Raw genomic sequence first — 57671 nt, forward strand, 5'->3', positions numbered from 1 at the left:
AACCGGGGCTTGCGGAGCGGTCACCGGCCTTGGAGGATCACACCATCCTCGGCCGGTGGCCGCACCCGCCGTCCGAGCCGTTCCGGCGAGCGCGGCTTCGCGACGTGCCGGGGCGGCACACGACCACGGGAGTGCGACGTGAAGCTGCTGCGAGTCGGAACGGCCGGAGCGGAACGCCCGGCTCTGCTGGACCGTAACGGCGGCCTTCGGGACCTGTCGGGACTGGTGCGGGACATCGACGGTGACCTGCTCGCGGACGAGGCCGCCCTCGGGCGCGTACGGTCCGCCGCCGAGAGCGGGGAACTGCCGGTGCTCCAGGGCGACGGGAACGGCGACGGCGATGGGGGCGGCGACAGCGGCGGCGGGAGGGCCGATGGGCTCCGGATCGGGCCGCCGGTCGCCAGGATCGGGAAAATCGTCTGTATCGGGCTGAACTACCACGACCACGCGCGCGAGACGGGCGCGCGGATCCCCACGGAGCCGATCGTCTTCATGAAGGCGCCGGACACCGTCGTCGGCCCGGACGACGCGGTGCTCGTGCCGCGCGGCAGCGTGAAGACGGACTGGGAGGTCGAACTGGCCGTCGTCATCGGCCGAACGGCCCGCTACCTGGAGTCCGCCGAGGACGCTCTGGCCCATGTCGCGGGGTACACGATCGCGCACGACGTCTCCGAGCGGGAGTTCCAGATCGAGCGCGGCGGCCAGTGGGACAAGGGGAAGAACTGTGAGACGTTCAACCCGCTCGGCCCCTGGCTCGTCACCGCCGACGAGATCGCCGACCCGCAGGCGCTGCGGCTGCGGCTGCGCGTGAACGGTGAGGTCAAGCAGGACGGCACGACCGCCGACCAGATCTTCCCGGTGGGCGAAGTGGTGCGCTATGTCAGCCGGTTCATGACGCTCCACCCCGGCGATGTCATCAACACCGGCACACCGGCCGGCGTGGCCCTCGGCCACCCGGACCCGAAGCCGTACCTGCGTCCTGGCGACGTGGTGGAGCTGGAGATCGACGGACTGGGCCGCCAGCGGCAGGAGTTGAAGGCGGCCTGACCCGCGCCCGGGCACTCCAACCCGACGCCGACGCCTGACACCGTACGTCCACCCGTGCGCCCGTTACGGCGGTCGTACGGGTGGCGCGTGCGCGCGTACGGGCGTGGGGCCGCGTGCCCCTCAGTGCGTGGCGGCCTCGATGCGGCCCGCTGCGATGAAGCGTTCCAGCGCCTCCACCACGAGTGCGTGGTCCTCGGCCTGCGGCAGGCCCGAGACCGTCACGGTGCCGATGATGCCCGCGCCTTCGACGGTGAGCGGGAACGCGCCGCCGTGCGCCGCGTACCGGTCGGGGTCCAGCCGCGACGACGCCTCGAAGGTCGTCCCCTTGGCGCGGAACCGCATGCCGACGAGGTACGAGCTCTCGTCGTAGCGCTCCACCACGCGCCGCTTGCGCTCGATCCACGCGTCGTTGTCCGCGGAGGTGCGGGGCAGCGCGGAATGGAAGAGCTGCTGCCGGCCGCGCCGGATGTCGACGACGACCGGGGCGTGGCGCAGCCGCGCCAGTTCGACCAGCATCGAGCCGAGGTGCCAGGCGTGCTCATGGGTGAAGGACTTCAGGACGAGCCGCCGCTCCTGCGCTTCGAGTTCCGGGACGAGCTTCGCCGCCGCCTCGCGCGGATCGGCGGACGCGTCGGGCTCCAGCGGGGCGCTCGGGCCGCCCGGCGGCGGCGCGTGCTCGGGCGGTGCGCCCGCGCCTGCCGTGCCGCTCCTGTCGGCCGGAGATCCGCCCGCGCCCGGAGTGCTCGCGGGCCGCGGCGCGGCGCCCGGGGCAGCCGCGCGACCCTCTCGATCCGACTCTCGATCCGACGGTGCCTGAGCCATCAGGCGTCACCTCCGATCGTGACCGTACGGCCTTCCCGCGCCGAGACGCGGGCCGCCTCGAGCACGTCCAGGGCCGCCGCTGCCTCGTACGCCGTCACCGGCGGTGGGGTGCCGTCGCGGAGGGCGGCGGCGACGCCCGCGTAATAGGCAGGGTAGTCGCCCGGGACCGTCGGCACCGGTGTGCCGCCGCCGGTCAGGGGAGACTCGCCCGCGCCGACGCGTCCCCACAGCGACTCGGGTTCCGCGCCCCAGCCGGGGGCGGGACGCAGACCCTCGCGGAGGGAGGCCTCCTGCGGGTCGAGCCCGTACTTCACATAGCCGGCAGCGCTGCCCAGGGCCCGGAAGCGGGGGCCGAGTTGGGCGGCCGTGGCGCTCGCCCACAGGTGCGAGCGGACCCCGTTCGCGTGCGTGATCGCGATGAAGGTGTCGTCGTCGGCCTCGGCGCCGGGGCGGCGGACGTCGGACTCCGCGTACACCCGGACGGCCGCGCCGAACAGCGTCAGCGCCTGGTCCGCGAGGTGGCTCCCCAGGTCGTAGAGCAGGCCGCCGATCTCGGTCGGGTCGCCGGACTCGCGCCAGCCGCCCTTGAGCTGCGGCCGCCACCGCTCGAAACGGGACTCGAAGCGCTGGACGGTGCCCAGGCGGCCGTCCGCGATCAGCGCGCGGAGGGTGAGGAAGTCGGCGTCCCAGCGGCGGTTCTGGAAGACGGACAGCAGCAGGCCGCGCTCGTCGGCGAGGGCCGCCAGCGCGCGTGCCTCGGCGGCGGTCCCGGCGACGGGTTTGTCCACGACGACCGGTAGGCCCGCCTGCAGGGCCGCCGTGGCGATCGGTACGTGGGTGCGGTTGGGGGAGGCGATCACGATCAGGTCGAGGGCGTCGTCCCCGCCCGTACGGCCCGCCCCGGCCCCGGCGGCGCGCGGCCACAGCTCGTCGGGTGAATCCGCGAACCGCACGTCGGGGAACTCGGCCCGTGCCTGCTCCCGGCGCTTCGGGTCCGAGGTGACGACGGTGTCGAGGTCGAGGCCGTCGGTCGCGGTGATGAGCGGGGCGTGGAACACGGAGCCCGCCAGGCCGTAGCCGACGAGTCCCACACGGAAGGGCCTGCTCGCGCCGCTGCCCGGGCGGGTGCCTGGAGTGCTGCTGGTGGCGGGGGTGCCTGCCGGGGTGCGTGTCATGGGTGTCACTTAAGCAACGGTGTTGCCAAACTGCAAGCAGCAGGGAGAATGGCCGCGTGAACAGGGGTGAATCCGGGGCCAATCTGCCCGCACTGCGCAGCCACAACGCCGCGCTCGTGCTCGATCTGCTGCGCGCGGCCGGAGAGGGCGGCATCAGCCGCCTGGGGCTGGCCGAGCGCACCGGGCTGACCCCGCAGGCCGTCAGCAAGATCACGGCGCGGTTGCGGCAGGCGGGCCTGGCCGCCGAGGCGGGCCGCCGCGCCTCGACGGGCGGCAAGCCGCGCACGGTGCTGCGGCTGGTGCGCGGCGCGCGCACCGCGGTCGGGCTGCACCTTGACCGGGACGAGCTGACGGCGGTCCTCACGGATCTGACCGGCGAACCGCTCGCTGTGCGGAGCGTGCCGTTCGACTTCGGCGCGGGCGAGGAGGAGGTGCTGCGCCGGGCGGTGGCCGAGGTCCGGGAACTGCTCCGGGACGGGTCGGGCGCGGCGTACGGAAGCGGGGCCGGGGCGTCGTCCGGGTCCGTGCCCACGTCGTCCGGGTCCGGGGCCGCGCCCTCCGGGTCCGGGGCCGCGCCCTCCGGTGAGAACCCACCCCGCTCGTCGTCCGGTCCTGTGCCACTGCCCGCGCCCGGGCCCGTCATCGGGGTCGGCGTCGCGTGCCCCGGGCCGCTCGACCACCGCAGCGGCGTGCTCGGCCGCGTCACCGGCCTGCCGCAGTGGGACGGCTTTCCGCTGCGCGACGCCCTCGCCGCCCGGCTCGGCCTCCCGGTCGTCCTCGACAAGGACACCAACGCCGCGGCTCTGGGGGTGGCCCTGAGGCGTGACGGGCCCCCGGCGGGCGACGGCGATCCGGCGGACAGCCCCCCGGCGGCGGAAGGCGCCGAGAAGGCCTCCCGCGCCGAAGCCGAGTCCGGCGCCGGGACGACCGACCGTGCCGCCCGCGCAGACCGCGCAGACCGCGCTGCCCCCGCAGACCGCGGGCGGGATTCGTTCGCGTACCTCCACGTTGGGACCGGCCTCGGAGCCGGGCTCGTCCTCGGCGGCGGGCTCTACCGCGGCAGCCGCACCGCGGCAGGGGAGTTCGGGCACCAGGTGATCCAGCTCGACGGCCCGCCGTGCGAGTGCGGCGGCCGCGGCTGCGTCGAGGCGCTGTGCCTGGCCGCCGTGGCGCGCGGCGACACCGAGCACGCCGCGCGCGTCCTCGGCACGGGAGCCGCCAACCTCGTCGGGCTGCTCGACATCGACCGCGTCCTGCTCGGCGGACGCGTCGCCGTGGCCGACGCCGCGATGTTCGTACGGGGCGTGGCGGCCGTCGTCGCCGAGCGCGCCGAACGTGAGGGCGCGGACGCGGGCCGTACGGTCCCGGTCTCGGTCGTGCCCGACGGGGAGCGGGCGGTCGTCCTCGGCGCCGCCCAACTCGTCCTGGCCCCCCTGTTCGGCCGCGCCGACCCACCCGCGTACGCCCCGCGCGATCCGTCCGGAGCCCCCGCCCCTCCATCGGATCAGCGCGCCGTCCGCTGATCGAGGGGGATTCCGCCGCGCTCGCCCGCCGCGCCCCTCGTACGCGCGCCCGCGTGGCAGGGTCCTGCAGGCACCGGTCGTCACCGCTCGTCAGCCGGTGCGCAGCCGATCGCCGCCCCCACGAAGGTCCCTCATGCGTCTGCGTACATCCGCAACCGCGGCCGTTCTGGCCGCGATCGCCCCCGCCGTCATGGTCCTCCTCCCCGCCGCCACGGCCGCCGCGGACCCCACCGCGCCGCCCGCGGGGCGTGAGCGCTCCCTGGAGCCGTACTGCGGTGATCCGGACAGCGAGGACTTCCCTCTCGAGGCCCGGATCCGCGGCGGTCGCAAGGCGTACGAGGCGGGTGCCGGCAAGGCGACGTGGAAGCTGGATCTGCGCAACACCACGGACGCCGAGTGCCGCAACATCCACCCCATCGCCGTTCTCGTCGACCGCAACCGCGCACTCACCACGGAGCGGATCGGGCTGGAGTTCTTCGACGGCGGGGCGGGTGACTGGCGGTCCGTCAGCTTCGAGACCACCGAGGAGAGCGAGCACATCGGTGTGTTCGAGGGCGACGGCTTCGACGGGTTCGAGGTGGAGCCGCACAAGAAGATCACCGTGAAGGTGCGGATGGGCTTCGGCGAGGGCACGAAGAGCGATCACGTCCGTATGAACGTCGCGGCGGTCCAGCGCCGGGAGGACGACGGAGACTGGATCGGCGAGTCCGACGACTACGAGTTCGACATCCGCGGTGACGGCGAGGCGAGCGCGGCGGACGCCGGGCGGAGCGACGGCACGGCCGGTGACGGGAGCGGGTCCGGACGGGACCAGGCGCGCGACGGGTCCGGCGCGGGCGTGACGCACGAGTCCCGGCGCTCCGACGGCCTCGGGGCGCGGCAGCCGAACGACCCGCGTCCGCAGACCCCCGGCGAGGCCGACGTCCTCGCCAGGACCGGCCGCGCCGCCCTGACCTTGCTCGGGATCGTGGCGGGCGTGTGCGTGGTGGGCGGTGCCGTGCTCGTGACCCTCGCCCGCCGCCGCGCCCGCTGACGGCCCGCCACAGTCAACTGACGCGCCGCGCCCGCGAACGTGAGGCACCGCGCCGCGAACGTGCCCCGTCCGCGACCTCCCGGCCGGTCTGGGACCATCCCACCGTGGACTACCCCAACGACCAGGCGCCCGGCGCGCCCGTCCGTTCCGGCGTTCCGGAGCACGGGCGCGTGCCGAAGTACTACGCCGTCAAGACCCGGCTCGTCCTCCTCCTCGACGAGTTGGGCGAGGGCGAATCCCTCCCCACCGAGCGCGATCTCTCGGTGCGCTACGAGGTCTCGCGCGAGACCGTACGGCAGGCGCTGCGCGAACTGCTGCTGGAGGGGCGGCTGCGGCGGGCCGGACGCGGCACGGTCGTCGCGGGGCCCAAGCTGGAGCAGCCGCTGTCCCTGGCCAGCTACACCGAGGGGGTCCGCCGCCAGGGCCGGCGCCCCGGCCGTACCCTGATCAGCCTCGACCAATTCCCCTGCCCCGACCGGCTCGCGGAGGAGACCGGGTTCGAACGCGGCGAGGCCGTATGGCACTTGGAGCGGGTACTGCTCGCGGACGACGAGCGGACCGGGCTGGAGAGCACGTACGTGACGGTGGCGCGCGTGCCGCGGCTGGACAGCGACTTCGACCCCGACTCGTCCTTCTACGTCTATCTCCGCGACCGGCTCGGCATCGGCTTCGGCGACGCGGACGAGCGGCTGGAGACGGTTCTGGCCACACCGCGCGAGGCGCTGCTGATCGGGACGCCGCCCGCGCTGCCGATGCTGCTGATCCACCGCGTGTCCCGGGACACCGGGGGGCGGCCGCTGGAGCGTGTCCGCTCCCTCTACCGGGGGGACCGGTTCAGCTTCACGACCCATCTGGAAGGGCTGGGCACGGGGCGACCCGGCATGACGGACTGAAGGGACGCGGCGGCCGCAGCGGGTCGAAAACCGTACAGCGCCCATCGTCCAGGTCCGTTTGCATCCAGAGATGTGGCATAACGCCTCGAACTCCACCCTCGCATATCACGAAGAGATAACGGGTCTAGGCCAAATTTGAATGCCCGTTCACCATGGCGTTGCCAACCGGATTCTTCCGGGCCACCCGATCCAAGGAGCGTCAACGGCATGCGACTGATAGTCGTCGGAGCCGGCGTGGTGGGAACCATGCACGCCTGGCACGCAGTGGAGCGCGGCCACGAGGTCGTCCACCTCGAGCGCGAGACCGAGGCCCGCGGGGCCTCCCTGCGCAACTTCGGTCTCGTCTGGGTCAGCGGACGGGCCGGAGGGGAGGAGCTGGAGACCGCGCTGCGCGCCCGCGCCCTCTGGGAGGGCATCGGCGACCGCGTTCCCGGCCTCGGCTTCCGCCCCAACGGCTCCCTCACCGTGGTCACAGGCGAGGCCGAACTCGCCGTCGCCCGGGCCGTACTCCAGCGCCCCGACGCCGCCGCCCGCGGCTACAAGCTGCTCGGCCCCGACGAGGCGCGCGCCCTCAACCCGGCCCTGCGCGGCGAGATGCTCGCCGCGCTGTGGTGCGAGCGGGACGCTGCCGTCGAACCCCGCACCGCGCAACGGGCGTTGAAGGCCGAGCTGCTGAAGTCCGGCCGCTACACCTTCCTCGGTGGCCGCGAGGTACGGGACGTGGACGCCTCCACCGTCCGCGACGACCACGGCGAGGTGCACACCGGCGACTCCGTCGTCCTGTGCACCGGCGCGTGGCTCGGCGGCCTCGTCCGCGAACTCGTCCCCGACCTGCCCGTCCGCCGCGTCCGTCTGCAGATGATGCAGACCGACCCGCTCGGCGAGGAGCTGACCACCTCGGTCGCCGACGCCGACAGCTTCCGCTACTACCCGGCCTACGGTGGCGACGCGCTCGACGCCCTGGCCGCCGCACAGGCCCAGCCGCCGGTCGCCGCGGCGCACCGGATGCAACTGCTGATGGTCCAGCGCCGCGACGGCGGCCTCACCATCGGCGACACCCACGAGTACGAGCACCCCTTCGGCTTCGACGTCGTCGAGGACCCGTACGAGCATCTGACCGGCGTTGTCGAGGGCATCCTCGGCCGCCCGCTGCCGAAGATCCGCCGCCGCTGGGCCGGGGTGTACGCGCAGTGCACCGACACGACGCGGGTCGTGCACCGGCAGCAGGTGCGGGACGGGGTGTGGCTGGTCACCGGGCCGGGCGGCCGCGGCATGACCTGTGCCCCCGCGATCGCAGAGACCACCGCCGACGAACTGGGCTGGTAGGAGAGATGACCAAGAACACAGGCGTGCACCACGACACCACGACCACCGAGGCGGGCGCCGGCATCCGGCTCGTCGTCCTCGACATGGCGGGCACCACCGTCGCCGACGGCGGACTCGTCGAGCGGGCCTTCGGCGCCGCAGCCGAACAGCTCGGCGTCGAGCCCGGATCGCAAGAGCACTCCGCCCAACTCGACTACGTCCGCGCCACGATGGGCGAGTCCAAGATCTCCGTCTTCCGCCACCTCTTCGGCGACGAGGAACGTGCCCAGCGGGCCAACGCGGCCTTCGAGAAGGCGTACCACGACCTCGTCGACGACGGGCACTGCGCCCCGCTGCCGGGCGCGGCCGACGCCATCGGCACCCTGCGCGAGTCCGGGATCAAGGTCGCGCTCACCACCGGCTTCTCGCGCGCCACCCAGGACCGCATCCTCGGTGCGCTCGGCTGGCAGGACGTCGCCGACCTCACGCTCTGCCCCGCCGACGCGGGCCGCGGCCGCCCGTACCCGGACCTGGTGCTCACCGCGCTGCTGCGCACGGCCACCGACGACGTGCGGCAGATCGCGGTCTGCGGCGACACCTCGTACGACATGCTGACGGGCCGCCGCGCCGGTGCGTCGGTCGTCGCCGGGGTCCTCACCGGGGCGCACGCCCGCGAGCAGCTCGCCGCCGCCGGCGCGACCCATGTCCTGGACTCCGTGGCCCAGTTGCCCGCGGTCGTCGGCGCCGTGCCCGCGAACGGCACGGGGACCGGGGTGGTGTGAGATGACCGCCGCGTGATCCGGACCGTCCGGCCCGCTCCGTCGGCCGTCCTGGCCGTGCTGCGGGCCGGGCTGTCCGGGCCGTGGACGGCGGGGGCGTCCGCGGCGCGCCCCCGTTAGGCTTACGAATCCGGACCACCGGTCACCGAGAGCGGAGATCAGTTCAGTGGCGGAGCGCAAGCCGATCGAATCCTGGCTCACCGACATGGACGGCGTCCTGATACACGAGGGCATCCCGATCCCGGGTGCCGACGCCTTCATCAAGCGGCTCCGCGAGTCGGGCAAGCCGTTCCTGGTGCTGACCAACAACTCCATCTACACCGCGCGCGACCTGCACGCCCGGCTGTCCCGCATGGGGCTCGACGTGCCCGTCGCCCACATCTGGACCTCGGCCCTGGCCACCGCGCAGTTCCTGGACGACCAGCGGCCGGGCGGCACGGCGTACGTCATCGGCGAGGCCGGGCTGACGACCGCTCTGCACGACATCGGCTACGTCCTCACCGATGCCGACCCGGACTACGTGGTGCTCGGCGAGACCCGTACGTACAGCTTCGAGGCGCTGACCCGGGCCATCCGCCTGATCAACGACGGCGCCCGGTTCATCGCCACCAACCCGGACGAGACCGGCCCCTCCGCCGAGGGCGCCCTGCCCGCCACCGGGTCCGTCGCGGCGCTGATCACCAAGGCGACCGGCCGCGAACCGTACTTCGTCGGCAAGCCGAACCCGCTGATGATGCGGGCCGGGCTGAACGCCATCGGCGCGCACTCCGAGACCAGCGCCATGATCGGCGACCGGATGGACACCGACGTGCTGGCCGGTCTGGAGGCGGGGATGGAGACCTTCCTCGTGCTCACCGGGCTGACGAAGCCGGAGGAGGTCGAGCGCTTCCCGTTCCGGCCGTCGACCGTCGTTGACTCGATCGCGGATCTCGTCGAGCGCATCTGAGGGTCCGCCGACGCCGACGCCGACGCCGACGCCGAAGAAGCCCGCGCGCGTCTGTCCGTGCGAGGCGGCCGAAGAGCCCACTGCCGTACGGCAGCCGGTGGGCGCCGTCACCGAACGGAGCAATCCGGGCACTCAGCGGGTGCGCCGGACCCGGCGGCAGGTGAACCTTCTTGAATGTGAGGAGGTTCAACGATGGGCTCTGACCCGCGCACCCGGCTCACCCGTCCGTTCCGCCTGCCCCGGCGCGCGGCCGTGATCGTCGCGGCTGCCGCCCTGTGCTCGGCGGTCGCGCTTCCCGCGTACGCCGTCGACACCGACCCGCTCGACGAGACACCCGCAGGCAGCAGTGCCGGCACCACGGCCGACGATCCCCTCTCCGACCTCGAGTCCGATCCCCTCTCCGACCCGCTGACGGATTCGCTCTCCGACGAGTTCGGCGAGAGCGACGAGGCGGACGACGGCACGAGCAGCAGCTCCGCCCCGTCCTCCTCCGAGAACCTCAAGATCACTCCGTCCGTCGTGGCGCCCGGTGCCGAGGTCGAGATCCGCGTCCAGGGGCTCAAGGAGACCAAGGGCACCAAGGTCGTCGTGCGGTCGGAGGTCTTCGTCACCGAAGCCCGGCTCGCCTCGGACTCCCGCGGCGGTCTCTACGGCGAGGCGAAGATCAAATCGAGCGCGTCCCCGGGCCGGCACTCGGTCACCTGCGACTGCGGCGTGAAGGCCACGATCACGATCGTCGCCACGCACGACAGCAGCAGCCCGCACGAGAGTCCGACCGCGCCCGTACGGGCCGGAGGCGGCGGCACCGCCGTCCTGGCCCCCGCGGCCGCGGAGAAGGAGGACGGCCCCGGCCTCGCCCACTTCGTCGTCGCGGCCGGACTCGCCGGCGGCGCCGCCCTCGCCTTCGCCGGGATCGCGGTGCGCCGCCGCCGGGCGGACACGGCGGGCGACTGAGGCGGGCGGACCACGGTGTCCGACCGTGGCCGCGCCGGCCGCGCCGGAGCCGGCGGCCTGATCACCGTTCTGACCTGGGGCGTGGTGCTGCTCGGATTCTGGTTCTGGGGCCGGGTGATCACCGATGGCCCCGGCATCACGGTCCCCGGCGTGGGCGACGTGGCTGCCGTGGGCCGCCCCGGCGGCCCGCAACTCCCCGCGGCGTACGCGCCCCTGACCCCCGCCCGCCCCGAGCGGCTGGAGATCCGCACCGCGGGCGTACGGGCTCCCGTCATCGAACGCGGACTCGACGCGGACGGGGCAGTCGACCCGCCCCCGTACAGCGCTCCGGGCGAGGTGGGTTGGTACCGCGGCGGCCCCACACCGGGGGCCGTCGGCACCGCCCTCCTCGTGGGCCACGTCGACACCCACACCGCGCCCGCGGTGTTCCACCGCCTCGCCTCGGTCAAGGAGGGAGCGCGGGTGAGCGTGGCGCGGGAGGACGGATCGGTCGCGGAGTTCACGGTCGAGGCCGTCGAGGTCGTCACCAAGGACCGCTTCGACCCGCGACGGGTGTACGGGCCGCGCAAGAGCCACCGCGCCGAACTCCGGCTGATCACCTGCGGAGGTACCTACGACCCCAAGCGGCACACGTACTCCGCCAACGTCGTCGTCTCGGCGTATCTGACGGCGGTACGCGGGCACACGGCGACGGGCGTCTAGCCGGACCCGTCGCCCTGGGGTGACCGCCGCGTGACCGGGCGCCCCCGCGCCGGCGCGGGCGCGCGGCCGCCGGACATGAGAGGGCTGTCACAGCCCTCTCACGAAGCACGGCCGGTCGGCCGGCCGGGCCGCACCGTGTGTCAGCATGGGGGCCGACCGGTCTTGACCATGGGGGCCGGGGCCCGCGGCAACCGTCGCCGGAGTCACCGCGCCCCGGAGAATGGAGCCAAGGGGGAGCGGATGTACGGCAGTTGTACCGGCCACGCGCAAGGGAGTGCGCGCGCCCGGCTCAGGGCGGGGGCCGCGGCAGCGGCGGGAGCCCTGCTCCTCCTCTCGGCCTGTTCCGGCAGTTCGGACGAGGACGAGGGCGCCGGCGGCGCCCAGCAGCCCAAGTCCCGGGCCCCGTACTGGGTCAACCCGGACGGCAGCGCCGCCGAGCAGGCCGCGGCGTACCGCAAGGACGGGCGCGACGAGGACGCCGAGCTGATCGAGAAGATCTCCGAGCAGCCCGCCGCCGAGTGGATCGGCATCGAGGACCCGGAGGGCCAGGCCCGCGGCTTCACCGAGGCGGCCGCCAAGGCCGACCGTGAGGCGCTGCTGGTGCTCTACAACATCCCGCACCGCGACTGCGGCCAGTACTCCAAGGGCGGCGCCGCGGACGGGAACGCGTACCGGGACTGGCTCGGCAAGGCGATCAACGGCATCGGCGAGCGGAAGACCACGGTCGTCCTGGAGCCGGACGCGCTGCCGCACGTGGAGGACGGCTGCACACCGCAGCAGTTCCACGAGGAGCGGTACGCCCTGCTGTCCGAGGCCGTGACCAAGCTCAAGGCGCTGCCCGACACCAAGGTCTACCTGGACGCGGGCAATCCGCACTGGATCACCGACGCGGGCCGGATGGTGGAGCCCCTGAAGCGCGCCGGCATCGACAAGGCCGACGGCTTCGCGCTCAACACCTCCAACTACCAGACCACGGACGAGAACACGGCGTACGGCAAGAAGCTGTCGGCGATGGTCGGCAACAAGCCGTTCGTGATCGACACCAGCCGCAACGGCAACGGCCCTGCACCGGGGAAGGACGACCCCGAGGCGTGGTGCAACCCGCCCGGCCGGGCGCTCGGCGAGCCGCCGACGACGCGGACCGGCGACAAGCTGATCGACGCCTACCTGTGGATCAAGCGGCCGGGGGAGTCCGACGGCGACTGCAAGGGCGGTCCGGCGGCGGGCCAGTGGTGGCCCAAGTACGCGCTGGACCTGGCCCGTAACGCGAAGAGCTGAGCGGGTGGCGGCTCCCGGCAACGGGAGCCGCACCGCGCCTCGCGCCCGCCCGGGGGCGGGCGCGAGGGCACATCCGCGATCCGGCCGCGAGTGCTAGGGCACCTCGACCCAACGGGCCTTCGACGGCGTGCCCTTCTTGTCCGTGACGAAGAGCATGTACCAGCCGGAGGGCACCAGGGACCGGTCGTCCGGCACCGTCACCCGTACTCCCTTGCCCGTCTTCCGCACGTCCAGTGCGATCGACCGCTGGTCGACGTCCGTGACGTGCGTGACGGCGCTGGGCCGCATCAGCCGGGCGCTCTTGACGTCCGCCGCGTCATTCGTCGCGAACGTGGCGCTGCCGCCGCGGGCGATCCGCTCCGGGCCCGCGCCGAGTTCGGGCTTCTTGTCGCGGTAGAGATAGGGCGGAGTGTAGATCTCTATGCGCTTCTCGAAGACGCCCGGCTTGGTGTTGGCGTCGTCGGAGTAGAGCGAGTCCGAACCGAAGATCATGATCCGGCCGTCCGGCAGCAGGAGCGTGCCGGAGTGGTAGTTGCGGCCCACGGTCGGGTCGGCGACCCGGCGGAAGGTGTCGTTCTTGGCGTCGTAGATCTGCGCCTTGAGGATGTTGCTGCCGCTGCGGCCGCGGTAGTCGCCGGAGCCGCCCGAGACGAAGACGGTGTCGTCGGGAAGGATCGAACCGCCCGGGTAGCGGGTCCCCTCGGAGAGCGGTGCGCCGTTCCGGAAGCGCGGGGCGGTCTTCCTGAGGTCGACGACCCGGGTCTTCTCGCTGGACTTCTGTGACTCGCCGACGCCCCCGCCGCCGATCACCATGAACTTCTGGTCCTGGGCGGGCGGCAGCATCACCGACATCGAGGTCTCGAGGACCTTCGGGTCGCTCATGCCGGGCACGGGGTCGAACTCGTTGGTGTCCACGTCCCACAGGCCGGGCGTACGGCCCTTGTCGGCCGGTCCGTAGCCGGCGTTGGAGCCGGAGTAGAAGATCTTGCCGCCGTCGGTGAGGAAGAGGGCGGGATAGGTCGGGAAGAACCGCTTGGTGGGCAGGTACGTCCACTTCTTGGTGTCCGGGTCGTAGACCTCGTTCTTGCCCGGGACGACCTGTCCGATCTCGTCCAGCCCGGACACCGACAGCACCCTCCCGTCCTGGAGGGTGGTGAGGGTCGGGTACCAGCGGGCCTCGTGCATCGGGTCGACGCGGATGTACTTCTCGGCGACCGGGTCGAACTCGAAGGAGTCCTTGATGCCCTGGAAGTCCTTCTTGTCGAAGGAGAGCTTGTTGGCGATGCCGTAGAGGTTCCGGGCGTCGTTGCCGCTGAGGCCGGATATCCGGTAGTTGTCGGTGTCGCCGGTGCTGTACTTCTGGCCCTTCTTCCGCGCCTCCACGTAGACGCGGGCCTCGCTGGCCGTGACCTTGACCTCGCCGGTGACCGGGTCCGTGGTCTTCTTCGCGCGGGGGACGAGCAGGTTGTCCTTGGACTCGAAAGTCTTGCCGCTGGACTTGCCGGTGAAGAGGGTGCCGGGGCGCAGGGTCTTGGGCTCGTCGGGGTCCTCGTTCTTGACGATCATGAGGCCGCCGGCCTTCTCGACGTCACCCTGGAGCTTCTCGTACCGCTGGGTGCCGCCCGCCACCAGCAGCTTGCCGTCCGGGAGCTGGGTGTGCCCGGCGCAGAACATGTCCTTGGGCGTGGAGATGTTCTTGTACGTGTTCTTCTCCGGGTCCCAGAGCACGGTGCGGAAGGTCTTCGCCTTGAACATCTCCGCGTTGTTGCCCGAGCCCGCGATCAGCAGCACCTTGCCGGTGTGCAGCAGGGCGGCGTGAATGGTGTTGATCCGGAACTCTTCGGGGACGTCGAGGAGATCCCAGTGGCCGTTCTCCGCCTTGTACTCCGGCCGGTTGATCTTGTACGCGTGGTACTTCTCCGAGCCGAAGCGGAACAGGGCCGGCCCGTTCATCCCGGCCAGCACGAGCACCGCCGTCGTGCCGATGGCTATCCGGCGCGTACGGCGGCTTGGACGGTATTTCATGTCTTGCGTCCCCCAAGGGCGATCTGCAGGGTCTGGTCGTTCGCGGGCCAGGCGCTCTCGGGCCGGTGGGCCGCGGGAGCGGGGCCGCCGCCGGGCGGAGGTCCTCCGCGGGCCTTGTTCCGCTTGTCCTGGCGCATGGTCCACCGCCAGGCGAGGATCGGCGCAGCCGTGATGACCAGGGCGAGGGAGGCCCAGACGATCATCGCGGGGTGGCTGTGGCCGAAGTAGAAGGAGGACCCGAGCGATCCGCCGAAGACCAGCAGGAAGAACAGGTGGATCCGGAACGTCCCGAAGAGGGTGTCGGGGCTGGACGAGTCGCCCTTCGGGGTCACCACGAACTTGCTCTTGCGGCGCAGGACCGCGTCCATGAGGGAACGCGCATAGATCGGGGCGGACAGCGCGGACATCACCATGCCCGCCACACCGCCGGAGCCCTCGGGTTCGTGCGGCGAGACGTTGTGCCGCCGGTTCCAGATGTAGAGGCCGATCTGGAGGGCGGAGGCGTTGCCGTAGAGCATCATCCACATCGCCGGGTCGATCTGGACACCCGAGGCGCCGAAGCCCAGGAACAGCGCACAACTCAGGCCCGCCAGGATCCAGTTCATCGCCGAGATGGGATAGAAGATCACCATCAGCGTGTAGTTGAACAGCTTGCCGGGCGGCAGCGTGAAGGGCGCCTTCCAGAACTGCTTGAGGATCGTCTCGTACGTGCCGCGGGACCAGCGGAGCTGCTGGGTGAAGAAGTCCGTCCAGGCGGTGGGGCCCTCACCGACGGCCAGCACGTCGGGGGTGTAGACCGAGCGCCATTTGCGTCCCGTCTCCGGGTTGCTGTGGCGGTGCAGCTCGAAGCCGGTGGCCATGTCCTCGGTGATCGAGTCGTACAGGCCGCCGATGCCCTTGATGGCCTTGATACGGACGGCGTTGCTGGTGCCCACGAACATGGGGGCGCCGTAGCGGTTGCCCGCGCGCTGGATGAGGGCGTGGAAGAGGAACTGCTGGCTTTCGGCGGCCTTGGTGACGGCGGAGTCGTAGTTGCCGTACACCTGGGGGCCGATGACGAACGCGACGTCGGGGTCGCGGAAGAAGCCGAGCATCCGCTCCAGGTAGTTGGGGAGCGGGACGTGGTCGGTGTCGACGGAGGCGAAGTAGTCGTAGGCGTCACCGTGGGCGTCGAGCCAGGCGTTGTAGTTGCCGTGCTTGGTCTTGGCGCGGTGCGGGCCCTTGGCCTGGTTCCACCGGGCGACGCCCTTGCGCGTGAAGTGGTGTACGCCGAGCCGGGCGCAGACCTCCTTGACCGCGGGATCGTCGCCCTCGTCGAGCAGCCAGATGTGCAGCAGCCCGCGGTGGCGTATGCGGACGGCGGCCTCGAGGGTCTTGGTGACCATCTCGAGCGGTTCCTTGCCGGGCACGAAGGAGGTGAGGAACGCGACCCGGGTGCCATGCTCCGGCACGACGGGGACGGGGTCGCGGGCGACCAGCGTGGCGTGCGCGTTGGAGAGGACGTTGAGCGTACGGAACAGCTCGATCAGCCCGATCGACACCAGCATGATCACGTCGAGGACCAGCAGGGTGTCGGACGCGTTGTCGCGCTTCGTCCAGTGGGCGGGCTGCATCAGCCACGCCAGCAGGCCCAGCGAGACCAGCGGCGCCGCGCCGAGCAGCAACGCGGCCCGGATGCGGTGCGGTTCGTCGGCTATCAGGCTGCGGTAGCGGACCCGGTACGGCGTGCCCGGGTCGGGCTGCGTGAGGGGGCCCGCGAGCCGGCTGTAGTGCTCGTAGTCGTAGCGCGGCAGCGGTTTCCGGGTCCGCGGGCCGTGCGGCGAGCGCAGTTGCCGGGGCAGACGCAGGCGCGTCGTCCGTTCGGTCTCCCGCTCGGTGTCATAGGAGTGCCCGGCGCCGTGAGGCGTCGACGTCATGAGTATTCCCCCCGCACGCGGGTCTGTGGTCGGTCGTTCGTCTGGTCCGGGCCAGTGGTCCCCCTTGACCGACCCGGTCCGAATGCGTGTGCGGGTGGCCGTTCCTTAGGACGGGGAACGAACACCTTTCGGTTGCATGATGCCCACTCGTGTGTCATCGCGTGAACAGCGCCCCGGATTTATCACGGAGCGCGACCGAGTGATTCAGTCCCAACTCCCGCAAATGGCACGCCAGTCGCAGAGGCGACGAGCGGAGCAAACGCTCTGTTCCCGCGTCACGCGGGTGCCATAAGGGTGTGCTTCGGCAACCCGGACACCGCCGGGGGGTGCTGTTTGCGGCAGTGATCAAGCGCGACTGGAGCGGCGCAGGCGCTTGCGGATGTCCGTGAAGTGGTCGCGTACGGCGCTCTCGGCGCGTGCCACGTCCCCCGAGCGGACGGCTTCGAGGATCTCCCGGTGCTGTCGGCACGTGGTCCTCGGATCGGAGTGCGTGTCGACCAGATCGGTGCGCACACGGTGGAAGGCGTCCCAGAATGCCTCCAGCACCTCGCTCAGAAGAAGGTTGTCGAAACCGCGGTAGAGGGCGGCGTGAAAGGCCCGGTCGGTGTCCGCCCGGACCGCGCCGTTCGCCGCTTCCTCTTCCATACGCGCCACGAGCGCCTCGAGTTCAACGAGATCGGCATCGGATACGCGTCCGGCCAGTCGCGCTATCAGGCCCGTCTCGACGGCCTCGCGCAGTTCCAGGAGCTGCAGCAGGCTGTCCTCGCCGCGGTAGTGCCCGGCGACGGTACGGAAGGTCAGGCCCTCGATCATCGGAGCCATCGACATCGGCCCCACATACGTCCCGAAGCCGTGCCGGATCTCGACGATGCCCATCGCCTGCAGCGCCTTGAGCGCCTCACGCACCGAGTTGCGGCTGACACCGAGCAGTTCCATGAGTTCGGTCTCGGTGGGCAGCGGGGCGCCGGACGGCAGCCGCTGGTCGATGATCAGCTTCTTGATGCGCTCCTGGATGTCGCTCGCCATCCCGCGACTGTGCACCGCAACCTCCGTTTTGGCCAGCCGCGCGGCCGTCGCATGCCCCGTGAGCGGGCTCCGGGGGAGAACTGCTCCGGGAAGAGACGACTCCGGGCAGACGTGACTGCGGACCGCAACGACTTCGGACCGCAAACGACTCCGGGCCCCCTCGCCGGTGGCGAAGAGGCCCAGAGTGTCATGTGCGCCGCCAGGGACTCGAACCCCGGACCCGCTGATTAAGAGTCAGCTGCTCTAACCAACTGAGCTAGCGGCGCCTGCTGACATCGAAGATCCTACCCGATGCGCCGGAGTGGTCCGGACGTGCCGGGTGCCGACGGGACGATCTCCCGGCGGCACCCGGCACGTTCATTGGTCCTGCGTCGTACGCCGGATGTCTGACGTCTGATGTGACGGACGCCAGGTCACCCTTGCGTTCCCTCCGGACCCGGCCCCTAGGAGCCGGTGGTGAACTCCAGCACTCCGGCCTTGCTGGTCTTCTTCCCCTTGCCCGGCGCCACCGTCACGACCACATCGTTCCCCTCGGCGGCCGTGGTCACCGAGTAGGCCGTGCCGGGTGCCAGCCCGGTGATGATGTTGCGGGTACTGCCCGCGGGCAGCCGGTACTCGACCGGTGTGGTGATCTCGCTGTCCGCCGGTCCGGTCCCGCTCAGCACGGCGTAGCTGTCCGTGCCGGACCTCAGCACCGTGCCGGTGACCGGGCCCTCCAGCACATTGCCGTCGGCCTTGGACAGCGGGGTGGCCTTCGCCGCTTCGGACGGCTTGCCCGCGGCGTCGACGACCGTGAGCCACCGGTTGTCGCGTGCGGCCGACCCCGGCTTCACGTCGACGCGCGACACGTCGGTGCCTTCCAGGATCTTCGGTGTGACGCTCTCCTTGTGGCCCCGGGGCAGCACGGTGTCGACGGTTCCGGCGTAGCGGTCCCCGCTGCCGATGTCGTAGCGGTTGACGCCCTGCGCCGGGGAGTTCACCTTTTTCGGGACGCCCGCGAAGTGGAACCGCATCCACTGGCCGACGTCGGCCTTGGTCGTCCTGGTGCGGTCGTACACCACGAACAGGTTCGGCTTCACATGGACCACGTCACGCGTCCAGGACGAGACGGACTTGCCGCCCGACCGCGGGTACATGTCGGCCAGGTTGCTCGCCCGCATGAACGTGTAGTTCTTCTGCCGGTCGAAGGCGGACATACGCGTCTTGGCGCCCTGGGCCCGGTTCGTCGTCGCCTGTCCGCGCGGGGAGGGCGCGTCCGTGTAGAAGACGTTGTAGAGATCCCGGCCCTCGCGGTTGTCCTTGAAGAGGAACTCGTCGACCTGGGCGGTGCCCCGGAAGATCTGACCCGAGGCGTTGACCAGGAACGGCTTGTTGCCGTGGGCCACAGCCAGGCTGCCGGCGTCGAAGAGCTGCTCCTGGGAGTCGTGGAACCCGGTGTAGGGCCCGGCGTTGAGAGAGCCCCAGACCGCCTTCTTGTCCCACCCCGAACGGGTCGACCCCATCTCCATCCCCTTCGCGAGGGACGCGAGCGGGCGGTCCTTGTACGGCTTCTCCGGTGCGGAGTCGTCCCAGAACACGAAGTCGCTCCACAGCCGTTCAGGGGCCGGGCGGCCGGGGTTCGCCTTGCGCACATCGCGGGCGAACCGGTGGAATTCCGCGGCCTTCGGGTCGTCCCAGTACGGCATCATCCCGGCCAGCTCGGTGATGGCGCGGGCGGGGGCCGGAGCCGGCTCGCCCTCCACGCGCATGGTGCCGCGGTCGTCGACCCGCTTCAGGCTGGGCCAGACGTTGTACATGTACCAGTCGGCCGCTCCGGACGGGAACGCGAACGGCTTGTCGCCGTGGATCAGATCCTTGCCCTTGGCCGTCTTGGCGGCCACGGCCGGCAGGGCCATGTTGAACGTCGCCAGCGGACCGTAGTTCTGGCCCTCCGGCCATCCGCCGCCCGACACGTTCTTCGCGTAGTAGGGCTGGACCATCTTCCCGTGCACCCGGGTGAGGAAGTCCGACCACTGTTCCTTCGCGCGCGGGTCGTCGCCCTCGGTCGCCAAAGCGGCGACGGCCTTGGTGGCGTAGTAGCCGGCGAAGTAGTTGCCCTGCGGGTGCTGGCGGCCGAAGCCGCTGTCCTCGTACGTGTCGACCCAGCGGCCGATCGCCTTGTACACGCGCGTGCGTTCGGCGGAGGACATGGCGTCGCGCAGCCAGTCGTAGCCGAGCGCCATCCCCAGCCCGTAGAAGCGGATGCCGTAGACGGAGTCGGACTTGGGGTTCGGGGCATGAGGATCGCCCTCGGGGGCGCTCATCCGGGTCAGGACGTCGACGCCCTTGGCGCCGTACTTCTTCGCCTTCCCCTGGTCGGTACCCAGGGCGACCTGGTGGCAGATGCCGAGATTGGTGACGGCCGTGAAGTAGGTGTCGCCCTGGTACCCCTCGCCGACGCTGCCGCCTTCGGGGTAGTCCTTGCCGTCGGGCCACTCGACCTTGCCGGTCAGATAGGCATCGCACTGCTTCTTCAGGGCGGTCCATCCCGGGTCGCCGGCCTTGGCGCGCTCCCGCAGGGAGGCCAGCTTGTCCGCGTCGAGGATGATGCGGGTGTGGTCGCCGAGCGAGGCGGAAGCCGAGAGCGGGACCAGGCTGAGGCCGCCTATCAGCAGCCCCGAACCCGCCAGCAGCGCATACAGCCGTTTCCTGCTCATGCGCGCCTTGTGTCCGGTACGTGCGCGGGACGCCGACCGGGTGTCCGTCGGCCGCCTCACCGCCTTTGCGGGGGTCCGGTCAGCGGCCGGAGAGGCCGCCGCTTCTCTACGTGGGTCGAGCATGCACTTCTCCCGAATGTGTAGGAGTGGGGGGCAGGGGAGACCCTCGGACGAGGGTGGTGCGTGGCGGTAGCCCTCCGCGGGCTGGTCCGGCGCTCGCGGGCCATGGCGGGAAGGGCCGGGTGAGACATTGCTGCTCACGCGGCCCGGACCTCGTCCATGGAGCGAGGGGAACCACCGCCGGCCGTCCGGCGCTCAGGCGCGGAAACAGCGGCGGGCAAGCCCCGCCACCGAATGACTCGGCGCGGCTCGCGCGCCTCACTGTAGTGCGAAGCGGGCAGAGTCGTCAGACGACTGTGCGAACTGGGTTGTGATCGTCGGCCATGGGCGGGCTTCTCGGCGGCGAGGCGAGCCCCCGTCCGGAGATGCCGAACGGCGCGGCTCTCGCGATCCGGTGGGGCCGTTGTCGCATGACTGAGGGGTTGGGCAAGGGCCGGGCCTGCGCGCCGGTGCGCCCTGCCCGGGCCCTGGTCGCCGCGCTGGTGTGATGCCGGGCGGCACACCGTTTGCGTGGTGGGGCGGAAGTCGGTCGCGGACGGCGGATGTGAACGTCGCGGCCGAAGGGGCGGTCGTCCGGGGGCGTCGGGCAGCGCCGCCGGGACGCGGCCGACGCTGCGCGGAAAGGCCGAAACTCGTCCACCGGTGTCCGCGGAGTGGGCGTCGGCGTGGCTCCATATCTCCCGTAACGGGAGGTGTCGGCCCTGCGGTGACATGAGGTCGAGGCCGACGGCGGGTCCGATCATGGCTTGTTGGTGCCTGGGCTCCTTGGCCCGGCCCGAAAGCCGCTCCGATCGCTCTGGGCATGGCCAACGGGGCGCGCTATCCTGCGACTTGGTCTAGACCTGAACCACCCGGACGGCTGAGCTCAGCGCGCGGAACCTCCCCACCGTTCTCCTGGAGCGAAGCATGCGCAAGAAGATCAGCGCTGCTCTGGTCGGGCTCGGCGTCATCGGCGTCTCGGTCCTCGCCACGGGCAGCGCGAGCAGCCACGGCTACACCGATTCCCCCGTCAGCAGACAGAAGTTGTGCGCCAACGGCACCGTGACGGGTTGCGGTGCCATCCAGTGGGAGCCGCAGAGTGTCGAGGGGCCCAAGGGCTTCCCCGCCTCCGGACCCGCCGACGGAACGATCTGCGCAGGCGGCAACAGCCGCTTCGCGCAACTCGACGACCCGCGCGGCGGCCAGTGGCCGGCGACCCGCGTCAACGCCGGTTCCCACGCCTTCCGCTGGCAGTTCACCGCGGCCCACGCGACCACGGACTTCCGCTACTACATCACCAGGAACGGCTGGGACACGAGCCGGCCGCTGACCCGCGCCGCGCTGGAGACCACCCCGTTCCTCACGGTGCCCTACAACGGCCAGCGTCCGCCGTCCACCCTGTCCCACACCGGCACCATCCCGTCGGGCAAGACAGGGCGGCACATCATCCTCGCCGTCTGGACGATCGCCGACACGGGTAACGCCTTCTACGCGTGCTCGGACGTCCAGTTCTAGGTCGTGGCGTCCGGCCCGGCCCCGGTCGGGAGTGATCCGGATGCCACGGCACCGCGGTCCGGCCGCTCACCGGACCGTGACCGCGTCCCCTGCCGGTCCGCGCCCGCGAACCGGTACGGGACGCGGTCTCCCAATCTGACGTAGCGTCAGTTACGGTCGTGCGCCATGCGGATGGAGACCGTCGCGGAACTCGTGCACGACCGGTGGGGCGACCACCGCACGGGCCTGCTCTTCGAGAACGAGGTCCTCACCCACCACCAGGTCGTGGCCGGAGCCGCCGCGCGGGCGGCTCTGCTCGCCGATCTCCTGCCGCCGGGCGCGTGGCCGCACATCGGCCTGCTGCTGGACAACGTGCCGGACTACGCGATGTGGCTCGCCGCCGCCGCACTCGCCGGCGCGACCGTCGTCGGCCTCAACACCACCCGGCGCGGTCCCGAACTCGCCCGTGACATACGCCACACCGAGTGCGCCCTGCTCGTCACCGAACGGTCCCGCCTCCCGCTCCTGGACGGCCTGGACCTCCCCGTCCCCCGCGACCGGATCCTCGTCGTCGACGCTCCGTCCTACGCGCGCCACCTCGCGCCGTACGGGGACGCCGAGCCCGGTGACTCCAGGGTCGGCGCGGTCGGGCCCGACAGCCGGATGCTCCTCTCCTTCACCTCCGGCTCGACGGGCGCCCCCAAGGCCGCCATCTGCTCACAGGGCAGGCTCGCCGCGGCCGCGCGCTCTCTCGTGCGCCACTTCGGCGTCGGCCCGGACGACGTGCACTACATCTGCATGCCGATGTTCCACGGCAACGCCGTCGTGGCCGACTGGGCACCCGCGCTGGCGGGCGGAGCGGCGGTCGCCCTGCGCCGGACGTTCTCCGCCTCCGGCTTCCTGCCCGAAGTTCGGGCCTTCGGAGCCACGTACTTCACCTACGTCGGCCGGGCCGTCCAGTACCTCCTGGCCACGCCCGAGCACCCCGACGACCGCGACCATCGCCTGCGTACCGGCTTCGGCACCGAGGCGGGCGCCGTCGACGCCGCCCGCTTCGCCGCCCGGTTCGGGGTCCGCCTCGTCGAGGGCTACGGCTCCTCCGAAGGCGGCGCCGCCATCCAGCACAGCCCGGACGCCCCGCCCGGCGCCATCGGCCGTGCCGCCCCCGGCGACGACCTCGCGGTGGTCGACCCGGAGACGGGGGAGGAGCGGCCGCGGGCCCACCTGGACGCGAACGGACGCCTCCAGGGCGCGCACGAGGCGATCGGCGAACTCGTCAACCGCGGCCCGAACCCCTTCGAGGGCTACTGGCGCAACGAGGAGGCGGCAGCGGCCCGGACCCGTCACGGTTGGTACTGGACCGGGGACCTCTTCATCCGCGACACCGACGGCTTCTTCCACTTCGCAGGCCGTGCCGACGACCGGCTCCGCGTCGACAGCGAGAACCTTGGTGCGGCGATGATCGAGAACATCCTCGCCCGCTACACCCCCGTCGTCTCCGCCGCCGTCTACGCGGTGCCCGACCCGGTCGCGGGCGACCAGGTCATGGCCGCGCTCGTGCTGCGGGACGGCCCCGGTTCCTTCGACCCGGCGGACTTCGCCGCGTTCCTGGCCGCCCAGCCGGACCTGGGGACGAAGATGGCGCCCCGGTTCGTACGGCTCCCGGCCGCCATGCCGGTCACGGCGACGAACAAGATCCACCGGGCGGGGCTGCGCCGCGAGGGGTTCCAATGCGCCGACCCGGTCTGGTGGTCGCCCCTGGGGGCGGGGCCGTGCGGCGGCGTGTACGACCGGCTGGGGCAGGTGGAGTTCGAGGCGCTGCTGGAGCGCTACCGGGCGCAGGGGCGCGAGGAGTTGCTCGCCCGGTGAGGAGCGTGCCGCGCGCGGACGGCACGAGCCGGAAACGACTTCGGTCCTCCTCGCCCGTGGCGAGGAGGACCGAAGTGTCATGTGCGCCGCCAGGGACTCGAACCCCGGACCCGCTGATTAAGAGTCAGCTGCTCTAACCAACTGAGCTAGCGGCGCCTGCTGACGTCGAACATCGTACCTGGTCCGCAAGGATGCTCAGGACCACGGTCCGCGAGGGGCGTCCTGACGGCCTTCTCGCCGGTGCCGGGCCGGGCCGGGGCAGTGCCGGGCCGGGGCGCTCAGAGCGTCAGGGACAGCAGGACCGGTGCCGCACTGCGGTTGAGGGTGTCCGCGGCCTGGCGCAGCCGGTGCGCGTTCTCGATCGGCATCGAGAGGGCGAGGCAGCCCACCGACTTGCCCGCGGTGATCGGCACGGCCGCGCAGACGGTCCCGACCGCGTACTCCTGGAGATCCAGGACGGGGACGGTCGGCGGCTGGTTGTCCAGGCGGGAGAAGAGGACCTGCTCACTGGTGATCGTCCGCGAGGTGAGGCGGGCGGTCTTGTGGCGGGAGAGGTGGTCGCGGCGCCCGTTGTGGTCGAGCTGTGTCAGCAGGCACTTGCCGACCGCGCTCGCGTGCCCGGCGGAACGGAAGTCCACCCACTCGTTGACCTTCGGGGCGCGCGGTCCGTCCGCGTACTGCGTGATCTTGATCTCGCCGTCGATGTAGCGGCTTATGTAGACGGCGGCGCCGACCGAGTCGCGGATCTCGGAGAGGGTGCGCTGCAGCTTGTCGTAGAGCGCCTGCTGGCGGTTGCCCGCGGAGCCCAGCAGCACCAGGGACTCCCCGACGACGTAGGCGCCGCCGGTGACCTGCTCCACATAGCCCTCGCGACCCAGCATGCGGAGGAGGTGGGAGAGGTGGCCGGTGGGCAGGCCGGTCTCGCGCGCGATCTGGACATCCGTGACGCCGCCGGTGTGCTTGGCGACGCATTCGAGTACGCGCAGTGCGTACTGCACCGAATGGAACGGCGCGGTCGGCTCGGGTTTGAGCGCCACGGTTTCCCCCTAGCAGGTTGTGACCGCTTGCGTCAGTCCCGTTGCTGCAGGTCACGGCTCGCAGGCACTCCTCACCGCTCCCGACAGGCGGGCTGGTTACCACGATAGCCGTCAAGAGCCCTGAATGGAGCAGGTGTTGAGGAGTTTGAATGGCGCGCCCCATGCCCGTCAGCAGGGGCGCGCCACCTTGGCATATGCCGGAGTCATTCCTCGCAAGCCGGAGCTGCGGAATTCACAGCACAGCGCTGAGGAATTCGCGGGTGCGCTGGTGCTCCGGCTCGCTGAAGATCTTCTCCGGCGGACCCGATTCGATGACCCGTCCGGCGTCGAACATCAATACGTCGTCCGAGATGTCCCGGGCGAAGTTCATCTCGTGCGTCACGCAGAGCATCGTGATGTCCGTGGTGCGGGCGATGTCCCGCAGCAGATCCAGGACGCCCGCGACCAGTTCGGGGTCGAGCGCCGAGGTGACCTCGTCCAGCAGCAGCACCTGCGGCCGCATCGCGAGGGCGCGGGCGATCGCCACACGCTGCTGCTGCCCGCCGGAGAGCTGCGTCGGGTACTTGTCGATGTGCTCGCTCAGACCGACGAGTTCGAGCAGCTCGCGCGCCCGCTCCTCCGCCTCGTCCTTGGACAGGCCCAGGACGTGCACGGGTGCCTCGGTGATGTTCCGCAGCACCTTCATGTTGGGGAAGAGGTTGAACTGCTGGAAGACCATGCCGATCTTCTTGCGGATCTCCCGCTGGTGCTTGTCGGTCGCCGGGACGAGCTTGCCGTTGCGGTCCTCGTGGGTGAGGTAGTCGCCGGCGACCTTGATGGTGCCCTCTTCGGGCGCCAGCAGGGTCATCAGCAGGCGCAGGATCGTCGTCTTGCCGGAGCCCGACGGGCCGATCAGCGTCACGTGCTTGCCGGGCGCCACGGTGAAGTCCAGGTTGTCCAGGACGGTGGTGTCGCCGAAGCGCTTGGTCACGTGGTCGAACCGGATCAGCTCGGTGCCGTCCTTGCTTCCCGGGACGGGCGGGGTCTGGGTGCTGTCAGTGGACAAGACGACGCTCCAGGTATCGCATGAGAAGGGAAGCCGGGTAGGAGATCAGGATGAAGGCGACGCCAACGACCGTGTACGGCTCGATGTACTGGAAGGTCTCGGCCCCGAACAGGCGGGCCTGCTGCAGCATTTCCAGCACGCCGATGCCCAGCAGCATCGGGGTGTCCTTGAGCATCGCGATCACGTAGTTGCCGAGCGCCGGGACGACGCGGCGGATCGCCTGCGGCAGGATCACCGAACCCCAGGTGCGGGTCCGCGGCAGGCTGAGCGCGGTGGCCGCCTCCCACTGTCCGGCCGGCACACCCTCGATACCCGCGCGGTAGACCTCCGCGGTGTAGGTCGAGTAGTGCAGGCCGAGGCCGATGACTCCGGTGGCCAGGGCGGTGGTCTGGATGCCCCACTCCGGCAGCACGAAGAAGAAGAAGAACAGCTGCACCAGCAGCGGGGTGTTGCGGATGAACTCCGTGAAGACGCCCACCGGCCAGCGCACGAACCGGGTCGGCGTGCGCAGCAGCAGTGCCCAGACGAGGCCGAGCACGAAGGAGAGCAGGGAGCCCAGGACGGTCGCCTCGAGCGTGACCTTCACGCCGTCCCAGAACATCGGCATGAAGTCGCCGACTACGGACCAGCTCCAGTTCATCGCGCACCACCCGTCATGTTGATGTTGGAGGCCTGCTCGGTCTCCTCACGGATGGCGAGCTTGCGGATGATCCCGCCGCCCTTCGGGGGTGCCTGCCCGATGCCGGCCTTGGCTCGGCGCTCCATCAGCCGCATCACACGGGTGAGGAGGAAGGCGAGGACGAAGTACATGACCAGGATCGTGAAGTAGATGCTGCCGCTCTCACCGGTCGCGAGCCGGGCGAGCTGAGCGGCGAACGAGATGTCGCCGACGCCGAGCAGCGACACCAGGGCCGTGCCCTTGAGCAGCTCGATCAGCAGGTTGTTGAAGGGCGGCATCATCTCGGGGACGGCCTGCGGGAGGATGATCCGCCGCAGACGCTGCATGGGCGTGAAGCTCAGCGCGATGCCGGCCTCGCGCTGGGCCGGGGCCACCGCGGCGATGCCGCCGCGGACGATCTCCGCCCCGTACGCGCCGTAGGAGAGGCCGAGGGCGAGCGTGGCCGCCCACAGCGGGACGAGCTGCCACTGGAAGGCCAGCGGCACCACGAAGAACAGCCAGAACATCAGCACCAGGGCCGAGGTCCCGCGGAAGACCGCGACGTAGAAGCCGGAGAGGAAGCGGAGGATCCAGAAGCGGGAGGTGCGGCCGATGCCCACGGTGAAGGCGACGACCGCACCGAGCGCCGCGCTGTAGATCGTGAGCTGGACCGTGACCCAGATGCCCTTGAAGATGAGTTCCCAGAGTTCTGCTGTCATTTCTTGCACAGCTCCTCTGCGGTCAGTTCGGTCATCTCGGTGTCGGTGAATCCGAAGGGCTTGAGGACTCGCTTGACCTCGCCGTTCTGCTTCATCTTGTGCAGCTCTTCATTGAAGGCGTCCCGCAGTTGTGTCTCGCCTTTGCGGAACGCAAAAGCGCCCGCGCCGTACGCGGGCTTTCCGTCGAGTTTCGGGAGGAATGGTTTGGTTCCCTCCACCTTCGGATTCTTCGTCTGATTGATGACATTGCGGACCGTGAGGCTTGTGCCCGCAAAAGCGTCCGCTCGTCCCTGGGCCACGGCGAGCAGACCGGCCAACTGGTCCGGATAGATCTGGATTTCGCCTCTCGGAACTCCGGCGTCGACCGCGTAGTCGATCTCCGCATACGCGGTACCGCTGGCGAGTTTGGCGCCCGACTTCTTGATGTCGGCATAGCTGTGAATGTTCTTCGGATTGCCCTTGCGGACGATGAACGCGTCCAGCACTTCGTAGTCCGGATCCGCGAAGAGAACCTGTGCACAACGTTCCGGATTGACGAACATTCCCGCGGCGATCACATCGAACTGCTGTGAATTGAGGCCGGGGATCAGTGAACCGAATTCCGTCGGGACGGCCTGGACGTTCGGCACTCCCAGACGCTTGAAGATGACCTTGGCGAGCTCAGGAGCCTCCCCGGTGATCTCAGCCTTCTTGCTGATGTAGCCGAAGGGGATCTCGCCCGCGATCCCCAGCTTCACGGTGCCCTGCGCGCGCAGGCGCTCCAGCAGATTCCCGCCCCCTGTCGTGTCCGCGGTGGAAACCCGGCTGCAGCCGACCGCGGCTGCAGCACCGATGGCAGCCATTCCCGCGAGCACGGAGCGGCGGCCGACACTTCTACCGATCATGTCGTTCCCCTGTGGTGGAGCCATGGCCGCGCGGCTACCCGAGACCGCGCGAATCATGCAGGCTGTTTTCAGCCCTTGATGCAAGCGCAGCTCTATTGACCGTTGGGCCACAATTGATCCCGTATCCGACCGAGAGGACCCACGATGGCCGACCGCTTCATCGAAGTCTCGCTCGACAAGCGCGGTGTCACCTGTATGGCAAAGCTCCTCGACGACCGCGCGCCGATCACGTGTGAGGCGGTGTGGAACGCGCTGCCGCTGGGCGGCGACGTCTACCACGCGAAGTACGCGCGGAACGAGATCTATGCCCTCCTGCCCCCCTTTGCACCGGAGGAGCCGCCCCTGGAGAACCCCACCATCACTCCGATTCCGGGCGACCTGTGCTATTTCACGTTCACGGACACGCAGTTGGGGACGAAGTCGTACGGGTACGAGTCCGAGGCCAAGCATCAGGGCCGCACCACGGTCGTCGACCTCGCGCTCTTCTACGAGCGGAACAACCTGCTGATCAACGGAGACGCGGGCTGGGTCCCGGGCATCGTCTGGGGCACGATCGTCGAGGGCCTCGACCGGATGGCCGACGCCTGTCAGGACCTGTGGCGCGCGGGAGCGCTGGGGGAGACCCTCAACTTCCGCCGGGCGGGCTGATCTCGGCCGCACCGCTCGTGTAGAGGGCGTGCGCCGCGCGCAGGACCAGCGCGTCCGAGTGGCGTGCGCCCACCAGCTGCACACCGATCGGCAGCCCGTCGCGATCCGTCCCGCACGGCACGCTCGCGGCGGGCTGCTGGGTCAGGTTGAACGGGTAGGTGAACGGCGTCCAGCCCGTCCACCGGTGGTGCCCTGACCCCTTGGGGACCTCCGCGCCCGCCTCGAACGCGGTGATCGGCAGCGTCGGGGTCACCAGCAGGTCGTAGCCGGTGTGGAAGCGGCCCATCCGCTGGCCCAGCGCCATCCGGACGTCCACCGCTGCCAGGTAGTCCAGCGCGCTGTACCGGCCGCCCTGGGCGACGACCTCCTGGAGCCCGGGGTCGAGCAGCTCCAGCAGGTCCGGCGTCAGGTGCTGCACCACCCGCGCCACACCGCTGAACCACAGGGTGTGGAAAGCCTCCACGGGATCCTCGAAGCCGGGGTCGGCCTCCTCCACGTGCGCCCCCAGCTCCTCCAGACGCTCCACCGCGCCCCGTACGGATTCGGCCACCTGGGGGTCGACCGTCACGCGGCCGCCGAAGGTCGGCGAGTACGCGATGCGCAGGCCCTCGACGCCGCCGTCGATGCCGTCCCGGAAGCTCGCCGCCACCGTGTCGAGCTGCGACCAGTCCCGGACGTCCGGCCTCGTGATCACATCCATCAGCAGCGCCGCGTCGAGCGCGTCGCGGGTCATCGGGCCGACGTGCGCCAGCGTGCCGAAGGGGCTCGCCGGGTAGAGCGGCACCCGGCCGTAGGTGGGCTTGAGCGCGAAGATCCCGGAGAAGGACGCCGGGATGCGGACCGAACCACCGCCGTCCGTGCCCAGGCTCAGCGGTCCCTCGCCCAGCGCGACGGCCGCGGCGCTCCCGCCGCTGGAGCCGCCCGCGGTGCGCTGCGGGTCGTACGGGTTCCCGGTCACCCCGTCCCGCGGGCTGTCGGTGACGCCCTTCCACCCGAACTCGGGCGTCGTCGTCTTCCCCAGGAAGACCGCGCCGTGCTCGCGCAGCCGGGCCACCGAGGGCGCGTCCTCGTCCCACGCCTGGCCCTCCGCGCGGACCGTGCGGGAGCCGCGGCAGGTCGGCCCGCCGCGCTGCAGCAGGATGTCCTTCACCGACACCGGTACGCCGTCGAGCAGTCCGTCCGGCTCGCCGCGCCGCCACCGCTCCTGGGACGCGGCGGCCTGGGCGAGCGCCTCCTGGGCGTCGACCCGTACGAAGGCGTTGACGGCCGGTTCCGTCCGCTCGATCCGCGCGAGGGCGGCGCGGGTCGCCTCCACCGGTGAGAAGGCTCCGGAGGCGTACCCGGCCAGCAGCTCGGTTGCGGTGAGATCGGCGAGATCGGTCATCGACCCTCCATGGGTGGTACCGGCGGGGCCGGTGGGCGGGCGGTGCGGCCGGAGCCGCGCGGGGTGCGGCGGGGAGTGGACCCGAGCGGAGCCGGATCGGGAGAGGTCCGGAACGAGCCGGGTCCGGACCCGGCTCGTACGGTTCGGCCGCGGGTGGAGCGCCGGGTCGGGGCCCGGCGCCCGTGGCGTGCGGCGGCCCGGGGGCCGCGCCGCTGCAGGCCGGGCCGGGTCAGGTCACCGGGACGTAACCCAGTTTCTTGTCCACGACGTTGAGCAGCGGCTCCCCCGCCACCCAGCGATCGAAGTTGTCCAGGAACTGCTCGGACAGGGCGTCCCGCCAGCCGATCGTGTCCCCGCTCATGTGCGGCGAGATGAACAGCCCCGGTACGTCCCAGATCCGGTCGTCCGCGGCCAGCGGCTCGCTCTCGAAGACGTCGAGCGCCGCGCCCCCGATCGTCCGCTTCAGAACCGCGTCGACGAGATCCTTCTCCACCACGAGCGGACCGCGGCCCACATTGATGAACCGGGCCGACGGGTTCATCCGGGCGAAGGCGGAGGCGTCGAACATGCCCCGGTTGTCCTCCGTGAGGGGCGCCGCGCAGACCACCCAGTCGGCCGACGGCAGCAACCCGTACAGCGCAGCGCCGCCGTGCACCGTTCCGAACTCGGGATCACCGCTCCGCTCCGTACGGCCGACGAGCTCGGCCTCGACGCCCAGCGCCGCGAGGGTCCTGGCGATGGCCCGCCCGATGGGGCCCGAGCCGACGACCACGGCTTTCGAGCCGGCCAGCCGCATGGTCTCGCGGTGCTTCCAGCGCCGCTGCCGCTGCAATTCCCAAGTGCCGCTGAAATCTTTGGCCATAGCGATCACGAGACCGGCCACGTATTCGGCGATGGGCTGCTCGAAAACGCCCCGGGCATTGGTGAGCACCGCCGACGAGGAGATCATCTCGGGACTGAGGAGCCGGTCGACCCCGGCGCTCGCCGTATGGACCCAGCGCGGGCGTGGGCCCTCGCCCGGCCACGCATTGCGCACGGCGTCGGAGGTGAAGTCCCACACGAGCAGTGCGTCGGCGGTCGGCAGCAGGTCGTGGAGACTCTGCTCATCAGCGAAAACGACGCGGGCGCGGCCGGCGATCCGGTCCAGCTTGGGCGTCGGGTCGGTGCCGAAAACGAGAAGAACCTGTTCGGACATGGGCAGGACACCGTTTCGAAACGTAGATCGGATTCTCTCTTCGGAAGAGAGAGCGGTGAACGGCGTGGGATGCGAGGATTGACCACGCTAGGGAGCGGAAACTACCTTCGTCAACACGGGCTTCCGTCCCACATCCCTGTCCCGACGTCCCGGCGTGCACCGGCTCTCTTGATCTGCCGTTCTCTGCGGCCATCGGCCCAGCCTCCGTCGTATTGGGGCTTGAAATGGACGTCTCCTTTCTGGGCGGCCCACACCCGCAACGTGGTGTGGGCGTCGTCGCACCGTTCGACTTCGCGCTCGACCGTGAACTGTGGCGCTGGGTTCCGGACGACGTGTCGCTCCACCTGACCCGAACCCCTTTTGTGCCGGTCGAGGTCAGCCTCGACCTCGCCCGGCTCGTCAGTGAGCACGAGACTCTGCGGGAGGCCGTGCGGGCCCTCGGCGCGGTCGCGCCCGAGGTCGTCGCGTACGCCTGCACATCGGGCAGCTTCGTCGCCGGTGTGGCCGGCGAGCGGGGCATGTGCGCCGCGATGGAACAGGCCGGGGAGATGCCGGCGCTGACCACCTCCGGCGCGCTGCTCGACGCCCTGCACGAGATCGGCGCACGGCGCATCGCGCTGGTCACGCCGTACACGAGATCGGTCACGACCTCGCTCGAGGACTACCTCGCCGAGGGCGGTGTCACGGTCACCGGCCGCGCCTACCTCGGTCTGACCCGGCACATCTGGAAGGTGCCGTACCGGGACGTGGTCGACATGGCGCGGCAGGCGGTGGTCGGCGCGGCCGACGCGCTGTTCATCAGCTGCACCAACCTGCCGACCTACGACGTGATCCCGCAGCTCGAGGCGGAGCTGCGCATGCCGGTGCTCTCCGCCAACCAGGTGACGATATGGGCCGCGCTGCAGCGGATCGGCGTGCAGGCGGTCGGGCCGTACCAGGCGCTGCTGGACCCGGTGGCCAGACGCGGGCCCGCGGCGATGTCCTCGTCGCCGCCACCGCCCGTGGACCTGGCTCCCGAGCCGCAGGCTCCGCCCGCGCAGCCGTCGCACCCCGAGCCCGAGGCGGCCTTCGCGGGATCGCCGGGGATGCCGGAGTCGGAGACCGCGGACGGCATCGATCCACCGCCGTACCCGTTCCCGGACGAGCCGGGCGGGATCCCGCCGACCTGACGGGTCGGCAGGGTCGGCCGGCCCGGCCGCTCGGCCTGCCACGGTCGCTTGCCCGCCCGGTCGCTCGGCCGGCCCGGTCGCCGGGCTCGCGCGCCGACGAGCCGACGGCCGGGCTGCTCGCGGAGGCGCTTCGGCGCTCGGGAGCGGCCCGGCACGGTGCTGTCTTGAGCGCGCTTGAAGCAGGTCGCTGAGCGCGCGGGCCCGGGAGGTGTACGGACGTCGGGCTGACGGCGAGGCGGTGGATCCGGGCGGCGCGGGCCGAGCCGGGGCGCGGCTGGAGCCGGGCTGTGTGGCCGGGGCCGGCTGGACACGATGCCAGGGGCCGGCTGGACACGATGCGGTTCACTCGTACAGGGGAGGCCGCACGGTGGAACCTCGTGGCCTCGGCCGGTGTATTGAAAGCAGTTGGGTGGCGCGACGCGGCGGGCGCCGAGACGGACCCGGGCATGCATCGCAGAGCCGGACATGAATTGCAGAGACACATGACGCGGAGGTGGAGATGACGCAGGCGACGACAGGACCCGCGGTGGGCTTCCTGTACCCCGGATATTCGGCAGAGGACGACTATCCGCGCATCGAAGAGATGCTGGCCGCGGATGTCCGGCTGCCTCTCGTCCACACCGACATCGGCGAGGACGCCCACCGGGTGGACGCGCTGCTCGAGATGGGCTCGGCGTCCCGGCTCGCGGCGGGGGTCGAGGAGCTGAAGTCGCGCGGGGCGCAGGCCGTGGTCTGGGCGTGCACCAGCGCGAGCTTCGTCTTCGGCTGGGAGGGCGCGCGGGAGCAGGTGCGGGAGCTCTCAGAGACAGCCGCTCTTCCCGCCTCCAGCACGTCCTTCGCCTTCGCCCACGCCATCCAGGCGCTGGGAGCGGAACGGGTCGCGATCGCCGCGACCTACCCGGAGGACGTTGCCGAGCACTTCATGGCCTTCCTCAAGGCGGCCGGTGCGGAGGTCGTCGCGATCCGCGGCAGCGGGATCATCACCGCGGCCGAGGTCGGCACCTGGGGACGGGACGAGGTGCTGGAGCTGGCCCGCGCGGGTGACCACCCGGACGCCCAGGTCGTCCTCCTGCCGGACACCGCCCTGCACACGGCTGCCTATCTGGTCGACCTCGAGGCAGAGCTCTGCAAGCCGGTGCTGACCGCCAACCAGGTCACGACCTGGGAGGGACTCCGCCTCCTGAACCGCACGGTCTCCCGTCCCGACCTCGGCACGCTCTACACCAAGGGCTGATCGTCAGGACCGCCCCTGCCGGGTCGGACGCGACCGCTGGATAGGGCCGGCGCGACGGCGACGGAACGGCCGGGGTCGAGGAACGTCGCGGGGCGGGCCGCGCCGGGCTGGCACCGGACTGGGCGTGGCGTTGCCGGGCAGTGTGGGGCAGTGGCGGGCGTGCGGCCGCGCGCCGGGCTGCTGCCTCGGCGGTGCCACCATGCCGAGCAGGATCGGCGGGGCCCAGCCGTGGCGAACGCGAAGGTCAAGGCTCTGGCCGGAACGACCGGAACGACCGGAACGCGGCGAGGTGCCCGTCGCGTGCGGGCTCGACCACGCCGGAGTTGTCCCGCGCACCACCCGTCGGCGGGCAGGCGAGCCGGTCGCGCCGGGTCGGTCTCTCGCGCCGGAGGAGCGAGCTCGACGGTGGTCATGCTCTGACGGACCCGGACCCGGACCCGGACCCGGACCCGGACCCGGACCCGGACCCGGACCCGGACCCGGACCCGGACCCGGACCCGGACCCGGACCCGGACCCGGACCGTGGCGGAGATAGGGGAGCGCCGGGCCCGGAGCCGGGGGTCGACCCCGGACCGGGCTGGACCTGGACCCGGACCGGGATCGGCACCGGCCGCGCCCGGGCCCGAAGCCCAGCCGGAGCCTGAGCCGGGCCGAGCCCGGCCTCGGTGGACCAGGGACGGGGGCGGACTCGACCCGGGGCGGACCTCTGGCCGGTGTTGGCGGAGGCGGCGGAGCGGAAGGCGGCCGGAGCCGGCCTCGGCGAAGCAGGGGGGGCGCAGGCCGTCGACGCGTTGGGGTCGCCGGGGCGAACGCTGACTGAGACGCACCCGGTGCCGGCGGAGAACGCGGTGCGGACAGATGGAGGAGCCGCAAAGCGACCGGCGCGGCCGATAGGACACGATTCTCGGGAATGAACCGGAGTCGCTCTCCGGTTGTCGTTGAGTGCAAGCAGACCGACCAGAGAGGGCGGGCCGCATGGCCACACCGCACGAAACGATCCGAGGCACGGCACCCGGAGCCGCTCCGGTTCCGCTGTCCGTACTCGACCTCGCCACCGTCGGCACGGGTCTGACCGCGACCGACGCCCTGCGGACCAGTGTCGAGCTGGCCCGGACCGCGGAGCGGTTCGGCTTCCACCGTTTCTGGGTCGCCGAGCACCACTCCATGCCCGGTGTCGCGAGCTCGTCCCCGGCCGTGATCCTGGCCCACCTCGCCGCCCACACCGAGCGCATCCGTCTCGGCTCCGGCGGAGTCATGCTGCCCAACCACGCTCCGCTGGTGATCGCCGAGCAGTTCGGGACGCTCGAAGCCATGGCACCCGGCCGGATCGACCTCGGCCTGGGCCGGGCCCCCGGCACGGACGGGGCCACGGCGGCGGCGCTGCGCCGTGCCGACCGGCGCGGTGCGAAGGCCGGAGAGGCGTGGGGCGAGGAAGCCGATGAGTTCCCGCAGCAGCTCGCCGAGTTGATCCGGTTCTTGGACGACGACTTCCCGGACGGCCACCCGTACCGCCGGATCCACGCTGTGCCGGGCCCTGTTCAGGCGACGGCTCCCGGCGGCGTGCAGTCGCCCGCGCGGCCGCCGGTGTGGCTGCTGGGGTCGAGCGGCTTCAGCGCACAGCTCGCCGGAACGCTCGGTCTTCCCTTCGCCTTCGCCCACCACTTCTCCGCGGCCAACACGCTCCCGGCCCTCGACCTCTACCGCGAGGCGTTCCGGCCCTCGGAGGTGCTGAGCGAGCCGTACGCGCTCATCGGTGTCTCGGCTCTCGCGGCGGAGGACGAGAAGGAGGCGCGACGTCAGTCGCTGACGGGCGCGCTGTCGATGGTGCGGCTGCGGACCGGGCGGCCGGGGCTGATCCCCTCGCCGGAGGAGGCCGAGACCTATGAATGGAGCCCGCTGGAGCGGGAGTTCGCCGACAGCTGGCTGGCGAACGTCGTCCATGGCACGGCGGAGGAGGTGCGCGACGGCCTGGACGCGCTGGCCAAGCGCACCGGCGCCGACGAACTCATGATCACCACGAACGCTCACACCCCGGCCGCGCGTCTCCGCTCGTACGAGCTGATAGCCGGGGCCTACGGGTTGACGGACTCGGCCGCGGGCTGACGTTCCGGTGGCGCTCGTCCGGTCTCATGTCCCGCCGAGCAGCGTCGGGATGTGGTCCGGCGGCACCGGCCGGGAGTAGAACCAGCCCTGGCCGGTGTCGCAGCCGATCCGCCGTAGACGCTCGGCCTGGTCGGCGCTCTCCACGCACTCCGCGATGACGGTCAGACCGAGCCGGTGCGCGAGATGCACCATCGCTTCGACGATCGTCTCGTCCGCCGGGTTGGGGTGTTCCTCGTCCTGGAAGCCGCGGACGAACGAGCCGTCGAGTTTCAGGACGGACACCGGAAGCCGGCTGAGGTAGGCGAGGTTGGAGTAGCCGGTCCCGAAGTCGTCGATGGCGATCGAGACGCCCATCTCGCTGAGCGCCTGCAGGGCTTGCAGCGGACGTCCCGCGGAGCCCATCACCGCCGACTCGGTCAGTTCGAGCTGGAGCAGCTCGGGCGGCAGCCCCGTCTCCTCCAGGATCCTGGCGACGTCCGCGACGAGGTCGGAGTCCCACACCTGCCGTACGGCCACGTTGACGCTGACGAAGACCGGCGGTGCCTCCGGGTGCTCGACCTGCCAGCGCCGCGCCTGACGGCAGGCGGTCTCCAGCACCCAGCGGCCGAGTTCGACGATCGAGCCGTCCTCCTCCGCCAGTCCGATGAACCGATTCGGCGCCAGCATGCCGAACTGCGGATGCCGCCACCGTACGAGCGCTTCGACGCCCCGCACGGCACCGTCGCCGAGCCCGACGAGCGGCTGGTACTCGAGTGTGAACTCCCCGCGCTCCACGGCCGGCCGCAGCATGCTGGACAGGGCCTGGCGGGTGATCATGTGGGCGTTGCGCTCGGGGTCGAAGAGCGTCCAGCGGGCCTTCCCGTCGGACTTCGCCCAGTACAGCGTGGTGTCCGCGGCCTGCATCAGTGCGGTCGCGCTCGTCCCGGCGACGACCCGTTCCACCACGCCGATGCTGGCCGAGAGCGAGAGCCGCTGTCCGGCCAGGTCGAACGGCTGCTGCAGCGCCGCCAGGACGGAGCCGGCGAGGGCCGACACCTGTTCCGTGCCGGTGGAGTCCTCGACGAGGATCGCGAACTCGTCGCCGCCGAGCCGGGCCACCAGGTGGCCGCCGCGCCTGCCGTAACCGGCCTGGTCCGCGCAGTGCACGAGCCGTTGCGCCACGGCCCGCAGCAGCTCGTCGCCGACGCGGTGTCCCAGGGTGTCGTTGATCGCCTTGAAGCCGTCGAGGTCGAGATAGCAGAGCCCGATCCGGCCGGTCCCGCCGCGCGCGTACGCGTCGGGGCCCAGGGCCGCCGCCAGCCGCTCGAAGAAGAGGGCCCGGTTGGGCAGCCGGGTCACCGGGTCGTGCATCTGCAAATGGCGCAGCCTGGCCTGGAGATCGCGCCGGTCGGTGATGTCGGCCACCGACAGCAGGGCGTTGCCGCGGTCGGGCAGCGAGCTGAGCGTGACCTCGGTCCACAGGGACTGGCCGTCCGGTCCCTTGAGAGGCCGGGTGCAGCGCAGCGGTTCGCCGCCACCGCGCAGGACTTCGCCGTACGCGGCCCAGAGGCGGGCGTCGTGGCCGAGGTCGACCAGATCCGCGGCGGCCTCGTCGGCGAGACGGGCGGGGTCGGTGCCGAGCAGGGTGCCGAGCGCGCGGTTCGCGGTGATCACCCGGCCGTCGCGGCCGACGACGGCCATGGCGATGCGGGCGGCGTTGAAGGCCGCCTGGACGTCCTGGACCCGGGGGTCACGTGAACCGGGTCCGTGGATCGCGCCGCCGCGGCGGGCCCCGACCGTCCCCGTCCCCACGACCGCGCCTCTTCCGGGGTTGGCCGCGGCGCCGGCCATCGTCCCCGTGCCGTAGCTCCGGGCGATGCCGCTCCCGTGGGCGAATCCGGCATCGGCGCCAGGGGGAACGCCGGGCGCGGCGCCGGTCCCGATGCCCGTCCCATGGGGGAGCCCGGCGAGGAATCCGGCCACGGTTCCCGTCGTACGGGAGGTGCCGGCGGTGCCTGCCGCTCCGCCGCCGGTCCCCTGGGCGATGCCCGTCATGAAGCCTGCCCCGACGCCGGTGGCTCCGGCGGCCCTCGCCGCCGCGGAAGCGGCCCCCGGAACGATCCCCGGCCCGGTACCTGGACCGGTCCCTGGCCCACCTCCGGGCGCGATCCCGGCACCGGGCGCGATCCCCGGTCCGGTGTCGGGACCGATCGCCGATCCCGCCCCGGGAGCGGCTCCGCTTCCGGTCACCGTGGAGACCGGCCCGGCCGGCCGCCGCCGTCTCCGGCTACGGTCGGTGACCATCGGCGGGATGGGGCGGGGCAAGGGGCCCGGCCCGTCGGGGGATTCGCTCACCGCTCGCTCCCGCAGTGCACTCGTCACGTACAGATTCGTAGAGGTGGACCGGCCGTTGGCGAACGGCCGCCCATGGAGGAATCCGCGCTGGAAATGTGCCGATCATAGAGGTTCGCGCAACGGCCGTTCCAGTAACGGGACCGCGAGCCCGTACGCCGGTGACGACGGGACGATCGTTTCTGCACGCCTTCTGAGCGGCTCTGCCCCCCCTCGGACAGGCGATGACTTTCTGTTATGTATGAACATGCTCGCGCGGCTCACTCGACCAGGCCAGCGGAACAGGGCACCGGTGGACAAACCACCGCAAGGTGGATGAGGTGTCCCGTTTCCGTTCCGGGAGGTCGACGTGCCGCGTCCGCAGACACCCGGGCGAGTGGACCGGGCGCGATTGCGCAGCCTCACCGCCGCACTCACCTCCCTCACCGCGATCATCGCCACGTCCCTCGTCGCGGGACCGGCCTCCGCCGTCAGTCCCGCCGGACCCTGCGCCCTGGAGCGCACCGACGACCACCACTCCGAGGGCAACGACACCTGGAACGCCGCCTACCCGCGCCCGGTGCGGAGTCTCGACGCCGTCATGGTCTTCCTGTCCTTCCCGGACTCCGAGCCCCAGGTCGGTACCGGTGAACTGGCCGCCGACTACTTCCCCGACACCTCCCGCTTCTTCGAGCGCGCCTCCTACGGCCGGTTCCGGCTGCAGGCGGACCCGATGCGCTCCTGGGTGCGAATGCCGCAGTCGTCGAGCTCGTACGGGATAAAGCGGGACTGGGATCCGGCCCGGCGCTCCGCCTATCTGCGCGACGCCGTCGCCGCCGCCGATCCCCATGTGGACTTCAGCCGCTACGACGTGGTCTACCTCGTCGCGGACCCTGACGCGCCCGGTGTGGACTCCGACGCCACCAAGGTCGTCAACTTCGACAAGCCGCTACGGGCCGACGGCAGCGACGTGCGGCGGGTCGTCACCGTCTTCGAGGAGCACCCGCCGGACCGGAACGTCCTCGCCCATGAGACCGGGCACGTCTTCGACCTGCCCGACCTCTATCACCGGCCCAAGGACGGCAAGAGCGACTGGGACACCTACGTCGGCGACTGGGATCTCATGGGCAGCCAGTTCGGACTCGCGCCCGAGCCCTTCGGCTGGCACAAGTGGAAGCTGGGCTGGCTGAGCCGGGACCAGATCGGCTGCGTCGATCACGGTGGTACGCAGGTGCACAGCCTCGAGCCGCTCGCCGCCCCGTCGGCCCGGGCAGCGGCCGGCGGCGGCAAGCGCATGCTGGTGATCCGTACGGGCATCTCGACCGCGATCGCGTTGGAGGCCCGGCAGGCGCACGGCAACGACAGTGAGACCTGCACCGAGGGCGTGCTCGTCTACCGGGTGCGGAGCTCCATCGCCTCCGGCGGCGGACCGGTCGAGATCATCGACGGGCATCCGGGCTCCTCGGCCTGCCCGGCCGCCTCCGTCTATCCGCCGCTGGCCGATGCGCCCCTGAACGAGGGGGAGCGGCTGACCGACAGCGCCAGCGGGGTCGCGGTGGAGGTGCTGGGTACCGACGAGTCCGGCCGCTGGACGGTGCGGATCACCCCGCCGTGAGGCTCCGGAAAGGCGGCGGAACGCCTGCGGAGCGCCGGAAAAATGACGAAGGGCTCTCTCGCGGAGGAGAAAGCCCAGGTCAACGGTCACGAACCGTACGTGTGCGCCGCCAGGGACTCGAACCCCGGACCCGCTGATTAAGAGTCAGCTGCTCTAACCAACTGAGCTAGCGGCGCCCGACGGGGAAGACATTAGCATCCGGATCCTGCGGAACGAAAATCGATACTTTACGGGGTCCGACGTGGGCACGAGCCGGTCCCGCCCGCCCCGTTCCGGGCGGCCTCGGGGCCCGGTTCCGGGTGACTCCGAGCCCCGTTCCGAGCACGACCGACTCCGGTCTCCAAGGCCTCAGCCCGGCACCAGGACGCTGCTGCGCCCCGCCTGGACGCACGCCCAGAGCAGGACCTCGGTGCCCGGCAGCCACGGGTGCCGGACGTCCGGCGCGACCAGCCAGCGTGAGCTGTCCGTCTCGGCGGAGGAGGGCGGGTTCAGCGGCGGCACGGTCACCGCGTCACCGGTCCCGTGGCACAGGAGTGGCGGCACCGCCTCTCCCCACTCGCCCCCCGACTTCGTCGGCGGATCGCCGACCCAGCCGAGCAGGGCGGGGAGCCGGTGCGCGGTGCCCGGGGCGGCGAACATCAGCATCCGGCCGCGATGCGCCGCCACCGGCCCCGAGCCAGGGCCGTCGGCCCACAGGCGGCTCAGCATGCGGCGCCCGAAGACCGCTGGGACGTTGATCACGTCGAAGACGGAGCCGCAGGGCAGCACCACGGGGGCGGTGGGCCGGGCGGACCAGAGGGCGAGCGTGCTGCGGGGGTACGAACTCGCCGAAGCGAGCCACTCGGCGCCGGCGGCCGTGACCCGGGCCGCCGTACGGTCCGGCTCGGCCCCGGGCCCGGCGGTCCTGCCGCACGCGCCGTGGGCCTCGTCGGCCCCGCGACCCCAGCCCCCGCCGTGGGTTCCGTCCCCGCCGCGCCCGCCGCGCCCGCCGCGCCCGCCGCGCCCGCCGCATCCCTCGCTCCCGCCGCGGACCGCGGCGAAGATGTCGAGACGGTGGTGGCTGTCGAGGTTCTGGAGGTCCCGCTGCCCATCGCTCATGGCATATACACCTACGCGGGAGCCGTGCCCCGTATCCGGATTTACCGGAAAACCGGACGCAACAGGCCGGGGTGGCGTACTGTGCCCAGCCTCACCGGGGGCGGGCACACCGGGCCGGACGTACATATGTGGTTCCGCGTACGGCCCCGGCGCACCAGGCGGGCCGTGGACCCACGGCCCGTAGGCGATACGGGGGAGTGCCGCCGCGCTATTCGGCGGCGGGGTCGCCGCCCTTCAGCATCTCGCGGCCGAACTCGATCATTCTGCGGGCGTAGTCCTCGCTCCAGTCCGCGCGCTCGGCGATCGTGGCGGGCGAGATCCGGTCGAACCGCTTGGGGTCGGCGAGCTGGGCCGCCGCGATGGCCTGGAACTCCGTCGCGCGGTCCGCGGCCTCCTGGAACGCCACCGCCAGCTCCGTGGCCCTGGCCAGCAGCTCCCCTGGATCCTCCATCGACTCCAGGTCGAAGAAGTGCTCCTCGTCCTCCTGGGCCTCCGGGGGTTCGAAGATCAGCGCCGCAGGCCGCAGCCGTCGCTGCGGGTCGTCCGCCTGATCATGAGCCGGCCGCGGCTCCGCCATGGACCTACCTCCGACGTTCTCCGACGCCCGCCCGGCCTGGCCGGACGCCGATCGCTCCGTTCGCTGCCACGCTGTGCTCCGACCGGGCCCTCTGGGGGCCCGGGTCCGCCTTCATTGTCCCGCGCTTGGCAAGTACCCATCGGAATGAGGGCGTCCGGTCGGGTGCCGCCACCCGCCACCGGCACCGGGACCTGTGGGGATCGACCCCGGCGCCGGCCACGATCCGACTCGGTGCCGACCTGGATCCCGCCCCGGCCCAAACCCGCGTGCGCGAGGCCCCGGATCACCCCCGTCCCGTCGCGAGCACCCCCTTCCCGCCTCACCCTTGCCCCGGTCCCCGCCATCGCACGCGGTGCTCGGCGAGATGTGAGAGCACCGCGTGGTTCGCCTCCCAGCCGTCCGGGAACTTCACCGTCACCCCGAGCTGCACGGGCTCCGTCGACGGATGCTCGTCCAGCAGGTCGCCCACCCCCTCCCTGCACACCACGATGCAGGCGTGCCGGTGGCGCGAGGCCAGGACGCACAGACGCCCCGTCTCCAGATGGAAGGCCGTGGCGTCCGGCCGCCCCGAGAGCGGATGCAGCACGACCGTCACGTCGAACTCCCGCCCCTGGAGCCGGTTCGCCGTGTCCACGGCGACGCCCGCGACTCCCAGCTCCGCGAGTGCGGCCCGTACGGCCGCCGCTTGGTCGCGATGCGCGGTGCCGACCGCGATCCGGTCGGCGGTCAGCGGTACGGGATCCGGGCCGCGTTCGCTCACGGCCGCGCCGCCGCGATCCAGCAGCCGCCGCACTACCGTGGCCACCGCCCGTACCGCCTCGGGGTCCGTGCGCGGGGTGCGCCGGGCGGGCAGTTCCAGCAGGCCCCAGCCGGACTCGGCCGCCTCGTCCAGGACACGGTCCACGGCCGAGCCGTCCGGCGCGGCCCCGAACGACAGCCGCCGGTCGCCATGGCCGGTGCCGCTGCGGAACGGCGTGTACGGGTAGAACGCGTCCGAGACCAGCGGCGCGGCGGAGGCGGGCAGCCGCCAGGAGACCGGCAGGCGGTGCTGCGGCAGTTCCGGGTTGTGGGCGAGCAGGGTGCTCACGGCGCTGGCCGACGGGTCGTACGACAGCCCGGCCCACTGCTCGGCGCCCACCACGCTGAACGGGTCGAGCTGACCCGGGTCGCCCACGAACAGGGCCCGGTCGAAGAGGCTCGCCACGGCGAGCAACGCGTCCGACCGCATCTGGTACGCCTCGTCGACGATCGCGTGCGGCCAGGGCTCGACACCTTTGGTGTGCGCCCACTTGGCCGCGGTGGAGATGACGACGTCCAGCCCCGACAGCTCCGCCGCCTTCGAGGACGTGACGACCGAGGGGTGCTGGTCGAGCACCGGGTCGTACGGGTGCGGTTCGCTGCTGTGCAGCCGCCCCACCGGGAGGTCCGGGTCGGCTGTCGCCAGCCGGTCGGCCAGATCGTCCACCTGGGCGTTCGTCTGCGCGACGATCATCAACGGGCGCCCTGCGGCGGCCAGTTCACGCGCCGCCCGCACCACGAGTGTCGACTTTCCCGCACCGGGCGGCGAGTCGACGACCACGCCGCGGTCCTTGCCGTGCAGCGTGTCGTGGAGGATCTCGCCCGTGGCGCGCGCCGCGGCGGCGCCCGGGTCGAACGGAGCGGACCCGCGGTCCCCGGGGTCGCCGGTCACGGCCACACCTCCCCGAGCCCGAGACCGAAACCGGGACCGAAACCGGGACCGAGCCCGCGCCCGAAACCGGGACCGAGCCCGAAACCGGTAGAGCGGGCAGGAGCGGGGGCGTGGGCGCGCGCCGGTGCGGTCCGCACCGGCACGGGCGGCGTGCTCGTCACAGGTAGTCCTCCGAGGTGACGGGGTCCGGGCTGTCGGCCGTCGCGGACCCGGGCGGGCCGCCGTGCGTCCAGGGTGTCCGCTCCGGATCGGGCAACTCGGGGCCGCCGCGCGGCGCGTGCTCGAACACTGTCCAGCACACCTGGTCCCCGGCCTCCGGGACCGAACCCGGCTCCGGGACCTTGCCACGCCCCATCCCGCCCGTCAGGCGCACCACAAGCCCGCCGTCCGGCTCGTACCCCACGAACTCCGCCGTCTGGGTCCTTCCGTCCGCCAGTGCGCGGTGGACCTTCACCGACTCGGCCAGATGCGGCCGGTCGCCGGTGCGGATCGTGACGAGCGGGCGCGGCCGGGGCACCTTCGTCTCGCTGTACGCCATCACCACGTCGGTCACCTCGCCCGCGAACGCCTCGCCCGCCATCCGCCGCCCCGCCATCACCAGCGGGTCGTCCAGCGCCTCCTGGGCGTCGACCAGCGCCTGCGCCGTCTCGCGCGCCGCCAGCTTCTGCGCGGCCGTGACGGCGTCGTCCCGCTTCGGCTGCGGCGGTTCACCGGCCCGTACGCGGTCGCGGTGGCCCGTGTAGGACCAGCGGTCCCGCTTCCAGCGGTCGGCGACACGGGTGCCCTCGGGGAGCGCCCGCAGCAGGTCGACGCCGCGCCACAGGGCGTCCCACGTGGGCCGCAGTTGGGAGAGCAGCAGCTCGCCGATCTCCTCCTCGGCGCGGACGACCGCCTTCGGCGCGTCCGAGGCGCGCGCCGCGTCGTAGCGGGCGGTCGCCGGGGCGAGCCGGGTGTTGTCGAAGACGGGGTCGGTGGCCGGTCCCGCGGGCGGGCACCGCAACAGCCCGTCGGGGCCGCGCTCCAGCTCCGCGCGCAGCGCCGCCTCCGCGCCCGACTCGCCCTCCTCCGGGGCGATCCAGGCCAGGAGCGCGCCCAGGTGCTGGTCCTCCAGATCGCTCTGCCCGGTCGCCCAGTGGCGGGACAGCACGCCGGTCATCGACAGCAGCAGCGAGGATCCGGGGACGCGGGACCGCTCGCCGTAGTGCGTCAGCCAGCGGCCGAGCAGCGGTACGCGCGGGGGCGCCGGGTACGGGGTGTCCGGGTCCTGCTCGACGGTGCGGCGGAACCGCATCGACCGGCCCAGCAGCCGTACGAACTCCAGGCCCGCGGCGCTGGGGACCAGGATCTGCGGCGCGTCCGTGCACAACTCGACCTCGACCGGCACCCTTTTGCCCGTCTCGGGGTCGGTCTCCTTCCGCTCCTCGGCCTCGACGCCGTCCGCGTACGACTCCAGGTACGGCAGGACGGCGTCCGCCAGATCCGAGAGGAACGCGAACCGCAGGTCGCGGTCGCGCGGCTGCGCCACGGTGAGCAGGCGCGGAGCGTCGCGCCCGGTGCCGACCAGGGCGCCCAGGGGTGCGCCCGCCTCGCCCGCGGTGGTCAGGGGGACGAACACCAGCGGCCGTTCCGAGAGATGACGGTGCCGCACGGTCGTCTTGGGGCGGGCGCGACCGTCCCGCACGGCCTCCAGCCGGGCGAGCGTCGTGATCAGCGACATGCGGACAGCGCCTCCGTCCGCAGGGCCGCGGCGCGGCGGAGGGCCGCGACCGCGGGGTCGTCCGGGTCGTGGCCGCCGGACTCCCCGCAGTCGTCGCCCTCTTCGCCGAAGGCCGCCGCGAGAACCGCCTCCACGGTGGTCAGACCGCCGAGTTCGCCGCGCGCCGACCGGCCCACCGCCTCCACGGCGCCGGCCTGCCGCGCCCGGGCGCGGCAGTGGAACGCCAGCTCACAGGCGGCCAGGCAGTCCGGCGCGTACGTCGCGCCGACCGCCTCCACCGCCGCGGTCAGCTCCTCGCGCGGCCGTGTCGGCGTCTTTGCGTCGTCCGCGAGACGGAGATCGAAGGTGGTGCCGTCGGGAAGCGCGGCGGCGATCTCCTCGATCCGGGTGAGCCGCTCCAACTGCCGCCGGGTGACGGCCCGTTGCTTGCGGACGTCCACCGGCTCGGCCGTCGGCAGGTTGGAGAAGTCCTTGGGGCAGACGAGCAGGGCGGTGTGCCGGACGGGACCTGCGCCGTCCGCCCCGCGTCCCGTCAGCCCGAGCTCCGATGCCAGGTCCTCCAGCGCCAGGACGTAGACGGCGGCCTGCCGTGCGGCGGCGCCCACCTTGGCGGCGTCGGCCGAACCGTCCACCACGGGGAACGACTTGACCTCGACCACGGTCCACGTGCCGTCCGGGTGCACGGCGACCGCGTCCGGCTCCAGATACGCGGGCGAGCCCGCCACGTCGAGCGCCACCATCGGATGGAACAGCAGCGACCAGCTTCCCGCCGCGGTCGCCTCCTCCAGCGCCAGGCGCGTACGGGCCGTCCTGCCCTCGGGGCCCGCGGCCGACAGGTCGGGTACGGACACCTCGCGGGGTGCTTCCTGTCCGGCACCGAGGCCGGCGCAGAGCAGGCGCATCAACTCGGCGCCGTCGTCGGCCTGGACCCGCGCCTCGAACGCGTTGCCCCGGACGAAGGCGAACTGGGACTGGCCGAACTGCGCGGGTGCGCCGAGCGCGTGGGCGAGCGCCGCCTTGTCCACCCCGGCGCCGTCGAGCAGTGCTCTGCGGCGGCAGCCGGGGTTGGCGGCGAGCGCCGCGAGGGCACGGGCGTCCAGCGGGTGCGGCGGCGCGGTCGGTCCGCGCAGCTCAGCGAGCCGCTGCCGGAGTGCCGTCGTCGGCGGGGGCGGTGCCTGCCGCGGCAGCGCCGACGGCGGAGGCGGTGTCCTGGGGGCGGCCGCCGCGCCTTTGCTGTCGAGGGATCCGTTCACCCGCCGAAGTCTCGCATCCGTCACCGACAACGGTGGCGGTTGCCCCCTCGGAGGCCGGTGCGGTGGCCGTTCCGGGGGCGGCTCCGGCGGCCGTTCCTGCGGTCGTGGTGTGGTGCACGGCGGCGGGGGTGCGGGAGGAGCCGGTGGAGTCGACAGGGAGGGAGGGGGCGCTCCCGCGGATCAGGAGACGGAGCCGGGCCGCCCACCGCATCAGGGGCCGCGCCAGCAGGAATCCGATCCCCATGACCGCCGCGCCGGCGACGGCGTCGAGGAAGTAGTGGTTCGCCGTGCCCATCACCACGATGGTGGTGAGCAGCGGATAGGCGATACCGGCCGCCCTGGCGAGCGGGGTCCGCCCGTGGCGCCAGAGCATCACCCCGCACCACAGGGCCCACCCCACATGGAGGCTCGGCATCGCCGCGTACTGGTTGGTGAGCCCGCCGAGCCCGCGCGGCGCGCTCGCCTCGCCGCCCCACCAGCCGTACGAGCTGTACTGCGCCATGGTGTCCACGAAGCCGTGCCCCTCGGCCAGGAGCCGGGGCGGGCACGTCGGGAGCAGGGTGAAGCCGATCAGGCCGATGAGGGTCGAGGCCATCAGCCAGGTGCGGGCTATTCGGTAGTGCGCGGCGCGGCGCTTCCAGAGCCAGACGAGGATCGCCGGGGTGACGAGGTAGTGGAGCGAGGCATACGCGAAGTCGGCGGGCACGCCGAGGGACGCGTAGTCCGTGAAGAGACGGTTCAGCGGATGCTCGGCATTGAGGTAAAGCGCCTTCTCGATGCGGAGGATGGCCAGTCCGTGGTCGACGGCGAGCCCGGTGTCGCCCCGGGCCAGAAGCCGGCCCGCCGAGTACGCGGCGTACACCACGGCGATCAGCGACAGCTCGGCCCACCAGCGGGGAAGCGGGCCGCGTGATCCTCCGGTGCGGTGCGCGGGCACGGGTGCGGGCGCGGTACGGGGCATCCGGACGCTCTCCAAATGTTCAGGCGCCGAACAGGCGCGCGGTCAACCGTACGGTGTAAGCCGGATCCGGTACACACCGCCCTGGCGACGCCGTAGCACCACGTTCGCCTGCCGTTGGCCCCCGCCTTGCCGGTGTGCGAGAGGGAAGACGCGGAGACCGCCCGCCAGGTTCACCGGGAAGCGGTGAGCGATGATGGAATTCGGCGCCGCAAAAGCCGCAAAGGCGCCACCGCACCGCACGTTCGTCGAGTGAAGAGGTCTCCATGGCACCGCGCATCCTGCTGGTCCGGCACGGAAAGACGGAGTGGTCGACGTCCGGCAGGCACACCGGCCGTACCGACATCCCCCTGCTGGACGAGGGCAGGCGCGGCGCCGAGCTCGTCGGCAAGCGGCTGCACCGGGCGCCGTTCGACGGCCTGGCGGACGCGGAGGTCCGGACGAGCCCGCTCTCCCGGGCCTCGGAGACCTGCGATCTGGCCGGGTTCGGGGACCGGGCCGAACCGTGGGACGTGCTGATGGAGTGGGACTACGGCGCGTACGAGGGCCTCACCCAGGCGCAGATCCAGGCGCAGCGTCCCGGGTGGTTCGTCTGGAGGGACGGGGTGCCGGAGGGGGAGACGCTCGACGAACTCGCGCGCCGGGCGGACGCGGTGGTGGAGTGGGCGTGCTCGGCGGACCGCGACGTGCTGGTCTTCGCGCACGGGCACATCCTCAGGGCGCTGGCGGCGCGCTGGCTCGGACGCCATGTGTCCTTCGCCGCCCGCATCCAGCTGGACCCGACGTCGCTGTCGATCCTGGGGTGGGCCTACGGCGAGACGGCGCTGGAGCGCTGGAACGACCTCGGCCACATCGACCTCGCCGGGCAGCTCGCTCCGCGCTGAAGCGCGCGGATGACCGGCGCCCTCCGCCGCGCAGCGGAGGGCGCCGGTCCTGGATCGTCGGCATCCGCACCCACCGCGCACGCGCCGGATACCCGAACGGACGGTCAGCGGCGTTGAGTTGATGCGCGCGTGCGTGCGGGGTCGCGTACGGCGTCACCCCGGCGCGCGTCCCCCTGCGCGCGCCCGCGGCGGTGACGATCCGTGCCCGCGGCCCGGGCGCCGGAGCGTGACCTCGCTCAAGCGCCCGCCACCCGAGCGTGACCTGACCCGAGCGCCCGCCGCCTAGGCGTGCGCCGTCGCCGCGTGCAGGGCCAGGAAGTCGGCCACCGGCGCCGAGTCCGCGTGGCGCCGGCGGAGGAACTCCGCCGTGGTGTCCAGCATCGCGCGGATACGGGACGACTGGACCTGGTCCAGCAGCCGCAGCACCCGCCTCCCCGAGTGCGCCGCCTCGTCCGGGGCTCCGTCGCGCGCGAGGTTCCCCGCCAGCTCCGCCGTGAACAGCGCGATGTTGCGCGCGAAATGGGAGTCCTGAAGGGACACGGCCCGGCGCGCGTGGTCAGCGGCGCGCCCCCATTCGCCCAGCGCGGACCAGCACTGCGCCTCCAGCCCCTCCAACTCGGCCTCGCCGTAGAAGGTCATCCACTCCGGGTCCTGGTCCGACGGGCCGCGTCCGAAGAGCGTGTGGGCGCGCAGCAGCGCGTCCTCGCACGCCGCGCGGTCGCCGAGCCGCGCCCAGCCCCCCGCCTCGCGCAGCGCGAGCAGCGACATCAGACGCGGCGAGGACAGGTGCTTCGCCGCCCGCTGTGCCGCCTGGGCGGCGCGTACGGCCTCGCGCGGGCGTCCCGCGTCGCGCGCCAGGAACGCGGTGTTGCAGAACGCGTGCGCCTCCAGGGCGGCGTCGCCCGCCACCCGCGCCGTCGCCAGTGCCTCGCCGTAGTGCGAGCGGGCGTCGGCGAAGCGGCCCGAGTCGTGGGCCAGCCAGCCGACGGAGATGGCGAGTTCGCCGGCCCCTGCGTGCAACCGGTCGGCCGTGGACTGGCGGCGGGTGTCCGCGTCGAGCAGGGCGTAGGCGGTGCGCAGCGGTTGGGCCGCCCGCCGGTAGAGACCGTCCGCGCCGTGCCGGTCGTCGAGCAGGCGGATTCGGCGTACGGCCTCCTCGACCTCCGCCGCCTCGGTCTCCCCGGCACGCCGGGGCGGCCGGGAGAAGCCCAGCCCCAGGGATCCTGCGGCCAGGGCGGCGGCGGGGCCGCCGGTCATGAATGCGCGACGCAGCACGTCGCTCTCCTCGTGGGTGGTGACAGGGGGATGTGGTTCGTTACGAGCCGCGGGCACGATGCCATACGCGCGGGCCCCCCGCCCGCGCACGTCCTCGCGGGCCGCGAAGCCCATGTCCGCGAGCGTGCGGTCCGGGAACATGTGCCGGAACACACGCTCGTAGGCGTAGTTGGGGCACCGGATCTCCCCCGACTCCACGCGCCCGATGTAGCGCGCGTCGCAGGAGACCTGTTCCCCGATGTCGCGTGCCGCGCGGCGTACGGCGGCGGCGAACTCTCCCGGAGACCGCGTGCCGCGCAGGCGCCGGAAAGCCGTGTTCGGCTGCGATGCGGGGCGCGCGGCGGTGCCCCGCGAGGACGGTGACGAAGACGCAGACGGCATGGCCATGGCCGAGCCCTCTCCCTGGCGGTGCTCCGCCCCGTAAGGGGGCGGGATCTCTGGGCCGCCGTTTCCGTGTGCGACAGGACGGTGTGGAACCGTCGGGGACGCCCGGACCGGCGAGGCAGACCGTACCTGGTGTGACACCGGCAATACCCAGGGTTTGGCTACAAACCGGATATCTCACCCACGATCTGCCATGAAGTGCCATCCTTTACGGCGGCGTGCCGCCGTAGCCGTTGACGCCGCTCCGCGTTGAACCCTGGAGAGGAGCGGCGGCGCTTCTCTTGGAGGAGGGGTTACTCGTGGTGGAGGCCGGCGTGGACATCAGTGGTTCGCAGACGACTGCCCAGCATCACCCCAGCCCGGACTTCAGCCGGGCGTCCGACGACGCAGGCGACGGGTGTGATCTCGTGACCGTCCCGGCGCGTCAGGGCCTGGAGGCGGTCGACATCCTGCGGCGGGCCGTCGGGCCCGGGGTCCCTCCCGGATGCGCGGACGCCGAGGCCGCTGCAGTGGGTCCCGTGCTGCTGGACGGTGGCGGCGACACCCTCGGCTTCCTCGTGCCGCCCGGGACGGCCGACGCGTGGGACGTCCCGGGCAGCGCCTGTACCCAGACCGCCGGGCGCGGACTGCCGCTGGTCACCGAGGAGTCGGAGGGGGAGGGCTGGCTGGTGCCGCCTGCCGGTGACAACGCCGTCACCGACCCGGAGGTGCTGCGGGCCGCGCTGGGCGAGGCCGCCCGCCTGATCGAGGCCGCGGACGGCTGCAGCTGAGCCGGACGTGCCATCGGCGCCCTGGGTCACCCCTCTTGGGCCCCGCGTCGTGCCCGTGCTGCCCCATGTCGGGCCTCCGCGTCGGGGCCGCCCCTCGGGCCGCGTCTCGCCACCGGCCCGCGCCGGAGCCGAACTCTCCGCCGCACGTCTGCGCACGCCCATGCGTGCGGGCCCCGCTGCCGCCGCCCATGCCCGCCACCTTCCGCAGCACCTCCGAGGCGGCGTTCGCGGAACGCCTCGGGGCCACCGCGCCCTGTACCACCGGCTGAGCACCCCGTACGGACCGGGCGGGCCGCGCCCCGCGATACTGGAGGCATGGCGAAGGGCAGACGGCGCGGTGCCGAGACGGTCACCGAGGAGGTGGACGGCGGCGTCGCCGAACTCGTCCCCGACCCCGACCGGCCACGGGCCCGCACCCTGCTCGTCGACGGCGCCCCGCAGTCCCATGTGGACCTGGACGATCCGGCGTACCTCGGCTTCGCGTACCAGCGCAGGCTCGGCCACATCGCCGATCTGGCCGCACCGCCCGGCCGGCCCGTCCAGGCGCTGCATCTGGGCGGTGGTGCTTTCACCCTCGCGCGGTACATCGCGTCCACACGGCCCCGTTCCACCCAGCAGGTGGTCGAACTCGACGCCCGGCTGGTCCAGTTCGTCCGGCGCGAGCTGCCACTGGAGAGCGGCTGGCGGATCCGGGTCCGGGGCGGCGATGCACGGGCCGGGCTCGCCAAGGTGCCCGAGGGCTGGGCGGACCTGATCATTCTGGACGTCTTCGGTGGGGCCCGTACGCCCGCGCACCTGACGAGCACCGAGTTCGCGTCCGAGGTACGCAGGGCTCTGCGGCCGGGCGGCTTCTACGCCGCGAACCTCGCCGACGGGCCCCCGCTGGCCCATCTGCGCGCGCAGATCGCCACCGTGGGCACGGCGTTCCCGGAGATGTGCGTGGTGGCCGACCCGGCGGTGCTGCGCGGACTGCGGTTCGGCAACGCCGTTCTGCTGGCCTCGGACCGGCCACTGCCCGTCAGCGACCTCACCCGCAGGGCCGCCGGTGACCCCGAACTGGGGCGCGTGGAGCACGGGAAGGCTCTGTCGGACTTCACCGGCGGCGCGGTCCCGGTGAGCGACGCGGCGGCACGGCCGTCACCCGCGCCGCCGGAGGACGCCTTCGAGTGACGGACGGGTGACGGGGGCGCTCTCCGCCCGGGCACTCTCGGCCCGGCCGCCCGGGCACCCTCGGCCTGGCCGCTCGCGTCCCCCGCCCGGTACGCCGGACGCAAGAGTCAGGCGTCGCGTCGGCTCATCCGCCGACGACCTGGACCGTCGGCGCGTGGCCGTTCCAGGTGCAGAAGACCGAGGTCGTCCGCGCGTCCTTCGTGAAGTTCACCCGGATCCACTCGGACTGCTTCCAGACCTGGACCCGCCATCCGGCATCCGGTGTCGCGGAGACCAACTCGGCCGAGTACCGGCCGAGTTCGAAGACGGCGCGGCCGCCCGTGGCGTCGTAGCTCTTCACCTCACCGCTCGCCGCGGACGATCCGGAGCCCGGTCCCGTGGCGGTGGGGCGCCCGGGCTTCTTCGCCTGCGGCTCCGACGGTCCGTCACCCGACGACCCCGAGTCGGACGGGCGTTCGGGGCGGCGGGTGGACGAGGACTCCGGTTCCGCGCCGCCCGCCGCTCCCGTGCGCTCGGTGGCGTCGGCGGTCAACGGGAGCGCACGCGGCGGGTCGTACGCCGTCCCGGCGAGCACGGTGTGGACGCCCCACCACGACAGCGTCACCGCCGCACCCGTGGCGAGCGTCCACGCCACGGCGTGTACGAGCCCTCGTCGCATGCGGCTCATACTGCCGCACTCGGCGGTTCCCGGCGATGCCCGGAGGGCGGGACGTCCGCTGCGGGGATGGCGTACGGTGCCGCGCATGGCAAGTGTGCTCGTGGTCGAGGACGACCAGTTCGTGCGCTCAGCCCTCATCCGGCACCTCACCGAGGCGTCCCACACCGTGCGGAGCGTGGGCACGGCGCTCGAGGCGCTGCGTGAGGTGGCCCATGTCCGGTTCGACGTCGTCGTGCTGGACCTCGGACTGCCCGACCTCGACGGGGCCGAGGTCCTGAAGATGCTGCGCGGGGTCACCGACGTCCCGGTGATCATCGCCACGGCGCGCGACGAGGAGTCCGAGATCGTCCGGCTCCTCAACGACGGTGCCGACGACTACCTGGTGAAACCGTTCTCCGTGGACCACCTCTCCGCCAGGATCGCCGCTGTGCTGCGCCGCGCGCGGGGCCATGCGGGCGACGGGCCGCCGCCCCGGGCGATCCGCGTCGGCGGGCTGGAGATCGACCGGCTGCGGCGCCAGGCGGAGCTGGACGGGACCGCCCTGGACCTCACGCGCCGCGAGTTCGACCTGCTGGCCTTCCTCGCCGAGAGGCCCGGAGTGGTCGTGGCCCGCAAGGAGTTGCTCGCCGAGGTCTGGCACCTGTCGTACGGGGACGACCAGACCATCGACGTCCATCTGTCCTGGCTGCGACGCAAGCTGGGGGAGACGGCCGCCAAGCCCCGCTATCTGCACACCCTGCGGGGCGTCGGGGTCAAGCTGGAGCCTCCCGCGTGAGGGGCGGGCCCGCGGGTCCACCGGCCCGCCGACGCTCCGGCTCCCGGGAGGAGTCGCGATGAGATGGGCCCTGGTCAAGGTGTGCCTGGCCGTCACCGCCATGGTCGTGGTGGCGTTCGCCGTCCCGCTCGGGCTCGTCGTCAAGGAGATGGCGCGCGACCGGGCTTTCTCCAACGCCGAGCGCCAGGCCGCCACCCTGGGCCCGGCACTCGCCATCACCACCGACCGCAGGCCGCTGCAGCGTGCCGTCGCCAGTACGGAGTTGTGGGCGGAGGGCCGGATGGCGGTCCATGTCCCGGCGGGAGGTGCCGGGTCCGGCGGTACGGGCGCCCGGCAGGACGGGCCCGGCGACGGAGCCGCCGTGGAGATCGGCAAGCGCCGCGTCACCGACGCCGACCTGGCGACCGTGACGCGGATGGGCCGCGCCTCCATCTCCTCGGTGCCCGGCGGCTACGCGCTGCTCCAGCCCACCGCCATCGGCTCCGGACAGGTCGCCGTCGTCGAGGTGTTCGTGCCCGACAGCGAGGTCACCAACGGCGTCACCACCGCCTGGGCCGTCCTCGCCGTCGTCGGCCTCGCCCTCATCGTCGGTGCCGTCGCCGTCGCCGACCGGCTCGGCACCCGGATGGTCCGGCCCGCGGAGGAACTCGCGGGCGCCGCGCACGACCTGGGCGAGGGACGCCTCGCCGCGCGCGTCCCCGAACGGGGGCCCGCCGAACTGCGCGCCGCCGCCGTCGCGTTCAACTGCATGGCCGACCAGGTGGTCCAACTGCTCGCCAACGAGCGGGAACTGGCCGCCGACCTCTCCCACCGGCTGCGCACCCCGCTGACCGTGCTGCGGCTCAACGCCGCCTCGCTGGGCGACAGTGCCGCCGCCGACCAGACCCGGACGGCCGTCGCCCGACTCGAGGGCGAGGTCGACCGGATCATCCGCACCGCGCGCGAGCAGAAGCCGCAGACGCAGGGCCCGCTGGGGGCGGGCAGCGGGTGCGACGCGTCCGAGGTGATCCGCGAACGCATGGGCTTCTGGTCCGCGCTCGCCGAGGACGAGGGCCGGAGGGTGCGGACGGCCGGGGTCGAGCGGCCGGCGCGCGTGCCGGTGGCCCGCCCCGAACTGGCCGCCGCCCTCGACGCGATGCTCGGCAACGTCTTCCGGCACACCGCCGAGGGCACCGCCTTCTCCGTGGACGTGCACAACGGCGAGGACGCGGTGATCGTGCTCGTCTCGGACGCCGGACCCGGGATCGAGGACCCGGGCGCGGCGCTGCGGCGCGGCCACGGCGACGGCCGCCCCGGCTCGACCGGACTCGGGCTCGACATCGTCCGCCGGGTCGCCGAGTCCACGGGCGGTGACGTACGCATCGGGCCCTCGGTGCTGGGCGGTACGGAGGTACGCGTCCGGCTCGGGCTCGACGGGCGGCGGCGTCTCCTCCCGGGCGGCCGGGGACACCGCGTCGCCCGGCGCGGGCGCGGGCGCGGGCGGGGGCGGAAGGCGGCCGGGGCGACCGGCGGCCGGAAGGCCGGAGGCATGCGCCCGGCGGGCGATCTGTAAGAAGTCTCACCTCCGTCCCCGATCTTGGCCTGTCCCGTTCGCGCGCGCGTTAGCGTGCTCGTACAGACACTCGGACGCGGGAAGGGGCCACGACGCCATGAGCAGGGCGCACGGGCGCGGGACGAACCGTACGGCCGTGACGGCCGGAGCGGTCGTCGCCGCAGCCGCCGTCGTGGGCGGGGGCGTGTACCTGCTGACGGGCACGGACGACGAGGAGGGGCACGGCCCGTCCGGCAAGCCCCGCACGTCGTCCTCGCAGCCGGAGCGGACCCGGGAGCCCTCGCCGACGAAGACGAAGGACCCGCGCCCGCCGCACGCGCGCTTCGCCCCGTACATCGACACCACGCTCTCCCCGCCCTACGACATGGTGGACACGGCGCGGAAGACCGGGGTGAAGGAGTTCAACCTCGCTTTCATCAGCCCCGGCGACGGGTGCACGCCGAAGTGGGGCGGCAAGTCGGCGCTGACCGACAACGCGGTGGCCGGGCAGATCGACGACCTGCGCGCGCAGGGAGGGGACGTACGGCTGTCGTTCGGCGGCCAGGGCGGTTCGGAACTCGCCCGGTCCTGCCGGTCGGTGTCCCAGCTCGCCGACGCCTACGGCCGGATCATCGACACCTACCGGCTCACCAAGATCGACTTCGACGTCGAGCACGACGCGCTGGCCGACACGGCGGCCAACACCCGCCGCGCGCAGGCCGTCGCGCGGCTCCAGAAGAAGCACCCGGACCTCCAGGTGTCGTACACCCTGCCCGTGATGCCGGCCGGGCTGAACCCGAAGGCACTCGACCTGCTCACCGACGCCCGGAAGAACGGCGTGAAGGTCTCCGCCGTGAACATCATGGCGATGGACTACGGGTCCAGCTTCAGCGACGACATGGGCCGGTACGCGATCCAGGCCGCCACCTCGGCGCAGAAGCAGATCAAGGGCGCGCTGGGCCTGTCGGACGAGGCCGCGTGGAAGACGCTCGCCGTCACCCCCATGATCGGGCTCAACGACATCACCACCGAGACCTTCACGCTGGACGACGCGAAGGAACTGGTGGCGTTCGCCGAGTCCAAGGACCTGGCGTGGCTCTCGATGTGGTCCGCCACCCGCGACAAGCCGTGCCCCGACGGCACGAAGAAGGCGGCCCGGGCGACGTGCAGTTCGGTCACCGAGGACGAGCTGGCCTTCACCCGGGTACTTGCTGCGTACAACGACTGAAACCCGTCCTCCCCGGATCCCGTCTTCCAGGCTGCCACCCCCCACGCCCCGCCCCGGCCAGGAACCCCCCCTCCGGCCGGGGCGTGTGCGATCCGCAGGGCGCGGCCTAGGCGGGAGGCAGTACGCCCGAGCGCGCCACGTCGGCGTACCAGTGGGCGCTGGACTTCGGCGTACGGGCCTGGGTCGCGTAGTCGACGTGGACGGCGCCGAAGCGCTTCTCGTAGCCGTAGGCCCACTCGAAGTTGTCCAGGAACGACCACAGGAAGTAGCCCCGGACGTCCGCCCCGTCGGCGATCGCGCGGTGCACGGCGCCGAGGTGGGAGTGCAGATAGGCGATCCGCTCCGGGTCGTGGACGACGCCGTCGGCATCGGGCTTGTCCTCGTACGCGGCGCCGTTCTCGGTGACGAGCAGGGGCACCCGCGGGACCTCCCGGGTGAACCGCATGAGCAGGTCGTACAGGCCGGTCGGGTCCACCGACCATTCCATGGCGGTGAGTTCGCCGGGCGGCTGGTGGAAGGCGACGCGGTCGGCGCCGGGCCAGGGGGACTGCGCGCCGGCGCCGTGGCCGTCCTTGCGCGGGGGCTCGTTGTCAGTGGCCGCTGATACGACTGTGGGCGTGTAGTAGTTGATGCCCAGCGCGTCCAGGGGGTGCTTGATGACGCTCAGGTCGAAGTCGCGCACGAACTGCCAGTCGGTGATCCCCGCCGTGTCCTCGAAGAGGTCCGCGGGGTACCGGCCGTGGAGCATGGGGTCGGTGAAGATACGGGTCGCGAGCGCGTCGATCCGCCGCTGAGCGTCGCCGTCCTCCGCCGAGGGCGTCAGAGCCCGTACGGCACCGGGGTTGATGCTGACGGCCACGCGGGCGCGGGCGGGCAGGGCTCCGCGCAGGGCCTGGGCGCCCAGACCGTGGGCGAGGTTGAGGTGGTGCGCGGCGCGCAGGGCGGCGACGGGGTCGGTGCGGCCGGGGGCGTGCACGCCCGAGCCGTAGCCGAGGAAGGCGCTGCACCAGGGCTCGTTGAGGGTGGTCCACATCTCGACGCGGTCGCCGAGTGCGTCGGCGACGAGGCGTGCGTAGTCGGCGAAGCGGTACGCGGTGTCGCGTTCCGGCCAGCCGCCCGCGGACTCCAGCTCCTGCGGGAGGTCCCAGTGGTAGAGGGTGAGGAGCGGTGTGATGCCGTGGGCGAGGAGTTCGTCGACGAGTGCGCGGTAGAAGTCCAGGCCGCGCTGGACGGCGGGGCCGCGGCCGGTCGGCTGGACGCGCGGCCAGGAGACGGAGAAGCGGTAGGCCCCGAGCCTCAGTTCGGCCATGAGACGGACGTCTTCGCGGAAGCGGTGGTAGTGGTCGACGGCGACGTCACCGGTGTCGCCCCCGGCCACCTTGCCGGGGGTGTGGCTGAAGGTGTCCCAGATGGAGCGAGTGCGGCCGTCCTCCTGCGCCGCTCCCTCGACCTGGTATGCGGCGGTCGCCGCGCCCCACAGGAAGCCGGGCGGAAAGCTAGCGGTCATGTGAGCGCTCCCATGGTTGGCGGTGCGGAATGGAGTGACAGGGGGTGGCTGCTGGGCTCGGGGGAGGGGAGGGGGAAGGGGAAGGGAGTGGGGATGGGGGCCGGGGAGGGGCGAACGAGGTGGCCGGAAGCGGGAGTTCGGGGCCGTGCGCGCCTCCGCCCGCACGGCCCGCGGCTCACCCCTTGATCGCGCCGTTCATGATCCCGCCCACGATCTGCTTGCCGAAGACGGTGAAGGCCAGTAGCAGGGGCAGGGTGCCCAGCAGCGCGCCCGCCATGATGACCGACTGGTCGGGTATGTAGCCCCGGCCCAGACCCGTCAGCGCGACCTGCACCGTCGGGTTGTCCTGGGTCAGCGCGATGATCGGCCAGAAGAAGTCGTTCCACGCCTGGACGAAGGTCAGCATCGCCAGCACCGCCATCGCGGGCCGGGCAACGGGGAAGACCACGTGCCACACGATCCGCAGGCTGCTCGCGCCGTCCACGCGCGCCGCCTCGATCAGCTCGGTCGGCAGCGCCTCGGTGAGGTACTGCCGCATGAAGAACACCCCGAAGGCGCTGACGAGCGTCGGCAGGATCACCGCCTGGAGCTGATTCGTCCACTCCAGTTCGGC

At 72.2% G+C, this 57671-nt stretch carries 46 protein-coding genes, 3 tRNA genes and 1 pseudogene (1 of these 50 only partly in view); 23 read left to right on the plus strand and 27 right to left on the minus strand.

Annotated features, from left to right (window positions below):
* Positions 1 to 138: 138 nt before the first annotated feature.
* Positions 139 to 1047, plus strand: coding sequence for a fumarylacetoacetate hydrolase family protein (locus ABZ822_RS09080; RefSeq protein ID WP_360849284.1), 909 nt, complete (start codon positions 139 to 141; stop codon positions 1045 to 1047).
* A gap of 120 nt (positions 1048 to 1167) precedes the next feature.
* Here ABZ822_RS09080 and ABZ822_RS09085 read toward each other — a convergent pair whose 3' ends face one another.
* Both ABZ822_RS09085 and ABZ822_RS09090 read right to left on the minus strand, forming a co-directional pair.
* Positions 1168 to 1689 (minus strand): heme-degrading domain-containing protein, encoded by a 522-nt coding sequence (locus tag ABZ822_RS09085; protein WP_360850433.1) that lies wholly within the window; start codon positions 1687 to 1689, stop codon positions 1168 to 1170.
* Positions 1690 to 1868: 179 nt separating this feature from the next.
* Positions 1869 to 3044: a Gfo/Idh/MocA family oxidoreductase gene (locus ABZ822_RS09090; RefSeq protein ID WP_360849287.1), complete on the minus strand. Its 1176-nt coding sequence runs from the start codon at positions 3042 to 3044 to the stop codon at positions 1869 to 1871.
* A 56-nt stretch (positions 3045 to 3100) separates the two neighbouring features.
* On the opposite strand from ABZ822_RS09090, the gene ABZ822_RS09095 reads away from it, so the two are divergent.
* The 9 genes from ABZ822_RS09095 to ABZ822_RS09135 all read left to right on the plus strand — a co-directional run bounded on the left by ABZ822_RS09095 (position 3101) and on the right by ABZ822_RS09135 (position 12457).
* Positions 3101 to 4567, plus strand: coding sequence for an ROK family transcriptional regulator (locus ABZ822_RS09095; RefSeq protein WP_360849290.1), 1467 nt, complete (start codon positions 3101 to 3103; stop codon positions 4565 to 4567).
* A 133-nt stretch (positions 4568 to 4700) separates the two neighbouring features.
* Positions 4701 to 5600 (plus strand): hypothetical protein, encoded by a 900-nt coding sequence (locus ABZ822_RS09100; protein WP_360849293.1) that lies wholly within the window; start codon positions 4701 to 4703, stop codon positions 5598 to 5600.
* Positions 5601 to 5704: 104 nt separating this feature from the next.
* Positions 5705 to 6493, plus strand: coding sequence for a GntR family transcriptional regulator (locus ABZ822_RS09105; protein WP_360849296.1), 789 nt, complete (start codon positions 5705 to 5707; stop codon positions 6491 to 6493).
* 207 nt (positions 6494 to 6700) lie between these two features.
* Entirely contained in the window at positions 6701 to 7819 is a 1119-nt protein-coding gene (locus ABZ822_RS09110; RefSeq protein WP_360849299.1) for a TIGR03364 family FAD-dependent oxidoreductase, read from the plus strand.
* Positions 7820 to 7824: 5 nt separating this feature from the next.
* Positions 7825 to 8580 (plus strand): phosphonatase-like hydrolase, encoded by a 756-nt coding sequence (locus tag ABZ822_RS09115; RefSeq protein WP_360849302.1) that lies wholly within the window; start codon positions 7825 to 7827, stop codon positions 8578 to 8580.
* Positions 8581 to 8743: 163 nt separating this feature from the next.
* Positions 8744 to 9523: an HAD-IIA family hydrolase gene (locus ABZ822_RS09120; RefSeq protein ID WP_360849305.1), complete on the plus strand. Its 780-nt coding sequence runs from the start codon at positions 8744 to 8746 to the stop codon at positions 9521 to 9523.
* A 192-nt stretch (positions 9524 to 9715) separates the two neighbouring features.
* Positions 9716 to 10477 carry a hypothetical protein gene (locus ABZ822_RS09125; protein WP_360849308.1) on the plus strand — a complete coding sequence of 254 codons (762 nt, stop codon included), beginning with the start codon at positions 9716 to 9718 and terminating at the stop codon, positions 10475 to 10477.
* Between the two features lie 15 nt (positions 10478 to 10492).
* Complete coding sequence (locus ABZ822_RS09130) at positions 10493 to 11179, plus strand: class F sortase (RefSeq protein WP_360849311.1); 687 nt, start codon at positions 10493 to 10495, stop codon at positions 11177 to 11179.
* Between the two features lie 240 nt (positions 11180 to 11419).
* Complete coding sequence (locus ABZ822_RS09135) at positions 11420 to 12457, plus strand: glycoside hydrolase family 6 protein (RefSeq protein ID WP_360849314.1); 1038 nt, start codon at positions 11420 to 11422, stop codon at positions 12455 to 12457.
* Positions 12458 to 12550: 93 nt separating this feature from the next.
* Here the strand turns inward: ABZ822_RS09135 and ABZ822_RS09140 are convergent, their stop codons facing one another.
* From ABZ822_RS09140 to ABZ822_RS09160, 5 genes are all read right to left on the minus strand, one after another.
* Positions 12551 to 14482 (minus strand): galactose oxidase-like domain-containing protein, encoded by a 1932-nt coding sequence (locus tag ABZ822_RS09140; RefSeq protein ID WP_360849317.1) that lies wholly within the window; start codon positions 14480 to 14482, stop codon positions 12551 to 12553.
* Positions 14479 to 16398: a cellulose synthase catalytic subunit gene (locus tag ABZ822_RS09145; RefSeq protein WP_360849320.1), complete on the minus strand. Its 1920-nt coding sequence runs from the start codon at positions 16396 to 16398 to the stop codon at positions 14479 to 14481. Before ABZ822_RS09145 ends, ABZ822_RS09140 begins: the two co-directional genes overlap by 4 nt.
* A gap of 345 nt (positions 16399 to 16743) precedes the next feature.
* Positions 16744 to 17424, minus strand: a complete 681-nt coding sequence (locus tag ABZ822_RS09150; protein WP_360849323.1) for a FadR/GntR family transcriptional regulator — start codon at positions 17422 to 17424, stop codon at positions 16744 to 16746.
* A gap of 192 nt (positions 17425 to 17616) precedes the next feature.
* Positions 17617 to 17690 (minus strand) — tRNA-Lys (locus ABZ822_RS09155).
* 177 nt (positions 17691 to 17867) lie between these two features.
* Positions 17868 to 20120: a hypothetical protein gene (locus ABZ822_RS09160; protein ID WP_360849326.1), complete on the minus strand. Its 2253-nt coding sequence runs from the start codon at positions 20118 to 20120 to the stop codon at positions 17868 to 17870.
* A gap of 1026 nt (positions 20121 to 21146) precedes the next feature.
* Here ABZ822_RS09160 and ABZ822_RS09165 point away from each other — a divergent pair.
* Complete coding sequence (locus tag ABZ822_RS09165; RefSeq protein ID WP_360849329.1) at positions 21147 to 21734, plus strand: lytic polysaccharide monooxygenase; 588 nt, start codon at positions 21147 to 21149, stop codon at positions 21732 to 21734.
* Positions 21735 to 21899: 165 nt separating this feature from the next.
* Positions 21900 to 23582 (plus strand): AMP-binding protein, encoded by a 1683-nt coding sequence (locus ABZ822_RS09170; RefSeq protein ID WP_360849332.1) that lies wholly within the window; start codon positions 21900 to 21902, stop codon positions 23580 to 23582.
* An 82-nt stretch (positions 23583 to 23664) separates the two neighbouring features.
* Here the strand turns inward: ABZ822_RS09170 and ABZ822_RS09175 are convergent.
* The 6 genes from ABZ822_RS09175 to ehuB all read right to left on the minus strand — a co-directional run bounded on the left by ABZ822_RS09175 (position 23665) and on the right by ehuB (position 27949).
* A tRNA-Lys gene (locus tag ABZ822_RS09175) sits at positions 23665 to 23738 on the minus strand.
* 122 nt (positions 23739 to 23860) lie between these two features.
* Positions 23861 to 24619: an IclR family transcriptional regulator C-terminal domain-containing protein gene (locus ABZ822_RS09180; protein WP_360849334.1), complete on the minus strand. Its 759-nt coding sequence runs from the start codon at positions 24617 to 24619 to the stop codon at positions 23861 to 23863.
* 232 nt (positions 24620 to 24851) lie between these two features.
* On the minus strand, positions 24852 to 25664 hold the full coding sequence (ehuA, locus tag ABZ822_RS09185; RefSeq protein ID WP_360849337.1) for an ectoine/hydroxyectoine ABC transporter ATP-binding protein EhuA: 813 nt from the start codon (positions 25662 to 25664) through the stop codon (positions 24852 to 24854).
* Positions 25654 to 26304, minus strand: a complete 651-nt coding sequence (gene ehuD, locus ABZ822_RS09190) for an ectoine/hydroxyectoine ABC transporter permease subunit EhuD (RefSeq protein WP_360849340.1) — start codon at positions 26302 to 26304, stop codon at positions 25654 to 25656. The genes ehuA and ehuD overlap by 11 nt, the downstream gene beginning before the upstream one ends.
* Positions 26301 to 27041 (minus strand): ectoine/hydroxyectoine ABC transporter permease subunit EhuC, encoded by a 741-nt coding sequence (ehuC, locus tag ABZ822_RS09195; protein WP_360849343.1) that lies wholly within the window; start codon positions 27039 to 27041, stop codon positions 26301 to 26303. The genes ehuD and ehuC overlap by 4 nt, the downstream gene beginning before the upstream one ends.
* On the minus strand, positions 27038 to 27949 hold the full coding sequence (ehuB, locus tag ABZ822_RS09200) for an ectoine/hydroxyectoine ABC transporter substrate-binding protein EhuB (protein ID WP_360850436.1): 912 nt from the start codon (positions 27947 to 27949) through the stop codon (positions 27038 to 27040). The genes ehuC and ehuB overlap by 4 nt, the downstream gene beginning before the upstream one ends.
* A gap of 120 nt (positions 27950 to 28069) precedes the next feature.
* On the opposite strand from ehuB, the gene ABZ822_RS09205 reads away from it, so the two are divergent.
* A complete protein-coding gene (locus ABZ822_RS09205; protein WP_360849346.1) occupies positions 28070 to 28573 on the plus strand; it encodes a DUF3830 family protein in 504 nt (167 codons plus the stop codon).
* Here the strand turns inward: ABZ822_RS09205 and ABZ822_RS09210 are convergent.
* Positions 28551 to 29957 carry an amidase gene (locus tag ABZ822_RS09210; RefSeq protein ID WP_360849349.1) on the minus strand — a complete coding sequence of 469 codons (1407 nt, stop codon included), beginning with the start codon at positions 29955 to 29957 and terminating at the stop codon, positions 28551 to 28553. The genes ABZ822_RS09205 and ABZ822_RS09210 overlap by 23 nt on opposite strands.
* Positions 29958 to 30186: 229 nt before the next feature.
* Positions 30187 to 31152, minus strand: coding sequence for a D-2-hydroxyacid dehydrogenase (locus tag ABZ822_RS09215; protein WP_360849352.1), 966 nt, complete (start codon positions 31150 to 31152; stop codon positions 30187 to 30189).
* Positions 31153 to 31376: 224 nt separating this feature from the next.
* Here ABZ822_RS09215 and ABZ822_RS09220 point away from each other — a divergent pair, with 224 nt between their 5' ends.
* The 3 genes from ABZ822_RS09220 to ABZ822_RS09230 all read left to right on the plus strand — a co-directional run bounded on the left by ABZ822_RS09220 (position 31377) and on the right by ABZ822_RS09230 (position 35658).
* Positions 31377 to 32321, plus strand: coding sequence for a decarboxylase (locus ABZ822_RS09220; RefSeq protein ID WP_360849355.1), 945 nt, complete (start codon positions 31377 to 31379; stop codon positions 32319 to 32321).
* Positions 32322 to 32820: 499 nt separating this feature from the next.
* Entirely contained in the window at positions 32821 to 33555 is a 735-nt protein-coding gene (locus tag ABZ822_RS09225) for a decarboxylase (RefSeq protein ID WP_360849358.1), read from the plus strand.
* A 975-nt stretch (positions 33556 to 34530) separates the two neighbouring features.
* Positions 34531 to 35658: an LLM class flavin-dependent oxidoreductase gene (locus ABZ822_RS09230; protein ID WP_360849361.1), complete on the plus strand. Its 1128-nt coding sequence runs from the start codon at positions 34531 to 34533 to the stop codon at positions 35656 to 35658.
* Positions 35659 to 35682: 24 nt separating this feature from the next.
* Here ABZ822_RS09230 and ABZ822_RS09235 read toward each other — a convergent pair whose 3' ends face one another.
* A complete protein-coding gene (locus ABZ822_RS09235) occupies positions 35683 to 37692 on the minus strand; it encodes an EAL domain-containing protein (protein ID WP_360849364.1) in 2010 nt (669 codons plus the stop codon).
* Between the two features lie 673 nt (positions 37693 to 38365).
* Between ABZ822_RS09235 and ABZ822_RS09240 the strand changes: the two genes are divergently transcribed.
* A complete protein-coding gene (locus ABZ822_RS09240) occupies positions 38366 to 39583 on the plus strand; it encodes a M6 family metalloprotease domain-containing protein (protein ID WP_360849367.1) in 1218 nt (405 codons plus the stop codon).
* A 102-nt stretch (positions 39584 to 39685) separates the two neighbouring features.
* Here ABZ822_RS09240 and ABZ822_RS09245 read toward each other — a convergent pair.
* The 7 genes from ABZ822_RS09245 to ABZ822_RS09275 form a co-directional block, all read right to left on the minus strand.
* Positions 39686 to 39759 (minus strand) — tRNA-Lys (locus tag ABZ822_RS09245).
* A 172-nt stretch (positions 39760 to 39931) separates the two neighbouring features.
* Positions 39932 to 40627 (minus strand): bifunctional DNA primase/polymerase, encoded by a 696-nt coding sequence (locus ABZ822_RS09250; protein WP_360850439.1) that lies wholly within the window; start codon positions 40625 to 40627, stop codon positions 39932 to 39934.
* A gap of 262 nt (positions 40628 to 40889) precedes the next feature.
* Positions 40890 to 41258, minus strand: a complete 369-nt coding sequence (locus tag ABZ822_RS09255) for a hypothetical protein (RefSeq protein WP_360849370.1) — start codon at positions 41256 to 41258, stop codon at positions 40890 to 40892.
* Between the two features lie 319 nt (positions 41259 to 41577).
* On the minus strand, positions 41578 to 42948 hold the full coding sequence (locus ABZ822_RS09260) for an AAA domain-containing protein (protein WP_360849373.1): 1371 nt from the start codon (positions 42946 to 42948) through the stop codon (positions 41578 to 41580).
* Between the two features lie 157 nt (positions 42949 to 43105).
* A complete protein-coding gene (locus ABZ822_RS09265; protein WP_360849376.1) occupies positions 43106 to 44665 on the minus strand; it encodes a hypothetical protein in 1560 nt (519 codons plus the stop codon).
* Positions 44656 to 45852, minus strand: coding sequence for a hypothetical protein (locus ABZ822_RS09270; protein WP_360850443.1), 1197 nt, complete (start codon positions 45850 to 45852; stop codon positions 44656 to 44658). The genes ABZ822_RS09265 and ABZ822_RS09270 overlap by 10 nt, the downstream gene beginning before the upstream one ends.
* The gene (locus ABZ822_RS09275) at positions 45797 to 46879 is read right to left on the minus strand and encodes a phosphatase PAP2 family protein (protein WP_360849379.1); all 1083 of its coding nucleotides are present in this window, start codon (positions 46877 to 46879) and stop codon (positions 45797 to 45799) included. Before ABZ822_RS09275 ends, ABZ822_RS09270 begins: the two co-directional genes overlap by 56 nt.
* A gap of 263 nt (positions 46880 to 47142) precedes the next feature.
* On the opposite strand from ABZ822_RS09275, the gene ABZ822_RS09280 reads away from it, so the two are divergent.
* A complete protein-coding gene (locus tag ABZ822_RS09280) occupies positions 47143 to 47760 on the plus strand; it encodes a histidine phosphatase family protein (RefSeq protein ID WP_360849382.1) in 618 nt (205 codons plus the stop codon).
* A 282-nt stretch (positions 47761 to 48042) separates the two neighbouring features.
* On the opposite strand, the gene ABZ822_RS09285 is transcribed toward ABZ822_RS09280, so the two are convergent.
* Entirely contained in the window at positions 48043 to 49416 is a 1374-nt protein-coding gene (locus tag ABZ822_RS09285) for a tetratricopeptide repeat protein (protein WP_360850446.1), read from the minus strand.
* 302 nt (positions 49417 to 49718) lie between these two features.
* On the opposite strand from ABZ822_RS09285, the gene ABZ822_RS09290 reads away from it, so the two are divergent.
* Complete coding sequence (locus ABZ822_RS09290; protein ID WP_360849385.1) at positions 49719 to 50189, plus strand: hypothetical protein; 471 nt, start codon at positions 49719 to 49721, stop codon at positions 50187 to 50189.
* Positions 50190 to 50504: 315 nt separating this feature from the next.
* Positions 50505 to 51359 carry a fused MFS/spermidine synthase gene (locus tag ABZ822_RS09295; RefSeq protein ID WP_360849388.1) on the plus strand — a complete coding sequence of 285 codons (855 nt, stop codon included), beginning with the start codon at positions 50505 to 50507 and terminating at the stop codon, positions 51357 to 51359.
* A 124-nt stretch (positions 51360 to 51483) separates the two neighbouring features.
* Here ABZ822_RS09295 and ABZ822_RS09300 read toward each other — a convergent pair whose 3' ends face one another.
* Positions 51484 to 52026 (minus strand): hypothetical protein, encoded by a 543-nt coding sequence (locus ABZ822_RS09300; RefSeq protein WP_360849391.1) that lies wholly within the window; start codon positions 52024 to 52026, stop codon positions 51484 to 51486.
* Positions 52027 to 52102: 76 nt separating this feature from the next.
* Here ABZ822_RS09300 and ABZ822_RS09305 point away from each other — a divergent pair, with 76 nt between their 5' ends.
* The 3 genes and pseudogenes from ABZ822_RS09305 to ABZ822_RS09315 all read left to right on the plus strand — a co-directional run.
* Positions 52103 to 52792 carry a response regulator transcription factor gene (locus tag ABZ822_RS09305; RefSeq protein ID WP_360849393.1) on the plus strand — a complete coding sequence of 230 codons (690 nt, stop codon included), beginning with the start codon at positions 52103 to 52105 and terminating at the stop codon, positions 52790 to 52792.
* Positions 52793 to 52850: 58 nt separating this feature from the next.
* Positions 52851 to 54344 carry a HAMP domain-containing sensor histidine kinase gene (locus tag ABZ822_RS09310; protein ID WP_360849396.1) on the plus strand — a complete coding sequence of 498 codons (1494 nt, stop codon included), beginning with the start codon at positions 52851 to 52853 and terminating at the stop codon, positions 54342 to 54344.
* A 316-nt stretch (positions 54345 to 54660) separates the two neighbouring features.
* Positions 54661 to 55551: pseudogene (locus ABZ822_RS09315) on the plus strand (chitinase); the annotation flags it as partial.
* 106 nt (positions 55552 to 55657) lie between these two features.
* Here ABZ822_RS09315 and ABZ822_RS09320 read toward each other — a convergent pair.
* Both ABZ822_RS09320 and ABZ822_RS09325 read right to left on the minus strand, forming a co-directional pair.
* Positions 55658 to 57058, minus strand: coding sequence for a GH1 family beta-glucosidase (locus tag ABZ822_RS09320; RefSeq protein WP_360849399.1), 1401 nt, complete (start codon positions 57056 to 57058; stop codon positions 55658 to 55660).
* 175 nt (positions 57059 to 57233) lie between these two features.
* A protein-coding gene (locus ABZ822_RS09325; protein WP_360849402.1) for a carbohydrate ABC transporter permease crosses the window boundary here: on the minus strand, positions 57234 to 57671 show its end. The gene runs 504 nt beyond the window's last position; the window shows 438 of its 942 coding nt (coding positions 505–942); its start codon lies off the right edge, out of view; the stop codon is at positions 57234 to 57236.

It is taken from the genome of Streptomyces sp. NPDC047108 (assembly GCF_040643575.1).
Taxonomy (GTDB): domain Bacteria; phylum Actinomycetota; class Actinomycetes; order Streptomycetales; family Streptomycetaceae; genus Streptomyces.

Coding starts and splice junctions, on each gene's coding strand:
- ABZ822_RS09090 (WP_360849287.1), bottom strand. CDS start 3,044: ATGACACGCACCCCGGCAGGCACCCCCGCCACCAGCAGCACTCCAGGC.
- ABZ822_RS09100 (WP_360849293.1), top strand. CDS start 4,701: ATGCGTCTGCGTACATCCGCAACCGCGGCCGTTCTGGCCGCGATCGCC.
- ABZ822_RS09110 (WP_360849299.1), top strand. CDS start 6,701: ATGCGACTGATAGTCGTCGGAGCCGGCGTGGTGGGAACCATGCACGCC.
- ABZ822_RS09115 (WP_360849302.1), top strand. CDS start 7,825: ATGACCAAGAACACAGGCGTGCACCACGACACCACGACCACCGAGGCG.
- ABZ822_RS09125 (WP_360849308.1), top strand. CDS start 9,716: ATGGGCTCTGACCCGCGCACCCGGCTCACCCGTCCGTTCCGCCTGCCC.
- ABZ822_RS09135 (WP_360849314.1), top strand. CDS start 11,420: ATGTACGGCAGTTGTACCGGCCACGCGCAAGGGAGTGCGCGCGCCCGG.
- ABZ822_RS09140 (WP_360849317.1), bottom strand. CDS start 14,482: ATGAAATACCGTCCAAGCCGCCGTACGCGCCGGATAGCCATCGGCACG.
- ABZ822_RS09145 (WP_360849320.1), bottom strand. CDS start 16,398: ATGACGTCGACGCCTCACGGCGCCGGGCACTCCTATGACACCGAGCGG.
- ABZ822_RS09150 (WP_360849323.1), bottom strand. CDS start 17,424: ATGGCGAGCGACATCCAGGAGCGCATCAAGAAGCTGATCATCGACCAG.
- ABZ822_RS09160 (WP_360849326.1), bottom strand. CDS start 20,120: ATGAGCAGGAAACGGCTGTATGCGCTGCTGGCGGGTTCGGGGCTGCTG.
- ABZ822_RS09165 (WP_360849329.1), top strand. CDS start 21,147: ATGCGCAAGAAGATCAGCGCTGCTCTGGTCGGGCTCGGCGTCATCGGC.
- ABZ822_RS09170 (WP_360849332.1), top strand. CDS start 21,900: ATGCGGATGGAGACCGTCGCGGAACTCGTGCACGACCGGTGGGGCGAC.
- ehuD (WP_360849340.1), bottom strand. CDS start 26,304: ATGAACTGGAGCTGGTCCGTAGTCGGCGACTTCATGCCGATGTTCTGG.
- ehuC (WP_360849343.1), bottom strand. CDS start 27,041: ATGACAGCAGAACTCTGGGAACTCATCTTCAAGGGCATCTGGGTCACG.
- ehuB (WP_360850436.1), bottom strand. CDS start 27,949: ATGGCTCCACCACAGGGGAACGACATGATCGGTAGAAGTGTCGGCCGC.
- ABZ822_RS09205 (WP_360849346.1), top strand. CDS start 28,070: ATGGCCGACCGCTTCATCGAAGTCTCGCTCGACAAGCGCGGTGTCACC.
- ABZ822_RS09210 (WP_360849349.1), bottom strand. CDS start 29,957: ATGACCGATCTCGCCGATCTCACCGCAACCGAGCTGCTGGCCGGGTAC.
- ABZ822_RS09215 (WP_360849352.1), bottom strand. CDS start 31,152: ATGTCCGAACAGGTTCTTCTCGTTTTCGGCACCGACCCGACGCCCAAG.
- ABZ822_RS09220 (WP_360849355.1), top strand. CDS start 31,377: ATGGACGTCTCCTTTCTGGGCGGCCCACACCCGCAACGTGGTGTGGGC.
- ABZ822_RS09225 (WP_360849358.1), top strand. CDS start 32,821: ATGACGCAGGCGACGACAGGACCCGCGGTGGGCTTCCTGTACCCCGGA.
- ABZ822_RS09230 (WP_360849361.1), top strand. CDS start 34,531: ATGGCCACACCGCACGAAACGATCCGAGGCACGGCACCCGGAGCCGCT.
- ABZ822_RS09235 (WP_360849364.1), bottom strand. CDS start 37,692: ATGACGGGCATCGCCCAGGGGACCGGCGGCGGAGCGGCAGGCACCGCC.
- ABZ822_RS09255 (WP_360849370.1), bottom strand. CDS start 41,258: ATGGCGGAGCCGCGGCCGGCTCATGATCAGGCGGACGACCCGCAGCGA.
- ABZ822_RS09265 (WP_360849376.1), bottom strand. CDS start 44,665: ATGTCGCTGATCACGACGCTCGCCCGGCTGGAGGCCGTGCGGGACGGT.
- ABZ822_RS09275 (WP_360849379.1), bottom strand. CDS start 46,879: ATGCCCCGTACCGCGCCCGCACCCGTGCCCGCGCACCGCACCGGAGGA.
- ABZ822_RS09280 (WP_360849382.1), top strand. CDS start 47,143: ATGGCACCGCGCATCCTGCTGGTCCGGCACGGAAAGACGGAGTGGTCG.
- ABZ822_RS09285 (WP_360850446.1), bottom strand. CDS start 49,416: ATGCCGTCTGCGTCTTCGTCACCGTCCTCGCGGGGCACCGCCGCGCGC.
- ABZ822_RS09295 (WP_360849388.1), top strand. CDS start 50,505: ATGGCGAAGGGCAGACGGCGCGGTGCCGAGACGGTCACCGAGGAGGTG.
- ABZ822_RS09300 (WP_360849391.1), bottom strand. CDS start 52,026: ATGAGCCGCATGCGACGAGGGCTCGTACACGCCGTGGCGTGGACGCTC.
- ABZ822_RS09305 (WP_360849393.1), top strand. CDS start 52,103: ATGGCAAGTGTGCTCGTGGTCGAGGACGACCAGTTCGTGCGCTCAGCC.
- ABZ822_RS09310 (WP_360849396.1), top strand. CDS start 52,851: ATGAGATGGGCCCTGGTCAAGGTGTGCCTGGCCGTCACCGCCATGGTC.
- ABZ822_RS09320 (WP_360849399.1), bottom strand. CDS start 57,058: ATGACCGCTAGCTTTCCGCCCGGCTTCCTGTGGGGCGCGGCGACCGCC.